The sequence below is a fragment of the Micromonospora sp. CPCC 205546 genome (assembly GCF_036902715.1).
In the GTDB taxonomy this organism is placed as follows: Bacteria; Actinomycetota; Actinomycetes; order Mycobacteriales; family Micromonosporaceae; genus Micromonospora.
Window position 1 is genome coordinate 223,668 of record NZ_JBAKHL010000001.1, and the last position, 53,677, is coordinate 277,344.

Genomic DNA, 53,677 nt, shown 5'->3' on the forward strand with positions numbered 1-53,677 from the left:
AGTTCCTCGTCCTGGTCGGCCCCTCCGGTTGCGGCAAGTCCACCAGCCTGCGCATGCTCGCCGGCCTGGAGGACGTCGACCAGGGCTCGATCCACATCGACGACCGGGACGTCACCCACCTGCCGCCGAAGGCCCGCGACATCGCGATGGTCTTCCAGAACTACGCCCTCTACCCGCACATGACGGTCTACGAGAACATGGCGTTCGCGCTCAAGCTGCGCAAGACCTCGAAGGCCGAGATCGACCGGCGGGTCAAGGAGGCGGCGGCGCTGCTCCAGCTGGAGGAGTACCTGAGCCGCAAGCCGAAGGCCCTCTCCGGCGGTCAGCGCCAGCGGGTGGCCATGGGCCGGGCGATCGTCCGCGAGCCGCAGGTCTTCCTCATGGACGAGCCGCTGTCGAACCTCGACGCGAAGCTGCGTGTACAGACCCGTACCCAGATCGCCTCGCTGCAGGCCAAGCTGGGCGTCACCACCGTCTACGTCACCCACGACCAGGTCGAGGCCATGACCATGGGCCACCGGGTGGCGGTCATGCTCGACGGCGTGCTCCAGCAGGTGGACACCCCGCGTGCGCTCTACGACACCCCGGCCAACGTCTTCGTCGCCGGCTTCATGGGCTCGCCGGCCATGAACATCAAGACCGTGCCGCTGAACGAGCGGGGCGCCGCCTTCGCCGACCTGCAGATCCCGCTCACCCGTGAGCAGGTCGAGGCGGCCCGTGCCGACGGCGGCGACAACAAGGTGACCGTCGGCTTCCGCCCCGAGGACTGCGACCTCGTCAGCCCGACCGAGGGCGGCATGCCCGTCGTCGTCGAGCTGGTCGAGGACCTCGGCTCGGACGCCAACATCTACGGCCACGCCGCGCTCGAGGGCAACAACGAGCGCTTCGTGGTCCGCACCGACCGGCGCACCATGCCGAACATGGGCGACACCGTGTTCGTCAAGCCGCGCGAGGGCCGCAGCCACGTCTTCAACGCGAGCACCGGCAACCGCATCTGACGTACGACGAGATGGGGGCGCCCGCCGATCGGCGGGCGCCCCCATCGTCTTGTCCGGCCGTGGGTCGCTGAAGGCGAAGGGGTGGTCCGCCCCCGGGGGACCACCCCTTGCCGTGTCTGCGGATCACGCCTCGGCGGCCCGGCGGCGCGCCACCTCGGCGAGGGTGACGGCGGCGGCGACGCTGGCGTTGAGCGACTCGACCTCGGAGACCATCGGGATGCTCACCGTGAGGTCGCAGGTCTCACCGACCAGCCGGGAGAGCCCTCGCCCCTCGGAGCCGACCACCACGACCAGCGGGCCGACGGCGGCCTCCAGGTCGTAGAGGTCCGTCTCGCCGTCGGCGTCGAGGCCCACGACCATGAAGCCGGCGTCCTGACAGGCCTTCAGCGACCGGGTCAGGTTGGTCACCTGGGCGACCGGCACCCGCGCCGCCGCGCCGGCGCTGGTCCGCCAGGCGGTCGCGGTGATCCCGGCGGCCCGTCGCTCGGGTACGAAGACGCCCTGCGCGCCGAAGGCGGCGGCGGAACGGATCACCGCGCCGAGGTTGCGCGGGTCGGTGACCCCGTCCAGCGCCACCAGCAGCGGGGCGGCCTGCTCCAGCGCCGCCGCGACGAGGTCCTCGAAGGGCTCGTACGCGAACGGCGGCACCTGGAGACCGATGCCCTGGTGCAGCACGCCGCCCGTCATCCGGTCCAGTTCTGCCCGGCTGATCTCCAGGTTCGCGATGCCCCGGTCGGCAGCCGTCCGGATGATCTCGTTGACCCGGTCGTCGACGTCGATGCCCTGGGCGGTGTAGAGCGCGGTCGCCGGCACCAGGGCGCGCAGCGCCTCCAGCACCGGGTTGCGCCCGACCAGCAGCTCCGGGGTGTCCTTCGACGGGTTGGACTTGCGGCCCGGGGCGACCCGAGGGCCGCCGCGACCGGCCGGCTTGGCGCCCCGGCCACCCGTGCCGCGCCCGCCGGTGCTCGGCGCGCCCCGGCCGCCGCCCCTGCCCCAGGTGGTGTCCTTGCTGCCCGGCTGACCGATCTTGGGGGCGCGCCCCTCCTCGGCCGCCGCCCGGCGCTCCTTGTCCTGCTTCCAGGCGGTGCGCTGGGGCAGCTTCTCGGTGCCCGAGTAGGCCTTGTGCCAGGGCCGCTCGTCGGCGGGCAGGGTCCTGCCCCGCCCGGCGAGGGAGTCCTTGTTCTTGCCACCGGAGCCCTTCGGGGCTCCCGCCTTCGGCGTCAGTCGCCGGCCACGGCGCTGCGAGTTGCCGGCCATCAGTCCTGCTCTCCAATAGTCCAACGGGGGCCCTGGGGGGTGTCCTCGACCACCACGCCGGCCTGCTTGAGCTGGTCGCGTACGGCGTCGGCGGCGGCCCAGTCCTTGCGACCGCGGGCCTGTGCGCGCTGCTCCAGGGCCAGCGCGACCAGCGAGTCCACCACGCCGCGCAGGTCGTCCGCGCGGCCGCCACCGGTCCACGCCGGGTCGAGGGGGTCGACCCCGAGGATATCCAGCATGGCGCGGGCCGCGGCCAGCGCCGTGCGGACGGTCACATCGTCGCCGGCGGTCAGCGCGGTGTTGCCGTCGCGCACCACCTCGTGCAGGACGGCGAACGCGGCGGAGGTGTTGAGGTCGTCGTCCATCGCCGCCGCGAACGCGCCCGGCAGCTCGCCGAGCTGCCCGGCGCCGACGCGCTCGACGGCCCGCTGCACGAACCCCTCGATCCGGCGGTACGCCACGGCGGCCTCGCGCAGCGCGTCCTCCGAGTAGTCGATCCGGGACCGGTAGTGCGCGGCGGCGTAGTAGTAGCGCAGCTCGACGGGGCGCACCCCGAGCGAGTCGACGTACGCCAGGTCGAGGGCGTTGCCCAGCGACTTGCCCATCTTGGCGCCGTCGATGCTGAGCAGCCCGTGGTGCACCCAGTAGCGGGCGAACGGCAGCCCGGCGGCCTGCGACTGGGCGATCTCGTTCTCGTGGTGCGGGAAGGTGAGGTCCAGCCCTCCGCCGTGGATGTCGAACTCGGCGCCGAGATAGCGCCAGCACATCGCCGAGCACTCGATGTGCCAGCCCGGCCGGCCCCGTCCCCACGGCGACGGCCAGTAGGCGTCCGCCGGCTCGTCGGGCTTGGCGCCCTTCCAGAGCGCGAAGTCGCGCGGGTCGCGCTTGCCCCGGTCGGGCGCGTCCCCGGCCGACTGCATCGCGTCCGGCGACTGTCCCGACAGGGAGCCGTAGGCCGGCCACGAGCGGACGTCGAAGTAGACGTCGCCGGAGTCGTCGGTGGCCGGGTAGGCGTGCCCGTCGGCGATCAGCTTGGCGATCAACTCGTGCATCTCCGGGATGTGCCCGGTGGCCCGCGGCTCGTACGTCGGGGGCAGCACGTTGAGCGCCCGGTAGGAATCGGCGAGGATCAGCTCGTTGGCGTACGCGATCGACCAGAACGGCCGACCCCGCTCCGTCGCCTTGACGAGGATCTTGTCGTCGATGTCGGTCACGTTGCGGATGAAGGTGACCTCGTAGCCGGCGGCGAGCAGCCAGCGACGCAGCACGTCGTAGTTGACGCCGGAGCGAAGGTGACCGATGTGCGGCGGGGCCTGGAGGGTGAGACCACACAGGTAGACCCCCACCTTGCCGGCTTCCCGCGGGACGAAGTCCCGCACCGATCGGGTGGCGGTGTCATACAGGCGTAGCGTCACCGTACAAGGGTAGCCGTCCCACGCGTTCCGGGGTTGTCCGGAGCCGGGTCGTACGCTGCTGGTCGTGGAGACGACGGCGCGGGGCGGGGAGACGGCGCAGACGCTGGACCGGGGGTTGCGCCTGCTGCACCTGGTCGCCGACGCGCCGGGCGGGCTGACCGTCACCGAGGCGGCGAACCGGTTGGGCGTCGGCCGGGCGGCGGTGTACCGGCTGGTCGGCGCGCTCGCCGCGCACGGCATGCTGCGCCGCGACGGCGAGGGCCGGCTGCGCCTCGGTGCCGGGGTGCTGCACCTGGCCCGGCGGGCCCAGCCACTGCTCGCCGAGGGGGCGCTGCCCGCGTTGCGCCGCCTCGCGGAGCAGGCCGGCGCGACCGCCCACCTGACGGTCGTCGAGGGCGGCGAGGGGGTCGCGCTCGCCGTGGTGGAGCCGAGTTGGACGTCGTTCCACGTCGCGTACCGGACGGGGGCGCGGCATCCGCTGGAGCGCGGCGCGGCCGGGCGGGCCATCCTCGCCGGCCGCACGGGCGCCGTCGGCCCGGTGAGCACCGCCGGGGAACTCCAGCCCGGAGCGTACGGGGTGGCCGCCCCGGTGCTCGGCGTGCCGGGCCTGGAGGCGAGCGTCGGGGTGGTGGCGCTGGCCCCGCTGGACGCCGAGGTGGTCGGCGCCCAGGTCCTCGCCGCCGCCACCACCATCGCCGCCGCCCTCACCTGAGCCGCCGCAGTCACCTGAGCCGCCGTCCTCACCTGAGCCGGGCGGTCCCCTACCACATCCGTCGGCCGCCGTGCCGGTTGTCCACAGTCGGCGGTCCTCACGACGGTCGCGGTTGTCCACAGGGCTGTCCGGCGGCGCGCGACGGCGGGCACGCTGCCCACATGCCACCTCCACCGCACCGACCCGGCGTCCTGGCCTGGCAGGTCTTCCGCGGCTCCGACGCGATCCGACAGGGCCTGGTCACCGAGCACCAGTTGCGCAGTTCGGCCTGGCTGCGCCTGCGCCACGACGTCTACGCCGACGCCCGGCTCGCCCGGGACCACGCCCTGGCCTGCCGGGCCGCCGTCCTGCGACTGCCGCCCGAGGCCCTCGTCGCCGGGCCCTCGGCGGCCTACCTGCACGGCGTCGAGCACGCCGCCTCCTTCGCCGACGACGTGCACGTCCTCGTCCCGAGGGCGATGCGCCTCGGCCCGCAGCGGGGCCTGCGCGTGCACTCCGTCGGCCCGGCCACGTCGCCGTCGCCCGTCCCCGCGCGGTCCCCTGTCCGGGGCGCGACCGCCCGCCCACCCGCCGAGGGTCCACGCACGACGGCACGCCCGAACGCGGGCTCCCGGTCGGCGGAGCCGGTGGGCAGTGGCAGGACGACGTGCCGTCACGACGTGGCGACTTTCCCGCCCGCCGGTGGCCTGCGCGTCGCGGTCCGCCTGCCCGACCCGGATCCGGACGCGGCGGCCCGCCTGCCGGCCAGCGGCCGGAGCGTCGTGGTCGGCCCGTCCCCGGGCGGCCTGAGGGTGGCGGACCTACGGACCGCCGGCGTGCCGGCGTGCACGGATCCGACCGCGGCGGCGTGGGAGACGGCCGTCTGGCTGGAGCCGCTCCGCGCGGTCGGCATCGTCGACACGCTGCTCCGGCGGGGCCTGACCAGCCGCGAGGCCCTCGCCGACGCGGCCGACCGCAACGCCGAGAGGCCCGGCGGTCGCCGGGCGCGCTGGGTGTTCGGGTTGGCGGATCCGGGCGCCCGGTCGCCGGCCGAGTCCGAGTTGCGGGTGCGGCTGGTGCTGGCCGGGCTGCCGCGCCCCGCCGTCGGGCACCCGGTCCGGGCCGCCTCCGGGCGGGTGCTGCGCGCCGATCTGGCCTGGCCGGCATACCGCGTCGCCGTCGCGCACGACGGACGGTACGCCGGGGCCGACGCCGGACGCGGACGGCACGCCGAGGCAGGCGACGCGCGGTGCGCCGAGGCCGACGCCGGTGAGCGGCACCTCGACCGGGTCGCCCGGCTGGCCGGTGCCGGCTGGCTCGTGCTGCCCGTGACCGACAGACGGCTGCGCCAGGACTTCCCGAACGTCCTGCGCGAGGTCCGCGCCGCGCTGGCCACCCGGGGCTGGCGCTCATGACCGGGTCGTCCCGGGATTGGCGCGCGTGACCGGGTTCCCGTCGCCGGTGTCCCGGTCCGTCACCCGTCGCCGCACAGACGAGGGGCCCGGCCGGGATCGGCCGGGCCCCTCTCGTCCACCGTTACGGGCGGGCGTCGGGCTTGAGCGGGGTCTTCACCGCCGCGTAGGCGTCCACCATGCCGTAGCCGTAGAAGCCGTTGAAGTTCAGCCCTCCGGCGCAGTAGGCGTCGAACTCGGCGTCGCGACCCTCGTTGGCGTACGACTGCAGGCGCGGCTCCGGGCAGGCACGCTCGGCGGCCGTCCGGTAGAGGTGCTGCTCCACCAGTTTCGGCGCCATGCCGAAGCCGCCACGGCGGTCCTTCTTGCCGTGCCTGCTGACGATCAGCGCGGCGACGCCGGAGGCGTGCGGGGCCGCCATCGAGGTGCCCTGCAGGTAGGTGTAGTACCCGCACTCACCGTTGGCCTTGCACGCCTTGAAGACCGTCTCCTCGAAGCCGGCGACGATGTTGCCGTTCGCGTCGACCGAGCCCTCCTCCTGGAGCACCTTCTTCGGGTACGTCGAGAGGATCATGTTGGCGTCGGTGCGGTAGGTGTCCGTGCCGAACCCGTCGCGGAACCAGCCGCCGGGCGCCGCCACGGCGGTCTGCTCGGTGCCGTAGTTCGAGAAGTCCGACTTCTTGCCCGACGGCCCCACCGACGACACGCTGATCACGTTCGGGCCCTCGGTGGGCAGGTTCCAGCAACCGTCGTTGTCGATGTCGCGCGGGTAGGGCGCCGTGGCACCGTAGTTCGGGCTCGACGCGTCGGTCCGCGGGTCGCCCAGGTCCTCGTGGTTGTTGCCCAGCGCGCCGACGAGGGTGACCCCACGGCTGTGGGCGTAGGTCAGCGCCCGCTTCATGGCCTTGATGGTCGCCCGCTGCGCGGCCTGTGCCTCCGGGGAGTCGGCCGGGTTGGCGGTGCAGTTGTAGAGCCACGGGTCGACGTAGAAGGACATGTTGACCACGTCGAGGCCGACCTTGCCGGCGTGCAGCAGGGAGTTGACCACCGGCTCCAGGAAGAAGTAACCGGCGTCCTGGCCGCCCTTGAGCTCGACCAGGGAGATGTTCGGGGCGACGCCGGAGAGGCCGAAGCCGTTGGCCGCGGCGCCGATGGTGCCGGCCACGTGGGTGCCGTGTCCGCCGTCGTCGGTGCCGACCGGGTCGAGGCAGCTCGCCACCTCGCACTCGCCGTCGACGTCCACGATGTCGGGGGCGAAGTTGCGCGACAGCGCCCAGTTGAAGTTCGGCGCGATGTCCGGGTTGCTGGCGTCGACGCCGGTGTCCAGGATGCCCACGGTGACCCGGCGGTCACCCGGCTCGACCTTGCGGGCCCGGTCGGCCCGGATCATCTCCAGGCCCCAGAGCTTGTCGTCCAGCGGGTCCATCTTCTTGCCGCGCTGCGCGCCGGCGCCCTTGGCGGCGGCGGCCAGCAGGTGCTCCTGCTCGACCCGGTCGAGCTTGGGCTTACGGCCGATCGCCTTCTGCTCGGCGGCGCCGAGCAGCGCCGAGGCGGCAGAGGCCTTCGCGGCGAAGTCCGCCCGGTCGCTGGTCACCCGGAACATGCCGACCTCGTCGGACCGGGAGACCACCGTGCCGCCGGCCGACCGGATGGCGGCGATGGCGGCGTCCGCGGAGACACCGTCCTCGGCGACGACGGTGAAGGTACGGGCGCTGGTCGGGCCGGCACTGGCCGGCACGCTCATACCCGTCACCGCGAGTGCCAGCACGGTCGCGGTCGCGACAGCACCGGCGGTGAAGCGCTTGCTCACCACATCGGATCCTCTCGTTGAGGGACGTGGCAGCCATCAGACAGCACCTCGGTACTTTCCGCCAGAGGAACGTCGGCTATGGCCTGAATCTCGCTTTCCTCCGCAGCGGACGCCAGAACGCGCGCCGTTCGGGTTCCTCCCCGCACGGGCGGGCGCTTGATCGTCGTCACGGCAGTGCGGGCTCGGCCACGCGCGGCCCGGGGTGGCCGTCGGCGCGGGAAGCCCGCAGCTCGTCGACGCGTACGAGGGCGACACCGCCGACGATCAGGGCGCCACCGGCCAGTTGCACCACGGTGGGCAGCTCACCCAGCACCAGCCAGGCGATCAGGACGGCGAACATCACCTCGGTCAACCCGACGAACGACGACAGGCGGGCGCCGAGGATCCGGGTGCCGGCGATCCCGGCGAGGTACGCGACGACGGCGGCGACCAGCGACAGTCCGACCACCGGCACCAGCCAGCTGGTGCGCTGTCCGGCGAAGGTGACCTCGCCGAGGGCGACCCGCAGCGGCAGCGCCCCGACCGCGCCGAGCAGCAGCAGGACGGCGGCCCCGACGGCCATGCCGCCGCTGGCCAGGACCACCGAGGGCAGCCGTTCGTCGACCCGTCCCGCGAGCACGAAGTAGCCGGCGAGCCCGACCGCCGCCCCGAGCCCCCAGAGCACGCCCACCGGGTCGAGCCGGCCGGCGCCGGTCAGGTCCAGCACGAGGAACAGGCCGGCGAGCGCCGCCACCGAGCCGGCGACGGTCAGCCGGCGGGGACGCTGCCCGTGCACCAGCCACATCCAGCCGACCACCAGGACGATGCCGAGATACTCCAGCAGCAGTGCCACGCCGACGGGCAGGTAGCGGACCGCGTTGAAGAAGCAGACCTGGGCCGTCGCGACCCCGAGCAGCCCGAACACGCCGACCGCCACGAGGTTGCGGCGCAGCACGCCCCATCTGCCGCGCAGGGCCAGCACGGCCGGGACCGCCACGACCAGCGCCGCGATGCCCACCCGGACCACCACGGCGGCTTCGGCCGACCAGCCGGCGTCGATGAGGGACCGGGCGAACGTGCCCGACGTGGCGAACGTGACGGCGGACAGCAGGGCGAGGCCGAGACCGAGCCCGGCGGCGGGTGGTTGACGCATCGATCCACTCCCACTGTCATGAGTAAACTGCCACTATGCTCATGACGCTAGATCGGCGCTCCGACAGGAGTCAAGTTGCTCTTCACCCATGACACGGAATGCTCCCTGACCGCGGCGGCCGCGCTCGTCAACACCGACCGCCGGGGCGACGAGGGGCTGCCCGACGTCGCCGCCCTGGACGCGTTCTTCGTCACCCACGCCTACACCGGGCGGCACGAGCACACCGAGGACGAGCTGCGGGCGGTGCGCGACCTGCGGCCCCGACTACGCCGCGTCTGGTACGCCGACGTCGAGGAGATCGTCACCACCGTCAACGGGCTGCTCCGCGAGAACCGGGCGCTGCCGCAGCTCATCACCCACGACGACGAGCCGTACCACATCCACGCCGTACCGCGCGACGCGCCGCTGGCGACCCGGATGGCCGTCGAGGCCGCGCTGGCGTTGGCGGATCTCGTACGCACGGGGGAACTGCGCCGGCTGCGGATCTGCGACCACCCGGACTGCGAGAACGTACTCGTCGACCTGTCGAAGAACCGCTCCCGACGGTTCTGCGACGCGGGCTGCGGCAACCGCGCCGCCGTCACCGCCTACCGCGCCCGCAGGTCGACCGCGCGCGGCTGACGGGGCGGGGCCGCGCGCGGTGCACCACGGTCCAGGGCCCGGCGACGGACGGTACGCGCTCCACCCGCCTGACACGGGCAGCGCGCGGCACGCCCTGACACGCGGGCGGGGCGGGCTCAGGGGTGGGTCATCCGGAGCAGGTCGAGTGCCTCGTCGAGCTGGGTCTCGGTCAGCTTGCCCGAGTCGACGTGCCCCCGGGAGATGACCACCTCGCGGATCGAGACCTGCTTGGCCAGCGCCTCCTTGGCGATCGAGGCGGCCTCGTCGTAGCCGAGGTGACGGTTGAGCGGCGTGACGATCGACGGCGAGCCCTCCGCGTACGCCAGGCAGACCTCGGCGTCCGCGACCAGGCCGACCACCAGGCGGTCGGCGAAGAGCCGGCTCGACGCGGCGAGCAGGCGGACCGACTCCAGCAGGTTGCGGCCCATGACGGGGAGCATGACGTTCAGCTCGAAGTCGCCCTGGGAACCGGCGAACCCGACGGCGGCGTCGTTGCCGATGACCTGGGCGCAGACCTGCCGCATCGCCTCGGCGACCACCGGGTTGACCTTGCCCGGCATGATCGACGAGCCGGGCTGGAGGTCGGGGATGCGCAGCTCGCGCAGCCCGGCGCGGGGGCCCGAACCCATCCAGCGGATGTCGTTGGCGATCTTGTAGAGACCGACGGCGACCGTACGCAGCTGTCCCGAGGTCTCCACCAGCGCGTCCCGGGCGCCCTGCGCCTCGAAGTGGTTGCGCGCCTCGGTCAGCGGCAGCCCCGTCGAACCGCGCAGCCTCTCGACGACCTTCGCGGCGAAGCCGAGCGGGGTGTTGATGCCGGTGCCCACCGCCGTGCCGCCCAGCGGCAGCTCGGCCAGTCGGGGCAGCGCCCCCTCCAGGCGCTCGATGCCGTAGCGGATCTGCGCGGCGTACCCGCCGAACTCCTGCCCCAGGGTCACCGGGGTGGCGTCCATCAGGTGGGTCCGCCCGGCCTTGACCACGGTCTCGAACTCCGCCGCCTTGCCCTCCAGCGCCTCCGCCAGGTGGGCCAGCGCGGGCAGCAGGTCCCGCGCGACCGCCTCGGTGGCGGCGAGGTGGATCGAGGACGGGAAGACGTCGTTGCTGGACTGCGAGGCGTTCACGTCGTCGTTCGGGTGCACGTCACGGCCCAGCTCCCGGCTGGCCAACGTGGCGATGACCTCGTTGGTGTTCATGTTCGACGACGTGCCGGACCCGGTCTGGAACACGTCGATCGGGAACTGGTCGTCGTAGCCGCCGTCGGCCACGTGCGCCGCCGCCGCGGCGATCGCCGCGGCCACGTCCGCGTCGATCACGCCCAGTTCGCCGTTGACCTCGGCCGCCGCGCCCTTGATCTGGGCCAGCGCCCGGATCTGGGCCGGTTCGATGCCCCGGCCGGAGATCGGGAAGTTCTGCACCGCGCGCTGGGTCTGCGCGCGCCACAGCGCCTCGGTGGGCACCTCCACCTCGCCCATCGAGTCGCGTTCGATCCGGTAGCCCGTCGCCTCTGGAGTCGTCACGCGTTCCATCCTGCCGCGTCGACGAGGGACTCGCAGATTATCGTGAGTCCCTCGTCGCTCGGCGGCACCGACCGCAGTCCCTTCGCGTACGCGAGGCTCAGCGGCGGCCGACCGTCAGCACCGGCTTGGTGACCTCGGCGAAGAAGTCGTTGCCCTTGTCGTCGACCACGATGAAGGCCGGGAAGTCCTCGACCTGGATCTTCCAGACCGCCTCCATGCCCAGCTCCGGGTATTCCAGGACCTCGACGTGCTTGATGCAGTCCTGCGCGAGCCGGGCGGCCGGGCCGCCGATCGAGCCGAGGTAGAAGCCGCCGTGCTGCTGGCAGGAGCGGGTGACCTGGGCGGAGCGGTTGCCCTTGGCGAGCATGACCTGCGAGCCGCCCGCAACCTGGAACTTCTCCACGTACGCGTCCATCCGCCCGGCGGTGGTCGGGCCGAAGGAGCCGGACGCGTAGCCCTCCGGGGTCTTGGCCGGGCCGGCGTAGTAGACCGCGTGGTCGCGCAGGTACTGCGGCATCGGCTCACCGGCGTCCAGCCGCTCCGCGATCTTGGCGTGCGCGATGTCGCGGGCCACCACGAGTGGGCCGGTCAGCGAGAGCCGGGTCTTCACCGGGTACTTCGACAGCTCGGCGCGGATCTCGTCCATCGGCCGGTTGAGGTCGACGCGGACCACCTCGGACGCGTCGAGCGTCTCGTCGGTGACGTCGGGCAGGTAGCGCGCCGGGTCGGTCTCGAGTCGCTCCAGCCACACGCCCGACGGGGTGATCTTGGCGACCGCCTGCCGGTCGGCCGAGCAGGAGACGGCGATCGCCACCGGGCAGGAGGCGCCGTGCCGGGGCAGCCGGACCACCCGTACGTCGTGGCAGAAGTAGCGCCCGCCGAACTGCGCGCCGATGCCGAAGTTGCGGGTCAGCTCCAGCACCTCCGCCTCCAGCTCCAGGTCCCGGAAGCCGTGCGCGCTCATCGAGCCGGAGGTGGGCAGCGCGTCGAGGTACTTGGCGCTGGCGTACTTGGCGGTCTTCAGGGCGTACTCGGCGGAGGTGCCGCCGATGACGACGGCCAGGTGGTAGGGCGGGCAGGCGGCGGTGCCGATGAGCCGCAGCTTCTCCTCCAGGAACTGCATCATCCGCGTGGGGTTCAGCAGCGCCTTGGTCTCCTGGTAGAGGTACGACTTGTTGGCCGAGCCGCCGCCCTTGGCCATGAAGAGGAACTTGTACGCGTCGGGCTGCCCGTCCGGGTCCTCCGCGTAGAGCTCGACCTGGGCCGGCAGGTTGCTGCCGGTGTTGCGCTCCTCCCACATGGTCAGCGGGGCGAGCTGCGAGTAGCGCAGGTTGAGCCGGGTGTAGGCCTGGTAGACGCCGCGCGAGAGGGCCTCGGCGTCGCTGCCGTCGGTGAGCACGTGCCGGCCGCGCTTGCCCATCACGATGGCGGTGCCCGTGTCCTGGCACATCGGCAGCACGCCGCCGGCCGCGATGTTGGCGTTGCGCAGCAGGTCGAGCGCGACGAACCGGTCGTTCGGCGAGGCCGCCGGATCGTCGATGATCGCGCGCAGCTGGGCCAGGTGGGCGGGGCGCAGGAAGTGCGCGATGTCGTGCATGGCCTCGGCCGTCAGCGCGGTGAGCGCGGTCGGCTCCACGGTGAGGAACCGACGGCCCCCCGGTCCGTTGACGACGTCGACGCCCTCGTCGGTGACCAGGCGGTATTCCGTCTGGTCCGGGCCGGTCGGCAGCAAGGGAGCGTACGAGAACGCGGCGGCACTGCTCATGAGCGGAAAGCCTAGGGCAGAAGGTTCGATCAGTCCCACCCGCCGGGTGGGTCCTGCGGCGGCGCTCTCACCCGGGGCAGAGCTCCCGCTTCGGGCCGCAGCTGTCCGCCGGCCCGGGGACGCCGGCCGTGCCGCCGGGACCGGGTACGCCGCCGTCGCGCGGCGGGACGGGGGCGCCGGGCGCGCCGCCGAAGCGGACGTAGCCGATCTCCCGCCCCTCCCCGATGATCATGCCGCCGGGGCCGACCGCGAGGGCGTTCGCGGAGGTGCGTAGGCTCGCCAGCTCCCGTCCGGTACGCGGGTCCAGCGCGACCAGCCGGGACGGCTTCTCGTCGGCGACCACGGCCGCGTACGGGGTGAGCGCCGCGCCGGCCTTCGTCCCGGCGGGACGGGTCCACCGCACCCGCCCGGTGCCGAGTTCCCGGCCGACGACCGCGCGTTTGTCGGCCGAGCGGACCAGGGCGTACCGGTCGTCGACGGCGAGCAGCCGCTCCCCGGCGGAGGTGACCAGCAGCAACCGCCCGTCGTAGCCGTCGAGGACCGCCTCGCGGGCGTCCGGGGCCACCCCGATCAGCACGTTGCGCGCGCCGTGCGGATCCTCCCGCTGTGCGCACCCGGCGTTGTCGGCGGTCCGCAGGTTGATCCCGGTCCGCTGCCACGTCTCCTGGCCGGTCGCCGCGTCCCGGCCGGAGATGGCGAAGTAGCAGGTGCCGTCCTGGGATCGGGCGGTGATCCGCAGCAGCCGGCCGCCGACGACCGACAGCCGCTCGTCCCGGCCGGGCTCGACGTCCTGCAGGACCCGGCCGGTGGCGGTGTCGAGGACGTGCACCCGACCGTCGATGGGGAAGCCCAGCAGCGGCGGTACGGGCTCGGGGCCGGCCACCTCGTCGTCGATCCGCACGGCGTCGAGCCGGCGGGTGTCGAGCAGCCCGGGGTTGTCGCCGAGCAGTCCGCTGCGCACCCCCGGCACGAAGGCCGTCCAGATCGGGGCGGTGCCGCGCGGGTCCCAGGCGCTCACCGTGCAGTCGGTGGCCTCGACGCAGCGGGCGTCGAGCAGCATGTTGCGGTACGTCCAGACGGCCACCGAGTCGTCGTTGCGCCGCCGCGTGGCGCCGGTCGTCGGGTCCAGCACCTCGTACCCCTTGACCAGCAGCTTGCCCACGACGACGACCGGGTCCCGGTCGCCGCCGGCCACCGCGGACCAGTCGGCCTTGCGCTCCCACAGCTGGGCGCCGGTGGCCAGGCTGCGCGCCTCCACGCGGGTGCGCTGCTCGACCACCACGGTGTCGCCGGCGATGGTCACGCTGCGCGGGGTGCCGCCGACGCGCTGCTGCCAGACCACGTCCGGCTCGGAGATCGGCTCGCTGCGGTCGACCCAGTCCCACACCGCGGGGAAGGGGTTCCACACCCCGGTCGCGGCGAGCGCGACGACCGCGGCGAGCGCGAGCAGCAGCCCGCCACGCCACCCCCCGAGGCCGCCTGCCTTCGCCACACGCACACGGTAGCGACGACCGCCGCGCCCGCCGCCCTCCCGCGCCGCCGTGTCGCCGCCCTTTCTCGGCCTTCGGGGGCGTGCGGAGCAAGCCCGTCATCGCGGCGCGGGCTCCCGCCTCACCGCTGGGCGGCGGAGCGGACCAGGGGAAGCGTGCGGTAGGGGATCTGCTCGGCCAGGGCGATGATCGTCGAGGCGCGGCGGATGCCCTCGTACGAGACGATCTGGTCGATCACCCGCTGGAGGTCGGTGTTCGAGCGGGCCACGATCCGGCAGAGCAGGTCGCTGGAGCCGGTGATGGTGTGCGCCTCCAGCACCTCCGGGATGGCGGCCAGGTGCGCGGCGACCAGGTCGTGCCCGTCCCGCTGGCTGATCTCGAGGGTGACGAAGCTGGTCACCCCGAACCCGATCGCCGCCGGCGAGATCTCCGGCCCGAACCCGCCGACGACGCCCCGCTCGACGAGCTTGTCCAGCCGGGCCTGCACGGTGCCCCGGGCGACGCCGAGGCGCCGGGAACACTCCAGCACCCCGATCCGCGGTTCCTCCGCGAGCAGTTCGATCAACCGCGCGTCGAGGACGTCGAGCTGCACAACCTGACCAGCACCCATACCTCTGCACCCTACTTAATGTGCAACCTGACCAGGCGTTGGAGTGACAGTTGCCCAGTGCGGCACTTCCCCGCGATCCTCGCCACAGCACCACCGCACCTGACCGACGGCGGCGGCCACCGGGCCGACCGGAACTTGAGGGAGACCGCGATGACCCAGGCGATCGACCGACCCCAGGCGTCCGACGACGTCGACGTCGACGTGCTCGTCGGCGCCGTCGACCACGACATCAGCCGCGACCCGTTCCCCGTCAAGGGCCTCGACCACGTGCACTTCCTGGTGGGCAACGCCAAGCAGGCCGCGCACTACTACTCCACCGCCTTCGGGATGACCTGCGTGGCGTACCGGGGCCCGGAGCAGGGCTACCGCGACCACGCCCAGTACGTGCTGACCAGCGGCTCGGCCCGGTTCGTGCTGACCGGGGCCGTCCGCCCGGACGCCGAGGGCGCCGAGCACGTGGCGAAGCACAGCGACGGTGTCTCCGACATCGCGCTGGAGGTGCCGGACGTCGACGCGGCGTACGCGCACGCCACCGCGCAGGGCGCCACCGGCCTGCTCGAGCCGCACGACGTCAGCGACGAGCACGGCACGGTCCGGCTGGCCGCCGTCGCGACGTACGGCGACACCCGGCACACCCTGGTCGACCGGTCGCGCTACACCGGCCCGTTCCTGCCCGGCTTCGTGGCCCGCGCGCCGATCGTGGACCGCCAGCCGATGATCGACGCCGGCCTCCAGCCGAAGCGCTTCTTCCAGGCCGTCGACCACGTGGTCGGCAACGTCGAGCTCGGCCGGATGGACGAGTGGGTCGAGTTCTACAAGCGCGTCATGGGCTTCTCGAACATGGCCGAGTTCATCGGCGACGACATCGCCACGGACTACTCGGCGCTGATGAGCAAGGTCGTCGCGAACGGCACCCGCAAGGTGAAGTTCCCGCTCAACGAGCCGGCGATCGCCCGCAAGAAGTCGCAGATCGACGAGTACCTGGAGTTCTACCAGGGCCCGGGCGCCCAGCACATCGCCGTGGCCACCAACGACATCCTGGCCAGCGTCGACGCCATGCGCGCCGCCGGCGTCGAGTTCCTGGACACCCCGGACTCCTACTACGACGACCCGGAGCTGCGCGCCCGGATCGGCCAGGTGCGGGTGCCGATCGAGGAGCTGAAGGCCCGCAAGATCCTGGTGGACCGGGACGAGGACGGCTACCTGCTCCAGATCTTCACCAAGCCGGTGCAGGACCGTCCGACGGTCTTCTTCGAGCTGATCGAGCGGCACGGCTCGCTCGGCTTCGGCAAGGGCAACTTCAAGGCGCTCTTCCAGGCCATCGAGCGGGAGCAGGAAGCGCGCGGCAACCTGTAACACTGACGAGCGTGACGCAGCCTCCGACGTACCCGACGCCGCCGGCCGGTGGGCCCCCGCCCGCCGCCGGCGGCTTCGTGCCGCCTTCCGGTCCCGCCAGACAGGGGTACGCGGTGCCGCCCCGGCACGCCCCGCCCGGTCAGCTCCCGCCGCCGGGCTGGACCCCGCCGCCCCCGGGCTGGGCCGGTCCGCCCCGCCCGGCCCCGGCGCTCGGGCCCGGCGGCCAGCCGCTCGCCAGCTTCGGTGACCGGCTGCTCGCCGCGCTGATCGACGGCGCGGTGAGCACGGCGGTGGCGATGGTGCTCTTCCTGCCGCCGTTGCTGATCCTGTTCTGGAACGTGGCGACCGACCTGACCCGGACCTACCCGGACGGGCCGCCGCCCGACGCGTTCCTCACGGAGTTCATGCTGCCGATCCTGCTGCTCGAACTGGCCCTGGTGGTGGTGATGCTCGGGCTCTACTGGCTCTACCACGTGGAGTACATGAAGCGCACCGGGCAGACGTACGGCAAGAAGGTGATGAAGCTGCGGATCGTGCCGCTCGACCCGGCCGCCGCGCTGGACCGTCGGATGGCCGGCCGCCGGTACGCGGTGCAGTACCTGGCCGCCGGCTTCCTGCCCGGCCTCAGCTACCTCGACGGGCTCTGGCAGCTGTGGGACAAGCCCTGGCAGCAGTGCCTCCACGACAAGTTCGCCGGCACCGTCGTCGTTAAGGTGTCTGCGTGAGCGAGCGCAGCGAGGCCAGGCCATGAGCGTCGAACCGGGCTGGTACGTCGACCCGGCAGACCCGGACACCCGGCGCTACTGGGACGGCGAGGGCTGGATCGGCGCGCCGATCCCCGTCGACGCCACCCCGCCCGAGGGGCCGCCGCCGGCCGAGCCACCCGCCGCGCCCGCCCCGACGTCACCCGCGGCCCCGGTTCCCGCGCCGGCCGCCGCGCCCGGGGGCGGTCAGCCGTACCCGGGCCAGCCCTACCCGTGGCAGTCGCCGCAGGGACCCGGCCAGGCGCAGGGACCCGGCCAGGACCTACCGCCCGGCTGGCCGCCCGGCGGCGGTCCCCCGGCCGGCTGGCCGCCCGGCGGCTGGCCGGGACGCCCGCCGGAGCCCCGCCCGCACGGGCTTCCCCTGGCCGGGTTCGGTGCCCGGCTGGTCGCCCGGCTGATCGACTTCGCGATCGTCTTCGCGCTGAACGCCGTGGTGAACGGCTGGTTCGTCTGGCGGCTGGTCGACGAGGTCACGCCGTACTGGCGGGAGGTGTTCCGGCGGGCGATGGCCGGCGACAGCTCCACCGACGGCCTGCCGCAGCCCAGCGAACAGGCCGGCGGCCTCCAGGTCGTCATCCTGCTGATCGCCACGGCGCTCTGGCTCGCGTACGAGGTGCCGACGATGGCCTCGGGCGGGCAGACCTTCGGCAAGCGGCTGGTGGGCGTCAAGGTGCTGCCGATGAAAGCGGACGAGCCGCTCGGCTTCGGCCGGGCGCTGCGCCGGTGGAACACCCTCGGCCTGCCCACCCTGCTCTGGTACTGCTGCGGCCTGGGCCTGCTGCTGCAGCTCGTCGACGCGCTCTCCCCGCTCTTCGACCACCCGCTGCGTCAGGCGTTGCACGACAAGCGGGCGCAGACCGTGGTGGTCCAGCTCCCCCGCGGCAGCCGCACCACCCCCGAAGACCGCACCCCCGACGACCGCACCGACCCCTCGGGAGACACCCCATGACCGACCCCGGACGTCACCAGCCGGAACTGCGGCTGACCCGCGCCGACCTGGACGCGCTGCCCAACTACGTGCCCGGTCGCAGCCCGGCCGACCTGGCCCGCGAGCTGGGCCTTCCCGAGGCGATCAAGCTGGCCAGCAACGAGGTGCCGTACGGGCCGCTGCCCGGCGTGGTGGAGGCCGTCGCCGAGGCCGCCGCCGGGGTGCACCGCTACCCGGACATGGGCGTGCTCGCACTGCGCCAGGCGCTGTCCGAGCGGTACGGCGTGGACGTCGACCGGATCGCCACCGGCTGCGGGTCGGTGGCGTTGGCCGAGCACCTCGTGCGGGCCACCTGCCTGCCCGGCGACGAGTTCCTCTACGCGTGGCGCTCCTTCGAGGCGTACCCGATCATCGCGGCGACCAGCGGCGCGACCAGCGTACGGGTGCCCAACGACGCCGGGCACGGGCACGACCTGGCGGCGATGGCCGCGGCGGTGACCGACCGGACGCGGCTCATCGTGGTCTGCAACCCGAACAACCCCACCGGCACGTCCGTGCGCCGCGCCGAGCTGGACCGCTTCCTCGACGCGGTCGGCGAGGACGTGCTGGTCGTGATCGACGAGGCGTACCGCGAGTTCGTCACCGACCCGGAGGTGCCGGACGGCCTCACCTACCTCGACCGGCCGAACGTGGTCGTGCTGCGCACGCTCTCCAAGGCGTGGGGCCTGGCCGGCCTGCGGATCGGCTTCCTGGTCGCCCAGCCGGCGGTGGCGGCGGCCGTACGCAAGGTCGTGACGCCGTTCTCCAGCAACATGGTCGCCCAGGCGGGCGCACTCGCGGCGCTGGCCCAGGAGGACGAGGTGCGACGGCGGTGCGCCCTCGTGGTGACCGAGCGCGACCGCGTGACGCAGGCGCTGCGCAAGCTCGTCGCGGACGTGCCGGACAGCCAGGCCAACTTCGTCTGGCTGCCGCTGGGCGACCGGGCGGTGGACTTCGGCAAGGCGTGCGAGGCGCGGGGCGTGATCGTCCGGCCGTTCGCCGGCGACGGGGTCCGGGTCACCATCGGCACCCCGGCCGAGAACGACGCCTTCCTGGCGGCGGCGGAGGCCGCGCTCGCCTGAGCCGGGTGCCGGTCCGGTCCGCCATCCCCTCGCGGACCGGACCGGCAGTCTCAGGCGACCGCCACCGGCTGCCGGACCCGGGCCCGACGCCGGTACGCGTAGACCGCGAACAGCACCAGGACCAGGCCCGAGGTGGCCAGCCCTCCGGTGAGTACCTGCCCGGAGCGGTCGACGGCGCTGGTGGCCGCCACCGGTACGGGCCCGAAGCTGACCCTGCCCGTGGCGGAGCGCTTCGTCCAGCCGCTGGCGAGGTCGATCTTCGCTTCCCACGGCCCGTCCGGCAGCCGGCGGTCCAGGGCGACCCGGACGGTGGTCCGGCCGTCCAGCGCGAGGGTGCCCGCCTCCACCTTCACCGGCCCCGCCGAGAGCCCGCCCGGCCCGTCGGTGAGCCGCAGCTCGCCGGCCAGGTCGAGCGCCCGCCTGCCGGTGTTGCGCACCTCGGCGGTCAGCACGGGGCTGCCGTCCTTCTCCCGCCCGCCGGTCAGCGGGCCGATCTCGAAACCGGAGGGCGGCTCACCGCCCGGCCCGACGGAGAGGTAGACCCGGACGCCGACCCGGCCGACGTTGCGTACGGTCTGCCCGCCGGCACCGGCGACCTCGGCCCACACGACCGCGTACCGCTCGCCGGCCTCGGCGGCGCGCGGCACCTCGATGGTCATCAGGACCTCGGTCTCCTCGCCCGGCGCCAGGTCCAGTTCCGGTCGGTTGACCGTGATCCAGCTGCTCAACTCGTTCTCGGTGCGGCCGGGCGCGAAGACGAAGCCCTCACCTGTGACGTCGGCGGCGGCGGCGTACACCCCGACGGGGCGACGGTCCTCGGACTGGTTCTTGACCATGATCCGCCGCTCGATGGTCGTGCCCGGACGGAGGTGGTCGACGACGTACTTGTGTGCCCGGGTGTCGTCGCGGCGGTTCATTGGCGCGTCGAGCAGCCTGATGCCGACCGCGGACGCCGGCCCGACCGGGCTCGGGCTGGGCGACGGTTTGCGTGGGCCGTCCCGGCCGGGCCGCCTGGCCGCCGGTTGGTCGACGTCGGGCAGGTCCGGCGCCTGCGCCAGCGGGCCGGAGCGGACCGCCGGCCCCGACCCGTGCGGCGCGGCCAGCGCCGGTGCCCCGACCGTGACCAGGAGGGTCAGGGCCAGGGCGACGACGCGGGCCGGGTCATGCCACCGAATGGGTCACCGTCGCACTGTAGGTGCCGCTCACCGCCGTTGCCGGGACGTTGACACGGATGGTCGGGTTCCAGGTCGCCGAGTTGTTTCCGCTGCCGGACGTCTTCGAGAAGGCGACCCGGGGCGAGGAGAGGGTGACGGCGTCCGCCTCGGTCGGCTGCCCAGGGACGAAGGTGCCGGTGCCCGTGGTGGCGGTCGCGGGCCCGGACCAGTACTCGACCAGGTTGGGCGTGATGGTCTCCTCGGGGCTGCCGGCGCCGCTGACGAACTCCGTCACGCTCACCGTGGTGACCCAGGTGGCGTTGAGCGCCGCGCGCTGGTCGACGACCTGCACCGGACCGATCGGCCCCTCGATGGTGGTGTCGGCGAAGGTGGACCCGAGGTTCACCCCGGGCGGAGCGATGATGTCCAGGTTCGCCGCTCCCACCGTGAAGGTGACGATGGTGTCGTCGGTGGGCGCGGCCGCTGCGGGCGAGCCCAGGGCCACCACGGCGGCCGCGGCGGCGGCGGTCAAAGCAAGAAGTGGCTTTCTCATGCGGCCCACGCTAGGTTCCCATACCCACCATGACACTCTGTTCCGGACATATCACCCATTAGGCGACGGAGTGGACGATGGTGCCTTGATACGTGCCCGCCACGATCCCGGTCGGGATGGCGATCCGGACGGTGGGCGCCCAGGCCACCCTGTTGTTGCCGTTGCCGGCCGTCTTGCGGAACGCCTCGCGGACGACGTTCAGGGTCACCGCCTGCGCGGGGGTCGGCTGCCCGGGCACCAGCGTGCCGCCGCCCGTGCTCCGCGTCGCCGGCCCGGACCAGTATGAGACCCGGTCGTTGGTGATCGTCCGCTGCGCTCCACCGGCGCCGGTGACGAAGACGCTCGAGGAGACCGTGGCGACCCACAGGTTGGGGTTGACCTGGCCACGCGAGTCACGCACCTCGACCGTGCCCAACTGCCTGGTGATGGTGCCGCCGGTGAACCCGCTGCCGAGACTGACGGAGGCGGGCACGGTGATGTCCACCCCCACCGTCCGAGCGAGCCGGACCGTCCGGCCGGACGGCGCGGCGTCGGCCGGCGAGGCGGTGACGAGGATCAGGATCGCGCCCAACAGGGCTGCCAGGAGACGCACAGTGGGACTATAAATAACTTATGTCCGTTTTGTCGAGCAGCCGGGCCGGCCGGCGTTTCCCGGCGCGGTCCGGATCGCCACTCACGTCGCCGCGAGGATCAGTGGCTCCGAGGTCAGGTAGTAGCGCCGGTCGTCCCCCGTCGGGTCGACCGGCTTGCGGAGCCGCTCCACGGCCACGAACCCGTCGGCCGCGTACGCCGCGCCGGGGGCCCACCCGATCCCGTCCGAGCCCACGTTCAGCGCGAAGTAGGACCGCTGCGCCCCCGTCGCCGGGTCGAGCGTCAGCAGGTCGTTCGTCTCCGTCAGCAGGTGCACCCGGTCGGGCTGGACGGCGAGCAGCCGCACCCGCGACAGGTCGGACCGGCGCCACAGCTGCGCCCCCGTACGCGCCGAGCGGCCGACCGGCACCCCGTCCACGACCGCCACGGCCGTCCCGTACACCAGTTCCGCGTCCGGCCCGTCCAGCGCCGGGGCGGCGACCGGCTCACCGGGACCGAGCAGCCAACCCCGGCCGGCGTCGTCACCCGGCGCCGCCGTGCGCAGCCCGGTGCACCCGGTCCGGCCGGTGCCGCACCCCACCGGGGTCGCCACCAGCTCGGCGCCGGCGCCGGGCGGACGCCAGCGCACGCCCACCGCCCCGGTCACGGCGTCGCGGAACTCCACCACCGCCGGCCCCGCGCAGGAGTCGACGACGATCAGCTGTCCCGACCCGGTCGTGCCGAGCGCGTCCCGACACCCGGCGGCCGCGTCGGCGCCGTCGCCCGGCGGCACCGTGACGGTGACGTGCGACCGCCACAGCTCGCGGCCGTCGGCCAGGTCCACGGCACGCATCCACTGCGCCCCGACCGCCAGCACCACCTGCCGGCCGTCGGAGGCCCGGGCCACGAAGATCCCCCGGGGGTCCCAGACCGTCGCCGCGCCGGTGCGTCGGACCGACCGCTCCCCCGCCGGCGCCGGGCCGTCCGCCCGCCAGGCGACCCGGCCGGTCCGCGCGTCCAGCGCCACCAGCCGCCCGTCGGACCAGCGCGTGACCACCGTCGTCCCGCTCGCCACGACCCCGTCGAGCGCCGCCGGCCAACGGCGGTACGACCAGTACGGCGTCGTCCGGTAGCGGCCGTCGACCGGCCGGTCGGCGTAGACCTGGCGGTGGGCCGCGTAGACCCGCAGTCGACCGTCCACGATGAGGGGGGCGACGGGGAGCCGGCCGATCACGCCGGCGGTGGGAGAGGCGGCGGCCGGGTATTCGACGCGGGCGGGCGTGCTGACCTCCGCCGGGGCGAGCACCCGGTAGACCGTCGCCGCGACGGCGACGGCGACGAGCAGCGCCGCGACCGCCGCGGCGATCCGCCGCCGGCCGTTCGGGAACCCCATGCCGCACCTCCGCCCGGCACCCTACCCAGCGGGGCCGTTCCGGGCCGTGTCAGGTCACCTGCGGACGACCGTCGCGGCGGTGCCCGCCGTCGACATCCGAGCGACCCGCGCGCCGGTGCCCGGCCCGGTGGGTCTCAGGCCGCCTCGGTCGCGCCGGTGACCGCCGCGGCGGCCAGGTCGGCGAGGTCCTGCCGCAGCGCGCGTTCGACCGCCCGGGCCGCGAGCCCGCCGAGCAGCAGCGCGACCACCCGGCCGTACGGAGCCGTCGGCATCGACTCCTGCGCCACGGTGACGGCGGTGCAGCCCCGGCGACGTCGCTCGACCGGGCGCAGCGTCCAGGTGATCCGGTAGTCCACGCCGGCCCCCCGGGAACCGAGCACCAACCGCCGGGGCGGCTCGGCCTCGATGACGATGAACTCCTCGACCAGCGCGGTGCCGTCGGGCTGGGAACGGGTCTCCCGCCACGCGGTGCCCGGCCCGAACCGGCCGGGGGTGAGCACCTCCACCGGACCGGTGAAGCGCCGGGTGCGGGCGCTCAGGTCGGTCAGCAGCCGCCAGAGGTCGACGTCGTGCGCCCGCACGAACTCCGTGACCGCCACCGTCGACATGCCACCTCCCGTGGCATCGACGGTACGCCGGGTGAACGCGGAACGGGGCCCCGGAGCGGAATTTCCACCGCCGGGGCCCCGGTCACGAGCGGTCGTCAGCGACCGAACCGGCCGGCCCGGATCGCGCCGACGAAGGCCGCCCACCCCGGCGGGCTGACCGCCAGCGTGGGGCCCGCCTGGTCCTTCGAGTCACGTACGCCCACCACGCCGAGGGCGCCGACCAGGTTGTCCGCCACCTCCACGCAGAGGCCCTGGTCGTTGGAGCGGCTGCTGGTACGCCAGACCGCGCCCGGGAGATCGTTCATCGTGGTCACCTTCCTGTCGTCGGTACGCCAACCGGCGGCCGGGCCGGGACCGGAAGGGGCGTCCGGTCCGGCCCGGCGCGGCATGGCGACGGAATCCGCGACGATCAACGCGCAAGCAACGGTCCCCGGTCGCACCGACTGTGCGACCGGGGACCGCCGGTGATCGGAAGGTGGGTCAGCGGGCGGCGAGGACCTTCCCCGTCACCTCGCCCAGGGCGATGGTGGTGCCGTCCGGGCCGGGCGCGGTGGCGGTGATGGTGACCGTGTCGCCGTCCTCCAGGAACGTGCGGGTCCCGCCGTCGGCGAACTTCACCGGCTCGTTCCCGCCCCAGCTGAGTTCCAGGAACGAGCCGACCTGGCTCCGCTCGGGCCCGGAGACGGTGCCCGAGGCGTAGAGGTCGCCGGTGCGCAGCGAGGCGCCGTTCACGGTCAGGTGGGCCAGCTGCTGGGCCGGCGTCCAGTACATGGTGGCGAACGGCGGCTCGCTGACCCGCTCGCCGTTCCACTCCACCGACAGGCGCAGGTCCAGCCCGAGGTGCGGCACGTCGCGCAGGTAGTCGGCGACCGGCGGGTCCTGCTCGGGGGCGGGCACGAAGGCGTCGCCCAGCGCGTCCAGCGGGGTCACCCAGGCCGAGACCGAGGTGGCGAAGGACTTGCCCAGGAACGGGCCGAGGGGCTGGTACTCCCAGGCCTGGATGTCGCGGGCCGACCAGTCGTTGACCAGCACGACGCCGAAGACGTGGTCGGCGAAGTCGCCGGCCGGGACCCGGTCGCCCAGCGGGCTCGGCACGCCGACCACGAAACCGACCTCGGCCTCGATGTCGAGGCGTACGGACGGGCCGGTGACCGGCCCCTGCGGGGTGGCCCGCTGCCCGCTCGGCCGCACCACCGGCGTGCCGGAGACGACGACCGTGCCGGCGCGGCCGTGGTAGCCGATCGGCAGGTGCTTCCAGTTGGGCAGCAGCGGCGGCTGGCCGGGGCGGAAGATCTGGCCCACGTTGGACGCGTGGTGCTCCGAGGAGTAGAAGTCGACGTAGTCGGCGACCTCGAACGGCAACTGCATCCGCGCCTCGGCCAGCGGCACCAGCAGCGGCTCCACGGCCGGCCGGTGGTCGGCGTCGGTGAGCAGCTCCGTCACCCGCTGCCGGACGGCCGTCCACTGTGGGCGGCCGAGGGCCATGAAGGCGTTGAGGGTGGGCCGGCCCAGCGTCCCGGCGGCCAGCACCAGCCCGGCCTCCTCCGCGCCCGCCAGGTCGAGCACGAAGTCGCCGACGCGTACGCCGACCCGCGGCTCGCCCTGGGCGTGGCGGAACACCCCGTACGGCAGGTTGGTCACCCCGTACGGCGAACCGTCGGCACCACTCACCCAGCTCATGCCGTCCCTCCCCTGCGCTCCGGACCGGCCTGCGGCACCACCGGCCGGCAAAGATGATTCGCTCGCTGACGCCCGCTCATGCGTCGAAGCCCCCGTTCACCAGCCCCAGCCGGATCAGATCGGTCAGTGGTTCCAGGATGCTGCACGAGCCGAAACCGATCCACAGCGGGCGCGCATCGGCCAGTCCCGCCTCGGCGAGCTGCACCAGCGGGCGCGGGTCGGCCGCGGTGAGCAGCTCGGCGACCCGGGCCAGCGGGGCGCCCCCGGCGGCGGCCAGCGTCGCCGCCAGCACGTTGACGAAGCCGTGGTGGGTGAATCCGGTCTCCGGGTCGAGGTGCCGGACCGCCTGGTGCAGCCCGGCGGTCAGCTTGAACGGCAGGCCCCGGTCCCGGCAGGCGCAGATCACGGCCGCCAGCTCCGCCGGGGTGGGGAACAGCTCGGCGGCCAGCCCGCCGGTGCGGAACTTCGCGGCGACCGGCACCCCGTCGGCGCGGGCGGCGGCGAGCGCGTCCAGCGCCCCCATCAGCCCGAACGTGAGCGGCAGCTCGGCGTAGACGGCGTCGAGGGCGGACGGGCCGGCGTCGGCGTGGCGGGCCAGGGCCACGAGCCCGGTCAGCCCGGGCAGCGGGTCCTCGCCGCGCCTGGCGACCGCCGCTTCCACCTGGCGCACGCGGATGCGCGGGTCGGCCGTGGCCCGCACCTCGGCGAGCCGGTCGGGCGGCACGTCGCCGATCACGCCGACCGCGATCCGCTCGTCGGCGCCGAGCAGGCCCGCCAGCTCGGGCAGCCTCGTGGCCGGGACGAGGAGCGGGCCGACCAGGTCCGCGTACCAGGAGCTGCGGTGCCGCCGGTGCGCGGCGACGGCGTCGGGCAGCGACGCGCTGCCGGGCGGGAAGACGGCGGCGTCGTCGACGAGGCCGTCGAGAAGCGCGGGCACCTGCGTTGACACGAGACAAGAATGTACGGGACGCTACAAGGAACGGACAACAGCGTCCGATTATCGGACGCCAGTGGATCGGTGAACGGGACGAACCGGGAGGCGAGATGCCGTACTACCGCAGCGTCGGCGAGGTGCCGCGCAAGCGCCACACCCAGTTCCGCCAGCCCGACGGCAGCCTCTACGCCGAGGAGCTGATGGGCCAGGAGGGCTTCTCCTCCGACTCGTCCCTGCTCTACCACCGGCACGCGCCGACCGCGATCGTGGCGGCCGAGGAGTTCACCCCGCCGGCGTTCACCCGGGTGCCGAACCTGCCGCTCAAGCCCCGGCACCTGCGCACCCACAAGCTCGACGGCGCGGGCGCCGACCCGGTGCTCGGCCGGCGGTACCTGCTCGCCAACGACGACGTGCGCATCGCGTACGTGCTGGCCGACCGGCCGTCCCCGCTGTTCCGCGACGCCACCGGCGACCACTGCCTGTACGTGGAGTCGGGCACCCTGCGGGTCGAGTCCACGTTCGGCGTGCTCGACGCGGCGCCCGGCGACTACGTCGTCATCCCCACCTCGACCATCCACCGCCTCGTGCCCACCGGCGACTCGCCGACCCGGCTGCTCGCCGTCGAGGCGGCGGGCCACGTCGGTCCGCCCAAGCGCTACCTCTCCCTGCGGGGCCAGTTCCTGGAGCACTCGCCCTACTGCGAGCGCGACGTCCGGGGACCGGACGCGCCGCTGCTGGTCGACGGCGAGGACGTGGAGGTGCTGGTCCGGCACCGGCGGGGGTGGACGCGCTACGTCTACGCGAACCACCCGTTCGACGTGGTCGGCTGGGACGGCCACATGTACCCGTGGGCCTTCTCGATCCACGACTTCGAGCCGATCACCGGCCGGATCCACCAGCCGCCGCCCGTGCACCAGACCTTCCAGGGCCCGAACTTCGTGATCTGCTCGTTCGTGCCCCGCAAGGTCGACTACCACCCGGACGCGATCCCGGTGCCGTACAACCACCACAACGTCGACTCCGACGAGATGCTCTTCTACACCGGCGGCAACTACGAGGCCCGGCGCGGCTCCGGCATCGAACAGGGCTCGATCTCGCTGCACCCGTCCGGCTTCACCCACGGACCGCAGCCGGGCGCCGCCGAGCGCTCCATCGGCGCCGACTTCTTCGACGAGCTGGCCGTCATGGTCGACACCTTCCGGCCCCTCGACCTCTGCGACGCCGCGACCGCGTGCGAGGACGACGGATACGCCTGGACCTGGGCCCGCCGCCCCTGACGGGTCACCGGTGCTGCGGTCCGCAGGGCGGGCCGCAGCACCTTTGTGCATGCGGGCGTCCGACCTCCCGCACATCGTCCGCGTGATCGCGGTTCCTTCTGATCGTCAGCCGGCGGCCGTCATACGGCCATCGGCGACTGGACGGTCGGACGACTGGTTCGTGGGCGGACCTGACTAACATCTTGCGCACTGTCCATCTTGTCATCGACAAGTGCGCTTGTTCGTCGACGACATCCCCCTGGAATCGGAGTACCCGATGCGCGACATGACGGCCACCCTGGCCGACCTGGAAGACCTCAACCTGACCGACCTCGAGATGTCCGACCTGCTGGAGGTGCACGCGGTACGCGAGTCGGTGGCCTTGCCGGAGACCGGCGCCTCGGCGAGCGTCTCGATCGTCTGGGAGTGGCTCGGCTACTCCTCCTGCGCCTACGAGCTGCCCCAGTAACAGACCGTGACCGACCGGTGGGGCCGGGACGCCGACAGTGGCGACTCGCCGGCCCCGCCGGCTCGACCGTGGTCGCGGTCGACGACCGCGTACGGAGGAACGCGTGACAACCACCCGCCAGTCCCCTGCCCCGCCGCCGGCTCCGGCAGCGAACCGCCGAGCCGCGTCGACGGTGCAGGTCGCTCCGTACGTGCTGGTCCGCCGGACGGCGGTGGACCAGCCGGCGGCCGGACCGGCCGGACGGCACCTGCGTCGCCTCCAGGACCAGCTCGTCGACCGGCTGGTCGAGTGCCGGGCCCTCGGCCCCGGACTCACCGGGGAGCTGTACCGGCTCGGCGGCCAGGCCTCGACGGCGTACCGCCGCTCGGTCCTGCTGCCGCTGCGGCGCGACGTCCACAACGGCCGCTCCCCGGCCGACGACCTCCGGGCCCGGCTCGGCGACCTGCCCGGCCGGCTGCCGGCGCTGGGGCGCTGGCTGCGGGTCCGAGCCGAGGTCGACCGGCTCACCGCCGCCGTCGACGCCGGGTCCGACGCCGCGCTGGTCGAGGAGCGCGCCGCGCTCGCCGCCCTGTGCGGCAGCGAGGCGTTCGGTCGGGCCGCCGCGTTGACCAGCCCCGAGCTGCTGGCGGCGGTGCGGCGGGCGGCGGCGCGCGGCGGCGACCCGGACGCCCGCGGTCGCAAGTCCGAACCCACCGTGCTCCGGTACGCCCTGCGGGCCACCACCCGGACCAGCCCGCTGTCCTGGTTCACCGTCGTCGGCTGGGCCCCCTGGCCGGACACGGGGGCCGTCCCCGCCCCGCCGACGCCCCCGCCCGACCGGGCGCTGCCGGCCAACCTGGACCTCGTGGCGGGCCTGGACCTGACGGCAGCGGGAGAACCGGTGGCGGTGACCCGCCCTCCCGCCAGCCTGGTCGCCAGCCTCTTCCTGGCCGGGAGCAGCCGCCCGGGCCAGCTGCCGCGGATCCCGCACCGGCTGGCACCGGGCACGCGCGCGCACGACGGGCACGTGGTGTTCTACCGGGAGCACCCGACGACCGGCGCCGACGGCATGCCGGCGATCCGGGAGGAGCGCGTCCGGATGCCGCTGCGGCCCGCACTGGCCGCGATCATCCGGGTGCTCCGCGCCGCACCCGGCGGGCACCCGCCGGCGGACCTCGTGGCGGCCCTCGCCCGGGGCGCCGCACGCCCCGCCGCCGACGCCGCCGAGGCCGAAGGCCGCGCGCGGCGCCTCGTCACCCGGCTCTGCGACGAACGCCTGCTGGTCCCGGTGCCCCCGACCACCGAGCACGACCCGGCGGCGCTGGCGGCGGTCGCCGACTGGCTCGGCGACACCGGCGCGCCCGCCCTCGCCGACCAGGTACGACAACTCGACCAGGACATCCGGTCGCTGGCCGAGGTCGACGCGGCGCGACGTGGCGCGCTCGTACGGCGCATCGGCGCCAGCTGGCAGCAGGCCCTGGAGCAGCTCGGCGCCACCGCGCCGCCCCACGCGCCCGTCACCGAGGACGTCGTGCTGCCCGGACCGGTACGCCTGACCCGACCGCCCGCGGACACCGCCGACCTCGCCGCGCTGACCAGCCTCGCCCTGCTGTTCGACAGGGACCAGGTGACGCGCCGGCTCCTGCGACACCGGTTCGTCGAACGCTACGGTCCCGCGGGCCGCTGTGCCGACCTCGGCGAGTTCTTCGGCGAGGTGGGCGCCGGCTTCGGTGACCTGCCGGCGATCACCCCGGACGGGAGCCTGACGGGCGGCCCGGTCGACCAGGTGCCCGAGCTGGCCGCGCTGGCCGCGCTGCGTCAGGAGGTGGTGCGCGCCGTACGCGCCGACGGGGCGAGCGACGGCGTGGAGACCGTCGTCGCCGCCGGACTCGTCGCCGAGGCGGCCGCGGCACTGCCCCGCTGGCTGCGGGCCCGACCGGTGTCGTACGCCTTCTTCGGCCAGCACGGCCCGGACGGATCGCTGCACCTCAACCACATCTACGGCGGTTGGGGCCGGTTCACCAGTCGCTTCCTGGACCTCTTCGGCGACACCGGCATGCGCGACACGGTTGCCGCCCAGCTCCGCCGGGTGCTGCCCGGCCGGGTGGCCCAGTTCCGGCCGGTGCACGGCTTCAACGCGAACCTGCACCCGCTGCTGGTGGGCGAGGACATCGGCGACGACCGGCGACTGGGCGGGCTCGACCTCGCCTCGATCGAGCTGGTGCACGACCTGGCCAGCGACCAGATCCGGCTGCTCGATCCGGCCACCGGTGAGCTGCTCGACGTGCTGTACCTCGGCTTCCTCGCGCCGCCGGCGCTGCCGGCCCGGGTGGCCGCGCTGCTCGGCGACCTGGGCACCAGCGAGGTCGGGCTCCGCCACCTGGCCGCGACTCGCACGGTGTCCGGTCCGGGCGGCCGAGCCGTGGTCTCCGACCGGCTCCGCTGCGGCCGGGTCGTCCTCGCCCGCCGGAGCTGGCGCTTCGACGACGGCGCCGAGCGGCACCTTCGCGGGCTCGGCACGCCGTCGGTCGCCGCCGCCGCGGCGCTGCGGGCGGGCTGGGACCTGCCCGACCAGGTCTTCCTCAACCAGGGTGGCCGCCACGGCGGGCAGCAGCCCGCGCCGGGCCACGCCGCCCAGCAACCCGGCGACCAGGCCCGGCACCCGTCGGAGCACGCGTCCGCGCCCCCGCCTCCCCCGACGATCGCCGGGCTCCGGGAGGCGGTCGCCCGACCCAAGCCGCAGTTCGTCGACCTGGCCAGCCCGCTGCACCTGCGCAGCGTGCCCCGATGGCTCGGGCGGATCACCGGCCGGTTGGTCGTCGAGGAGGCCCTGCCCCGCCCCGCCGGCCACGACCGGCCGCACCGGGTCACCGAACTGGTCGTCGAGACCTACCTGCCGGCGGCCCCTTCCGTGACTGACCGCGTGACCTCGGAACTCGTCGACCGACGTGAACCCGACCGGCGCTGGCCGTCCGACCGCACCATCGAGCCGAGTGGAGTCGAGCCATGACCGAGCCGAGCACGACCGGACTGACTCCGACCACCGACGTCTGGTGTCACTACCACGAGGAGGTCAAGGCACCGCTGCTGCGCGACGCCGTCCTGCCCGTCGCCGAGCGGTTGCGCGGTGCCGGGCTCTCCGTCCACCTGGAGCGGCACTGGCTGCACGGCCCGCACGTACGCCTGCGGCTGCGCGGGCCCGAGGCGCACCGGGCCGCGGCGGCCGCCGAAGCCGCCGAGCGGCTGCGCGAGCACCTGGCGGTGACACCGTCGCGTGCCGGCCTCGACGAGGAGCTGCTGCTGCGCCGGTCCGAGGCGGCCGGCCGGGCCGAACTCGTGCCGCCCCCGTACGACCCGATCCGGCCCGACAACACGGTGCTGGTGACCGACGGCGACCAGAGTGCCCTGGTCGCGCTGCTCGGCACCCCGGGCGCGGTCGAATGCCGCGCCGACGTCCTCGCCGCCGGGCTGGCTCCCGTGCGGGTGTCGCTCGATCAGCTCGCGCTCGTCGGAGACGCCCAGGCCGCCCGGGTGGGCGTGGTGGTCACCGCCATGGCCGCGCACGCGGACACCTGGCCCGGACGGCTGCTGTCCGGCTACCACACCTTCCTGTCCCACCTGGAGGACTTCCTCTTCGGCGAGCGGGACGACCTCCTGCGCCCGCGCTTCGCGGCCTTCGCCGAACGGGCCGGCGGGCGGTACCACGGCCTGGTCCGGCAGGCGTCCACGCCGGACACCACCGAGCCGGTGGCGGCGGCGTGGCGGGCCTGGAGCGCGGCCGCGTGGCGCATCGCCGAGCGGGCGTACGACGCGGGTGCGCTCAACGGTGCCTTCTCCGCCGAGTTCCGGCGTCTCACCACCTCGTTCGACGACGCCACGGCGATCCGGTGGGACCTGAGCCGTCGCGGGGCGAGCGCCTACCACCAGGCGCTGGAGGCGTCGGGCTTCCAGCGGATCGCCGCGAGCCGGGAGTTCCAGATCTACCGGTTCTGCACGAACATGCTCTACCAACTGCTGATGCTCTGCGACGTCGCGCCGCTGGAGCGGTACCTCGGCGCCCACCTGCTCGTCGAGGCGACCCAGGAGATCCACGGTGTGTCCTGGCAGGATGCCTTCGCCGCCCGCACCGGATGACCCGGGTGGAGGCGACGTGGGCGCGGTGACCCTGCGACCGGGCACCCTGCTCCGGGTGGTCGAGGGCGGGCTGCTCGTGGGCGGCTGGTGGTCCGGTTCGGTGGTGACCTGCCCGCCGGTCGCCGGCGAGCTGTGGCGACGGCTGGAGCCGCTCCTGCGCCGGGGCCTCGACCCGGAGACCGCCACCCTCGGACTGCCCGACCGGACCGCCAGGGCGGTGGGCTGGCTGCTCGGCCTCCTCGCCGAGCACGACGTCCTGGTCGACGTCCGTGTGGCACGTGACGCCCACCCGTTGGCGGCCTGCCTGGCGGGGCTCGCGCCGGATCCGGCAGCAGCACTCGACGCGGTGTCGCGGCGCCCGGTCGAGGTCGCCGGCGAGGGCGACCTTCCGCCGGCCGTGCGGGCGGTACTGACGGCGTCCGGGCTGTCCACCGGGGACGGCGCGGACCTCGTCGTGTGCGTGCACCCGCAGGACCCGGGCGACCGGCGGGAGCCGCCCGGCCACCCGTGCCGCCGGGCCGCGTCCCGGCGGCACGACTCCTCTCGACCGGCGGTGTTACCGGTGACGATCCGCCCGGACGGTGCCCTGATCGGCCCGCTGGCCCCGGCCAGTCGCCCCGCCACCCCGGGCCATACCACCGACACAGGCCAGGCCGGCAGGGCCGACGCAGGCCAGACCGACCCGGGCCGCGCCGCCGAAGCCCCGGCCGCTGGAGCCACGGGCGCCGGTCCGGCCGTGCGGGCAGCCGACCACCGGCTGCTGCCGTTCCTCGTGGCGCACGAGGTGGTACGCGTGCTGGCCGGGCTCGCCGACGGCACGGCGCTCTCGCTGCGCGGCGGGATCGTCGAGCGCGTCGGCGAGCCGACCGGCCGACAGGCTCGGCCGCCCGCGGCGAGGACCGGGGCGCTCGCCGGTGCCCCGGCGCCGGGCACCGGACCGACGGCGGGAGCGGCCGACCCCGGAACCGCGCCCCCCGGCTCGGGCGCGGCGCAGGACGGCCCGGTTCGGGTGATCGGAGACGACGACCACCTGGTCCGGGCGATCGCCGCCGGCACCTCAGCCGTACGACGACGGAGGGGTCGGCCCGTGTCGGTGGGCGTCGGGGCGGACTGGCCGGCGGCCCGGCACCTGGCCGAACAGCAGGCCGCCCACGCGGCCGGCAGGGCGTACCTGCCGGTGCGGGTGCGCGGGACGGTGATCGAGATCGGCCCGCTGGGCAGCCCCGGTGCCGGCGGCTGCCTGCGGTGCGCGGACACCCGGCGTCAGGCCGTCCTCGGTGCCGGCAGCACCGCCGCGCTGCTCGCCGACGGCCGGCCGCTGCCACTGCCGCCGTACTGGCTGGGGCTGATCGGGGAGTTGGTCGCCGACCGGCTCGCCGACGACGCCGACCCCCGCGTCGCCAGCGTGTTGTCGGTCCGCGACGGCTCGGTCGGTCGGCACCTGATCCGGGCGGTGCCGGACTGTCCGGCCTGCGGGGCCCTGCCGCCCGACTCGGCCACCGCCGCCACGATCACCCTGCGCTCCCGCCGGCAACCGACACCCGACCGACTCCGGATCCGTCCCGGGCCGCCGGACCTGGCCGTACTCCGCGCCGAACTCGTCGATCACCGGTACGGGCCGGTCACGCACCTTCACACCGACCGCCAGGGCCCGCTCGCGCTCGCGGCGGCGGAGATGCCCGTCCCCGGCCGGTCCGGTCGGGTCGGTGGGTACGGTCGGGCCGCGGACCAGCCGACCGCGCAGGCGTTGGCGCTGCTGGAAGCGGTCGAACGGGAGGCGGGGCGCTGCCCGCAGGGCCGCCTGACGACGACGCTGGGCAGCTACCGGGAGCTGGCCGCCGAGGCCGTCGACCCCGCCCGGCTGGGCCTGCCGGAGCACGAGGCCGTCCGCCATCGGGCGTACCGGCTCGGCCCCTACACCCCGGACACGGTCACGTCGTGGGTGTGGGCGTACGACCTGGCCGCCGGTCGGCCGGTCCTCGTGCCGGAGCACGCGGCCTACTACGGGGTGGCGCGGCCCGGAGCCGCCCGCTTCCTCCGCGAGTCCTCCAGCGGCTGCGCCGTGGGTGGCTGTCTGGAGGAGGCCACCCTGCACGCCTGCCTGGAGACGATCGAGCGGGACGCCTTCCTGCTCACCTGGTACGCCGGCCGTACGCCACCGGCGCTGGCACTGCCGCCCGACGTCGATCCGCTGACCCGGCACCTCGCCGACCGGATCGCGGCGGAGGGCTACCGGCTGCACCTGCTCGACGTCACCAGCGACGTCGGGATCCCGGCCGTCTGGGCCCTCGCCGTCACCGACCGGACCGACCGGGGCGCGACCTTCTCCGCCGCCGGGGCGCATCCCGATCCCCGCCGGGCCGCCGCGGCTGCGGTCCTGGAGGTCGGGGTCAACGTGGCGGTCGCGGCGAAGGTGGCCCGTCCGCCGCGGGACCGGCTGCTCGCCATGCTCGCCGACGCCGATCTGGTGGACGAACTGGGGGACCACGCCGCCCTGCACCTGCTGCCAGAGACCCTGCCCCGGTTCGACTTCGCGCTCCGCGAGGCCGCCGCCGGCCCGGCGCGGCCGCTCGACGAGCACTTCGCCGGCTGGCGCGACCGGTGGTCGCACCCCGACCTGACCGAGGTGCTGCGCAGGGTCGTCGACGCGATGGCCGCCGCCGGTACGCCGCCGCTGGTGGTGGACCAGACCGGGGCGGCCGAGCGCCGCCTCGGCCTGGCCGCCGTCAAGGTGCTCGCGCCCGGGGCGGTGCCGATGACCTTCGGACACCTCAACCGGCGGGTCGACCTGCCCCGCCTGCGGCAGGCCCGGCTCGCCACCCCCGGTCGCCCGGTCCTGCCCCACCCGTTCCCCTGAAGGAGAGCCCTGCATGGGTCGCTGGTCCGCCCTGCACGTACACCTGCACGCCGGGTCCGAAAGCACCGAGAGGGTGCTGCGGGAGCACATCGTGCCGACCACGACGGACCTGCTCGCCCGGGGCGAGATCTCCTCCTGGTTCTTCGTCCGGTACTGGGAGGGCGGCCCGCACCTGCGCTGGCGGGTGGCCGACGCGACGCCGGAGACGCTGCGCCGGATGCGCGCCGGGCTGGTCGAGGCGGTCGCCGCGCTGCCGCCGCCCGCCCGGGAACTGCGTCCGGCGCAGTGGTACGCCCAGTTCGGAGTGCACACCTCCGACCAGACCCATGCGGGGCACCAGACCGGCGGTGGGCACGGGGCCGGCGGTGGGCCGGAGCTGGGCTGGCATCCGCACGGCACGGTGCTCGAACGGCCGTACCAACCGGAGATCGACCGGTACGGCGGCCCGGACGCGATCGGTGCGGCCGAGGAACTCTTCGCCGCGTCCAGCCGGGTCGCCGCCGCGCTGCTCGACGCCCCGCCCGCCCGGCGTCGGTCGACCACCGTTGACCTGTTGTTCGGGTTCCTCACCGCCAGCGGTCTCGTCGGGCACGAGGCGGTGCGGTTCCTGCGCGGCTATGCCAACGGGTGGGCGCTCGTGCCCGAGTCGCACGGCCAGGACCTCGGCCTGGCCCTGGCCGCCGCGGAACGCGACTTCCACGCCGACCCGTCCGTCTACCCGGCCCGGCAGCGGCTCATCGCCGACATCGTCACGCGGAACCGGGGTGCCGGCACGACCGTGAACTACTGGGCGGACGAGGTCGCCGCCTACGTCGCGCGGCTACGCGCGCTCGACGGGCGGGGCCGGTTGCGCGGGACGGTGCCCGGCATCCTCTCGTCGCAGCTGCACATGCTGCACAACCGGCTCGGGCTGAGCATCCCGGCCGAGTGCCACCTCGCCTGGTTGGCGTCGCTGGCACACGTCACACCGGCCACGGCGCACGCCGCACCGGCCGCGACGGACGGCAGCGCCCCGACGACGGTCGCCGCCACCGCCTCCGACTTCCACGCCGACGGGGTCGACGCCCCGGACCGGGCCTACCACGAGCGGTCGAAGTTCCTCCGTACGCAGTGGCCGAGTCAGCGTCCCCGTACCGTCGAGTCCGCACCGGAGCGGCCCCTCCCGCCCGACGTCGTGACGCTGACACTGCCCGAGCCGACGCCGGGTGTGCTCGCCGACACCACGCTCGCGGCGGTGTTGCTCGACCGCCGCACCCGGTACGACTTCGGCGGCGGGGAGCCCGACGAGGCGGAGCTGGGCCGGCTGCTGCGCTACGCGGCGGGTGACACCGCGCCGGCGCGCACTGGCCAGCGGCGACTGGCGTACCCGACTCCGGGCGCCCTGGCGACCACCCGGCTGCTGGTGCTTCCCCGCCGGGTCGCCTCGGTGCGGGCGGCGCTCTACGAGTACCTGCCGCAGCGGCACGCCCTGCAGCGGCTGGCGCCCGATCCGGGCACCGACCGGCTGTCCCGGGTCGCACCGCAGTTCGCACCCACCGGGACCGACGTCCCCCCCGGTCCGAACGGGCTCGACGTCGAGACGGTGCCGCTCTGGCTCTTCGTCGTCGCCGACCTGCGACGGGCCAGGGCCCGGTACGGGCTGCGCGGCTACCGGTTCGCCGCCATGGAGACCGGCCACCTCGCCCAGAACCTGCTGCTCGCCGCGACTGCCCTCGGGCTCTCCGCCGCCCCGCTCGGCGGATTCTTCGACGACGAGCTCAACCACCTGCTGCTGCTCGACGGGCTGGACGTCAGCGTCTTCTACGCCCTCGCCCTCGGCTGAGGGCGAGACCGGCGGGAGCGGCTCGCGGGCGCGGCCGGCGGGTCAGCCGGCGGGCGCGGCGGACCGGTGAACCGGCGGGCGCGGCCGGCGGGTCAGCCTGCGGGAGCGGCCGGTGCGGACCGGTCGGTGCCGGCTCAGACCGTGGTGCGGGAGAGCACGGCGACTTCGGCGGCGGCCGCGGCGACGATGGCGAGGACCAGCGGCCACGGGGTGCCGACCAGGGCGTAGAGCAGGATCAGCGCCGGTGCGACGGCCGCCGCGTAGACGGCCGCCGCCAGCGTGCGGTCGGAGCGCAGCAGGCTCGGCAGGATGGTCCGCGACAGGCCGGGCAGCCGGGCGGCGAAGCGCCAGACCACCAGGGCCCCGCCGAGCGCCGCGAACGCCGCCGCGACCCGGGACAGCCCCGCGCTGCCCGGCGCCAGGCAGGCGATCAGCACGGCGGTGATCATCGTCCAGCCCGCGCCGTAGACCACGAGCTGGCGCAGGCCGAGCGAGATGGTCCGGCCGGAGTCGACCCGCCCGGGGCTCACCGCGGCCGCCTCGGCGAGGTGTTCCAAGGCCTCGCTCCAGCGCCGCTGCTCCAGCCGCAGCACCCCGATGTCGTGCCGGGCCTCGGCGAGTTGGGGGTCCAGCCGCAGCGCCTCCCGGTAGGCGCGCTCGGCCAGGTCGAACATCCGCATGTTCGCCGCCACCAGGCCCAGCACCAGGTGCGCCTGCGGGTCCTCGGGCGCCAGCTCGACCCCGCGCCAGGCCGCGTTCAGCGCCGGCTGCCCGTTGCGCGAGCCGGCCAGGATCGCCGCCGCGCTGCTCTGGGCGTACGCGTCGTCGGGCCCCAGTGCCAGGATCCGGTCGGCGGTACGGGCCGCCTCGGCGTACTCCTCCAGATCGCCGAGGGCGAGTGCGCGGGCGACCAGCGCCGCGACGCTCTCCGGGGCGACGGCCACGGCGGCGTCGGCGGCGGTCAGCGCCTCCGTCGGCCGTCCGGCCGCGAGGTGGACCCGGGACAGCACGGTCAACGCCCCGGCGTCGGCCGGGTCCAGGGCGACGGCGTAGGAGACCTCGGCCGCCGCCTCGTCGTAGCGGCCCAGTTCGGCGAGGAGCCGGGCGCGCTGGAGGTACCCGTCGGCGGCGGACCGGTCGGAGGTGGCGTCGCTGGACATCGCGGCGAGCCTAGGCGGCCGGAGCCTCGTACACCAGGGCCACCGCGATGCCGGTGAGGCCCTCGCCGCGCCCCGGGAAGCCGAGCCCGTCGGTGGTGGCCGCCGAGACGGTCACCGGCGCGCCGACCGCCTCCGAGAGCACCCGCTGGGCCTCCTCGCGGCGTGGGCCGATCTTGGGCCGGTTGCCTATCACCTGCACGGACACGTTGCCGATCGCGAAGCCGGCGGCCCGCACCCGGCGGGCGCTCTCGGTGAGCAGGGCGACGCCCGACGCGCCGGCCCACTCGGGCTGGCCCACCCCGAAGTTGGCGCCCAGGTCCCCGAGGCCCGCCGCCGAGAGCAGCGCGTTGCAGGCGGCGTGCGCGGCCACGTCGGCGTCGGAGTGCCCGGCCAGGCCGTCCTGGTCGGGCCAGTGCAGACCGGCCACCCAGCACGGCCGGCCCGCCTCGAAGGCGTGCACGTCGGTGCCGATGGCCACCCGGGGAACGATCATGCGAAGAGGGTACGCGTCAGGCGCCCGTGGCGAGCAGGTGCTCGGCCAGCGCCAGGTCGAACGGGCGGGTGACCTTCAGCGCGTATTCCGAGCCGGGGACGCAGGACACCGGGACACCCTGCTTCTCGACCAGCCCGGCGTCGTCGGTGAGCGGGTCGCCGGCGGCGGCGTGTGCGGCGGTCAGCACCGCCCGACGGAAGCCCTGCGGGGTCTGCACCGCCCGCAGGGCGGAGCGGTCGACGGTGCCGAGGACGACCTCGTCGGCGTCGACCTCCTTGATCGTGTCGACGACGGGAAGCACCGGGATCACCGCGTCGCGACCCGCGCGGACGGCCGCCGCGACGGACTCCACCAGCTCGGGCGGGGTCAGCGCACGGGCGGCGTCGTGCACGAGGACGATCTGCGGGCCGGCGGGCACCGCCGCGAGGGCGGCGGCCACCGACGCCTGTCGCTCGGCGCCGCCCGGCACCACGGTCACCGGGGCGATCGGGGCGAGCAGGTCGCGTACCGCCGCCACCTCGGCGGCCGGGGCGGCCACGACGATGGTGTGCACCGACGGCGCGGCGGCGAGCCGGCGGACCGCGTGCACCAGCAGGGGCTCGCCGCCGAGCAGCCGCAACGCCTTGGGCCGGCCGGGGCCGAGCCGTACGCCGGCACCGGCCGCAGGCACGAGGACCGCGACGTCACCGCACGGATTGAGCTGCGCGGTCACGTCGCGGTCCTCGGTGGTTTGTTCGCTACGAATCGGGTACGACGATGCTGCGGGGACTAGGCCTCGGTGAGGACCTTGTCGAGCAGCGTCTCCGCCTCGTCCTTGGTGCTCTTCTCGGCCAGCGCGACCTCGCCGACGAGAATGTCGCGGGCCTTCGCGAGCATGCGCTTCTCACCCGCGGAGAGACCCCGCTCCCGCTCCCGCCGCCACAGGTCGCGCACGACCTCGGCGACCTTCAGCGGGTTACCGGAGGCCAGCTTCTCCAGATTCGCCTTGTAACGCCGCGACCAGTTGGTCGGCTCCTCGGTGTGCGGTGCACGGAGCACGTCGAAGACCTTGCCGAGGCCCTCTTCGCCGACCACCTCGCGCACACCCACGATCTCGGCGTTCTCGGCGGGAACCCGGACCGTCAGGTCACCCTGTGCGACCCTCAGGACGAGGTATTGCTTAGGCTCGCCCTTGATGACCCGAGTCTCGATTGCCTCGATGAGTGCGGCCCCGTGGTGGGGGTAAACAACGGTCTCGCCGACACTGAAAACCATAGGTTCGAAACCCCTTTCGCTGTGTCTAGGGTAACACGCTCAGGCACCGATGTCTCACCGCTGTCCTGACCGTTGGCGCAGCTCAGGGGCCCTGTGAGAGGTCTTGCTTCAGCTTGACAGGCCGCCAAACCAGTGGTTTGACCACGCTCCGTAACGCTTGGATGACGTCCCGGTACGGGTGACGCGAACGTCGAGATCAAGGGCTATGCGCTCTTCCCATGGTACCCGGCCCGACGGGTACGCGCCCAGGTGTAGCGGGAGCCGGCCCCGTGCGGGACGCTGGAGGTCGAGCCGCTGTCCGCGCGCCGAGACGTCCTGGGGGTCCGATGGGCAAGCCCGACGCAGACGGCCCCGGGCTGCCCGACCTGCCGCCGGAGTGGGGTCGGGTGGTCGTGCCGGACGACGCCTCCGCCCTGGCGGCCGAGACCGCGCAGATCCGCCGCGAGCTACGCGTCACACCCCGTCGCGCCGTCCCGCCCGCGCCGCTGCGGTCGCCGCTCGCCCTGCCCCTGCTGGTGCTGCTGGTCGCGGTGCTGACCACCCTCGCCGGCCTCGCGGCGGTCACCTGGCCCCGGTCCGGCCGGTCCGCACCGGAGCCCACCCCCGCCCCGCACGCCCCGCGGGCCGGGGCGGCCGGTCGACCGCTGCCCGCGCTCGACCTCGTCGACGCGGGCCAGTCGCCGGTGTCCCTGCGCGGACTGGCGCCAGCGATGATCATCCTGGTGGACGGCTGCCCCTGCCCGCAGGACGTGGCCACCGCCGCCGCCCTGGCGCCGGCCGGCGTGACGGTGGTCACCGTCGCCGGCGACCGACCCGTACGCGTCACGCCGCCGCCCGCCGGGGCGTCCGTACGACCGCTCGCCGACCCGGCCGGCGGGCTGCGCGCGTTCCTGCGCCTGCCCGCCCGCCCCGGCACCACCACCGCGCTGCTGGTGGACCGCTCCGGCGTCCTCGTCACGGTGGTGCCCGAGATCCGCTCCGCCGAGGACTACCGCGCCGACCTGGTCCGACTCGCCGCCTGAGCCGCACGCCGGGCGGTGAGGGCCACCCGCCGGCCTCGCCCGCACGGGACGGCGGCCCGGCAGGACGTGGCCTCCCCTCCCGGGGGCGGCCCCTCCCCGGCCCCCGGGGCGGGCGGGGCGACGCGTCAGGGCAGGGCGACCAGTTGCGCCTCGACCCGCAGCGGCTCGGCGTTGGCGCTCGACAGCGAGACCTGGAACGGCCCGCCCCGCCCGGTGACCTCCGTCGAGGTGACCGAGCCGTCGCAGGCACTGGTGATCGGGTCCGCCGCCCGCGCGCCGTCGATCACGATCAGCAGCTCGCCCGGGCCGACGCAGCGGAACTGGAGCGAGTGACGTGCCCCGCCCTCGGCGGAGGCGTGCTTGACGAGCCCCTCCGTCGACCGGAGCAGGCCCCAAGCGGTCCAGACCGTGTCGGGAAGCCTGTCCAGCCCGCCGCGCCGCGCGGCCTCGTCGAGCCCCCGCTCCGTCCGCCGGCGGGCGTCCGGCGCTCCGGGTCCGACGTCGACCCGGACGGCGGTGCCGCTGCCCGGGTCGACCCGGAAGATGAGGCCGCTGCGCGGGTCCGTCCTGGTGGCGTCGCCGGTCTGCGGGTCGACGAGCCAGAAGCTCCTCGAATTGGCGGGTCCTGGCGGGGAGACGACGTGGACCCGGGCCGCCGCCGACCCGTCGGTCCCGCCGCCGGCCCCGGGTGCGGCGCTCGAAGCGGACCCGACCGGTCCGGTGCCCGGCGCCTCGGCCTGCCACCACCAGCCGCCGCCGATCAACGCGGCCAGCCCCGCCACGGCCAGTACGGCGGTGCGCAGCCGGTCGTCGGAGCCGGCGGGGGTCGCGTGCTCACGGGCGTCCGGCCGGTCTGCCGCATCGGCGTCCATCATCAGAGGGTAACCGCACTCCGCGAGCGTCTCACTCCTGTCGTTCGAGCAGCGCGGCGTAGAGGGTCAGGCCGGGGCCGAACGCGAGCATCACCACCCGCCGCGGCGGCGACGCCGCCCGACGCAGCCGGTCGAGGATCAGCAGCACGGTCGGCGACGAGCAGTTGCCGTGCTCGTCCAGGGTCGCCCGGGACGCCGCCAGCCCCTCCGGCGGCAGGGCCAGCTCCCGCTCCACCACGTTCAGGATGCGTGGGCCGCCCGGGTGCACCGCCCAGCCGTCCACCTCGGACAGGGTCGCGCCGTGCCGGGACAGCAGCCCCTCGACCAGGTCCCGCACGTGCGTGGAGAGCACCTGCGGCACCTTCGGCGACAGCCCCATCCGGAAGCCCGTGTCGGTGACGTCCCAGGTCATGTGGTCGGCCGTCGAGGTGTCCGTCACGGAGGTGACCTCGCGCAGCGCGTACCCCCGGCCGCCGGGGACGACCACGGCGGCGACCGCGGCGTCCGAGAAGAGCGCGTGGGAGACGATCTGCTGGGTGTCCACCCGGGCGCTGGAGGGCTGGATGTGCAGGCTGGTCAGCTCCGCGCAGAGCAGCAGCGCCGGCCGGCCCCGGGCGGTGACGAAGTCGCTCGCCGCGCCCAGCCCCGGCAGGGCCGCGTAGCAGCCCATGTGCCCGACGAACATGCGCTGCGTGTCCGGGGCCATGCCAAGGTCCCGGGCGAGCAGGATGTCCAGCCCCGGGGTGGCGTACCCGGTGCACGAGCAGACGATGAAGAGCTTGACGTCGCCGGCGGCCAGGCCGGCAGCGGTCAGCGCCCGGCCCACCGCCTCCTTGCCCAGCGGCAGCGCCTCGACCTGGTAGCGGCGCATCCGCCGCTCGGTCGGCCAGTCGGAGACGTCCTCCAGCAGCGGGTTCACGGCCGCCTGGCGGCGGGTGACCCCCGAGTGCGCGAAGATCCGCTCGGCCAGCGCCCGCGTGCTGCCGGAGAAGTGCTTCGAGAAGAAGCCCTCCCACAGGTCGTCCTGCGCGGCCGACGGCGGATGCGCCGTCCCCAGCCCCGCGATCACCGGTACGGCCACCATGCCCACCTCTCGTCCGGCCTTGCGCACGGGGCGGCCGACGCCGCCCCTGGACGGGCCCCCCGCACCGTGCGCCCGCGCGTCCGCCACCTCGGCGGACTCCCCACGCTCACCAACGAGGGACCGTTGCGTCGCGGTCCGGGTCGCCGCCCAGCGCGGCGATGCCGAGCCAGTCCGCGCAGACGTCCGACGTCGCCGGGTGCAGCGAGCCGCAGCGGGCGTCCCGGTAGAGCCGCTCCAGCGGATGTCCCCGCCGGGTGGCGGACGTGCCGGCCGCCTCCAGCATGGACGCCGCCACGTCGGCGGCGGTGGTGCCGGCGAGCAGCTTGGCCCGCCAGACCCAGCGGTTGGTCTCCGCGTCGCCCGGCGCCTCGTCGACCCGGCGGGCCGCCTCCGCGACCACCAGCTGGGCCGCCGCCACCGCCGCGTCGGCCCGGCCGAGACGGGACCGGACCGCGGGCAGACCGGCGAGGTTGCGGGCGTTCAGGTGCTCGGCCGCCGCGTCGATCGCCGCCCGGGCGACCCCGACGTAGACCGCGGCGTAGCTGGCCACCAGCCAGTGCGGCATGAGCTGGGCGACCACCAGGGCCAGCCCCTCCACGCCGCCGAGCAGCCGGTCGGCCGGCACGGCCACGTCCAGGTGCAGGTCGTGCGAGGACGTCGCGCGCATGCCGAGCGAGTCCCAGGTGGGCTCGACGGTCAACCCGTCGCCGGCCGGCACCAGGAACTGCGAGACCACCGACGGGTCGGCGGCGCTGCGGGCCGCCACCAGATAGCCGTCCGCGTGCCCGGCCCCGGAGCAGAACGTCTTGCTGCCCTTGATGCGCCAACCGCCCTCGGCCTGCTCGTAGACGGTGCTGAGCTGCGAGAGCCGGGCGCCCGCGCCGCGCTCGCTCATCGCCACCGCGTACCAGGAGCCCTGGGCCGCGGCGGCGAGCAACCGGTCCCGGGCGGCCAGCGCCTCGTCCGGCACCCCGAGCGCCTCCGCCAGTTCCTCGGTCACCGCGCCCAGCGCACCGGTGACCGAGGCGTGCATGTTGAAGACCAGGGCGGTCGCGCCGTTGCCCCGGGCCAACTCGGTGGCGACCGCGGCGTACTCGGCGAAGGTCGCGCCCATGCCGCCGAGCGCGGTGGGCACCATCAGGCCGAAGAGCCCGGCCTCGCGCAGGTCCCGGAAGTCCTCGGTCGGGAACGAGCCGTCCCGGTCGTGCTCCGCCGCCCGGGCGGCCAGCCTCGGTGCCAGGCGGCGAGCCGCCTGGAGCGCGTGCTGCGTCATACAGCCCCCTTCTCGGCCCTCTCCCTACCCAGGGACGGGCACCGCTATCCGCTCCGCGTGCCACGCCCCTGGTAGAGCACGGCCGTCGACCAGGTCGGCACGATCCGGGGCGTCGGGCCGGCAGCCGTCGCGGGTCGACGGTCGCCCGCGACCGCGTCCGGGCGGCCGGCGGCGCGCATCCGGCGCAGCAGCCAGCCGAGCAGGCCGGGCATCCCCGGCCGGATGCCCCGCAGGCGCAGGTCGACCCCGTGCCGGGCGCACTCCGCCACCAGCTCCCGGGCGTCCACGAACAACCGTGGATCGTGGATGCCCCTCGGCACCGTCGGCAGCCGTTCGGCGATCCGCACGGCGAGCAGCCGACTCAGCGCCGTGTCGTTCAACGTGTCCAGGACCAGCAGGCCGCCGGGCCGCAGCAGCCGGCACGCCTCGAACACCGCGCGCCGCCAGTCCGGCACGTGCTCCAGCAACTCGCCCGCGGCGACCACGTCGGCGCAGCCGTCGGCCAGCGGTACGGCGGTGACGTCGCCGTTGACGGCGGTCACCCCGTGCGCGGCGGCCTGCTCCAGGGCCGACCGGGTGAGGTCGACACCCACGTGCCGGTAGCCCTTGCCGACCAGGTGCGGGGCGAGCAGCCCGGCGCCGCAGCCGAGGTCGACCAGGAGGGCGTCGGGGCGGGACGCGGGCGGCACCAGGGCCGCGCGGGCCTGCGCCAACCAGTGCAGCATCGCGAACGCGCCGTCGGGCCGCCACCACTCGCCGGCCAGGTCGTCGTACTGGCGCGGATCGTTGCGTGGCAGGGTGCGGCCCGCGTCTGGCATGGACCGAGCGTGGCACGACTGCCCGGTAACGACCAGACTTTCCTCATGTCGCCAACGGTGCTAGGGCTGGTCAGGGCGAGTCACCCGGAGCCGGCCGCCGCGGTCACCACGGTGGCCGGGCTGCTGGCGTGGGGCGTCGGGCACCGGCCCGCCGGGATTCTCGCCGTGGTGCTCACCGTCGCGGCCAGCCAGCTCGCCGTGGGTTGGGCCAACGACGCGCTCGACGCCGACCGGGACGCCACGGTGGGGCGTACCGACAAACCGGTCGCCGCCGGCGCGGTCGGCCGGCGCGCCACGGCCGTGGCCGCCGCGGTGGCCGCGCTCGCCACCCCGGCGCTGGCGCTGAGCACCGCCCCGGCCGCCGCCATCTGCGCCACCCTCGGGCTGGTCTCCGCGCTGCTCTACGACTGGCCGCTGAAGTCGACCCCGGTCTCGGTGCTGCCCTACGCGGTCTCCTTCGGTTCGCTGCCCGCCTTCGTCGTGCTGGCGCTGCCCGGCTCGGTGGTCCCGCCGGCCTGGCTGGTCGCCGCCGCGGCCTGCCTGGGCGCCGGGGCGCACTTCGCCAACGTGCTGCCCGACCTGGCCGACGACGCCCGGACGGGGGTGCGCGGGCTGCCGCACCGGCTCGGTCCGGCCGGCAGCCGGGCCGCCGCCGCGCTGCTGCTGCTCGCGGCGACCGCCACGCTGGTCCTCGGGCCGCCCGGGCCGCCGTCGGGGATGGGCCTCGCCGCGGTCGCGGCCGCCGTCGTGGTGCCGCCGCTGAGCTGGTACGCGGGGCGCGCCGCCACCCGGGCCGGAGGCCGGCAGGTGGCCGCCTTCCGGGCCGTGATGCTCGTCGCCCTCATCGACGTCGTCCTGCTGGTGACGAGCGGCCGGCTCGTCTGAGGCACGCGCCCCCGGGTGGCATCTCCGGGTCGGCGTGCGGCGGTGGATCAGGCCCAACTACCCTGGAGCGCGGTCTGCGCGGGCAGGGCCACCACCCCCGGCGTGAGCACCGGGTGGGATCGTGACGAGGAGGACCGACGTGACGCGCTCGATCAGGGGTTCCCGGCGGGCGGCCCTGCTGCTGTCCGGGATGGCCGCGGCGACCGGGCTGCTGCTGTCCGGCTGCGGCGCCGGCCAGGTCTCCGAGACCGCCAACAAGGAGCCGTCGGTCCAGGGCGTCAACCTGTCGGCCCGCAACGGCGAGTACGCGGTCCGCGGCCTGCTGGTCGACTTCCCCGGCACCGAGGGCTACAAGGCGGGCGCCAACGCCGTCCTGAACGCCGTGATCTACAACGACTCCCGAAACCCGGTCACCGTGACCGTGACCACCGACAGCGCCCGCGAGGTGGTGATCACCGGCGCCGGCGCGACCGCCAGCCCGTCGGCGTCCCCGAGCGACTCGCCGTCGCCGAGCGCCCCCGAGAGCCCGTCGCAGCCGGCCAGCCCGGGCGCGACGGAGAGCCCCTCGCAGCCGGCCAGCCCCGGCGCGACGGAGAGCCCGTCGGCACCGGAGAGCCCCGCCGCGCCGGCCGGCGAGCCGGCCCGGATCGAGATCCCGCCGCTGAGCTACGTGCAGCTCAACACCGAGGCCGACCGGGTCCTCCAGCTCATCGGCCTGAACGAGTCGCTGCGCTCCGGCCAGAACGTCTTCGTGACCTTCGACTTCGGCAACGGCGTCACGGTCACCGGCCCGGCACCCGTGGCCGTGCCGCTCACCCCGGCTGCTCCCCCGTCGCCGATCATCGAGCGCGAGGGCGGCTACGAGGGCCAGGAGGAGGGCGGCGGTCACTGACCCCCGACCCGTCGATCGAAGACACCGCCGGCGTGGCGACCACCACGCCGGCGGTGTCTTCGTCGTACCCGGGGACTAACGTCCCGGTGTGACCACCTCCCGATCGACCTCCTCCCGCGCCGGCGGGACCGGGCGGGGCCGCGCCGCCGCCCGCGAGCCCCGGCCGGCCTACGAGTGCGACGCCTGCGGACACCAGCCGCCGAAGTGGGTCGGGCGCTGCCCGGAGTGCGGCGAGTGGGGCTCGGTCGTCGAGTGCACGGTCACCGGCCCGACGGTCTCCGGAAAGGTCGTCAGCTCCCGGATGCCGGCCGAGCCGGCCCGGCCGATCGCCACCATCAGCGCCGCCCCGGCGCGGGCGCGCCCCACCGGGGTCAGCGAGCTCGACCGGGTGCTGGGCGGCGGCCTGGTCCCCGGGGCGGTGGTGCTGCTCGCCGGCGAGCCGGGGGTCGGCAAGTCCACCCTCCTGCTCGACGTGGCCCAGCAGTGGGCTGCCGGCGCCGGCAGCCCCTCGTTGGTCGTCAGCGGCGAGGAGTCGGTCAGCCAGGTCCGGCTGCGCGCGGAGCGGATGGGCACCCTGCACGACCAGCTCTACCTCGCGGCCGAGAGCGACCTCGCTGCGGTGCTCGGCCACCTCGACGCGGTCAAGCCGGGCCTGCTGGTGCTCGACTCGGTGCAGACCATCTCCACGACCGGCGCCGAGGGGGTGTCGGGTGGGGTGACCCAGGTGCGGGCGGTCACCGCGGCCCTGGTCTCGGTGGCCAAGGAACGCGGCATCGCCACCGTGCTGGTCGGCCACGTCACCAAGGACGGCCAGGTGGCCGGCCCGCGGGTGCTGGAGCACCTGGTCGACGTGGTGCTGCACTTCGAGGGTGACAAGCACTCGTCGCTGCGCATGGTGCGCGGCGTGAAGAACCGCTTCGGCGCCGCCGACGAGGTGGGTTGCTTCGAGATGCACGAGGGTGGCATCAGCAGCCTGGCCGACCCGTCCGGGCTCTTCCTCACCCGCTATGCGGAGCCGGTGCCCGGCACCTGCGTCACGGTGGCGATGGAGGGCCGCCGGGCGCTCGTCACCGAGGTGCAGGCGCTGATCGGCGCGACCGTGGCCGGCTCGCCCCGGCGGACGGTCTCGGGGCTCGACTCGGCCCGGCTCGCGATGGTGCTGGCCGTGCTCCAGCGGCGCACCGAACGCCTCACCCTGCACGACCGGGAGGTCTTCGCGGCCACCGTCGGCGGCATCCGGGTGGTGGAGCCGGCGGCCGACCTCGCCGTCGCCCTCGCCGTGGCCTCGGGCGGGCTCAACCTGGCCATCGCGCCGAACCTGGTGGCGATCGGCGAGGTCGGCCTGACCGGCGAGGTGCGCCGCGTCGGGGCGGTGCCGCGCCGGCTGGCCGAGGCGGCCCGGCTCGGGTTCCGGCTCGCGCTGGTGCCGACCGGCTGCGGTCCCGAGAGCACCGGCGTCACGCCGGAGCACATGCGGGTGATCGAGGTGACCGACGTGCGCGCGGCGCTCCAGGCCGTCGCCCGGGCGTCCGCCGAATGACCGCCGGCGACGTCGACTCGACATTCCACGCTTTATCGGACAGCTCGGATGCCGACCCACGGTCCGGGCGAGGCGGGACATCGTGACACATCACAGTAACCACGACAGCACCCACCGCAGGGCAGTCCGTAGACTGTGCGCGTGCCGATCGACCGCGACACCGCCAAGCCTGCCGGCGCGACACCCCACGCCCGCACCGGCGCCGTGGGCTCACCCGCCCGCCCGATCAGCGTGAGCGTGACCGGCGGCGCCGGAAACGCCGGCGACCCGTTGCGGGCGAACCTGGCCCTGATGGCCCCGGGCACCGCGCTGCGCGACGGTCTCGAGCGCATCCTGCGCGGCCGGACGGGCGCCCTGATCGTCCTCGGCTACGACAAGGTGGTGGAGGGTCTCTGCACGGGCGGGTTCCCGCTCGACGTCGAGTTCTCCGCCACCCGGGTGCGGGAGCTGTGCAAGATGGACGGCGCGGTCGTGCTCTCCAGCGACGGCACCCGCATCGTGCGCGCCGCCGTGCACCTGATGCCCGACCCCACCATCCCGACCGAGGAGTCCGGCACCCGGCACCGCACGGCGGAGCGGGTCGCCCGCCAGACCGGCTACCCGGTGATCTCGGTCAGCCAGTCGATGCGGATCATCAGCCTCTACGTCAACGGCCAGCGACACGTGCTGGACGACTCGGCGGCGATCCTGTCCCGCGCCAACCAGGCGCTCGCCACCCTGGAGCGCTACAAGCTCCGGCTGGACGAGGTCTCCGGCACCCTCTCCGCCCTCGAGATCGAGGACCTGGTCACCGTACGGGACGCGGTCGCGGTGGTGCAGCGGCTCGAGATGGTCCGCCGGATCGCCGACGAGATCGCCGGCTACGTGGTGGAACTGGGCACCGACGGTCGCCTGCTGGCCCTGCAACTCGACGAGCTGATGGCCGGCGTCGACGCCGACCGCACCCTGGTGATCCGGGACTACCTGCCCTCCGGCCGGAAGTCCCGCACCCTCGACGAGGCGCTGGTGGAGCTGGATCTGCTCGGCGCGACCGAGCTGATCGACCTGGTCGCGGTCGCCAAGGCGATCGGCTACCCGGCCGCGTCCGACGCGCTCGACGCGGCGGTCAGCCCGCGCGGCTTCCGGCTGCTGGCCAAGGTGCCCCGACTGCCGGTGGCCGTGGTCGACCGCCTCGTCGTGCACTTCGGCAGCCTCCAGCGCCTGCTGGGCGCCACGGTGGAGGATCTCCAGGCCGTCGACGGGGTCGGCGACGCCCGCGCCCGGGGCGTCCGCGAGGGGCTGTCCCGGCTCGCGGAGGCGTCGATCCTCGAACGCTACGTCTGACCGGCCGGGCCGGAGCACCGCCGCCGACCGGAGCCGTCCAGTCCCGGCCGCGCCAGAGCGGAGCCGTAACGGTCCCGGCCGCGCCGACCGGGAGCCGTAACGGGTTCCGGCCGCGCCAGAGCGGAGCCGTCGGCCCCGGTCGCTCAGTCGGTGACGGTGAGCTTGACCGGCCCGCTGAGCTTGGTGCCGACCCGGGCGAAGACCTGGTACGTCCCGGCGGGCGGATGGGGGCCCGCCGCCACCCCGTTGGCGCACTTGGTGGCGTCGCGGCCGTTCCAACCCACCTGGTAGGAGCGTTCGAAGCCCGGGGTGAAGGACTGCACGTCGGCACTCTGGGCGGTGCCGCACGTGTCGGACGACCAGATCTTCTCGGCCCCCGACTTGATGAACAGCTCCTGCGCGGAGGCGCCGACGTCGCGGCTGCACGTCCGCTCGGAACGATTCTTGATCTTGAGTTGCAGGTCCACCACAGCCCCTCGCACCACCGAGGCGGGCTGGGCCACCGGGGTCACCGTGATCTCGGTGTCCGTGCAGGTGCCGTCGCCGGCCGCCGGTACGACCGGCGCCACCGGCGGCGAGTCGGTGGTGACCGGCCCGTCCGACGGGTCGCCGGCGTCAGGGCCACCCGCGGCACCGGGCGAAGGCCCCCCGGTCTGCGGAGTGAGCGCCGACTCTGTGGGCTCCGGCGAGGCGCCGGACGACGACGTCGTGCCCGCGGAGGGCTGCGCATCGCCGCCCTTGGTCGCGTTCCGGTCCGATCCGGTGCACGAATAGAGCAGGACAATCAGGAAGAGAAGCCCCGCTCCGAACACGACGGCGCGACGCCGCCAGTAAACGGCGGGTGGCAGGGGGCCGACCGTCAGACGCATGATGCCCCCACCGTAGCGGCGCGGGGCACGCCAGCGGCGCGCGACGCGCCGAGTCCCCCACCGCTCACCCCACCGGCCCTCCACTCACGACGATTCCGCCTGCCGACCGTGTCCCGACGGCGACGCAGGGTCGCCGTGCCACCGCCGCTCAGAGGTACACCTTGCGCTGGTAGACGGCGTGCGCGCCGGCCACCCGGTCCAGGAAGAGCAGGCCGGCGCAGTGGTCGATCTCGTGCTGGAGGGCCCGCGCCTCGAACCCGTCCGTCACCAGCCGTACGGGCCGCCCGGTGCCGGGCAGCACGCCCTGCACCACCAGCCGGCTCGCCCGTTTGACGTCCCCGGTCAGGTCGGGCACCGACATGCATCCCTCGCGGGCCACCTTCCAGCGGCTCGCCTCGACGACCCGGGCGTTGCACAACACGAAGGTGCCGTGCACGGTGAGCGCCTTCGGGTGGCCGGTCACGTCCACCGCGAAGACCTGCGCGCCCACGCCGACCTGCGGGGCGGCCAGCCCGACGCAGCCCGGCGACACCCGCATGGTGGCGATCAGGTCGGCGGCCAGCCGTACGGTCTCGTCCGCGGTCGGGTCCACCTCGCCGCCGGCCCGGCTGAGCACCTGCTCCGGCGCGGACACCACCGGTCGCACCTCCCCCGGCACGGCCAGGGACTCCGGGGTCCAGTCGCCGAGGCCGACGTACGCCTCGGTCTCCGGGCCATGTCCGACGCCGGTCACAGCAGGTCCGGATCGGCCGGCCGGAGGGTCACCCCGACGCCCAGTTCCGCGGCCGTGGCCGCCAACCGCCCGGCCAACGCGTCGGCGGTGCCGGGCGGCAACTCCACCTCGGCGACCACCACGTAGAGCGGACCGGTCAGCCGGGTGCTCAGGTCGGTGACGTTGCCGCCGGCGTCGGCGAGCACCCGGGTCATGGCCGCCACGATCCCCATCCGGTCCGCGCCGTGCACCGCCATGACGTACGGCTCGCCAGCGGGAGCCGTCTCGCCGTCGGGGGTGACCGCGCGTACGGTGGCCAGCAGCTGGCCGTCGGCGGAGAGCGGAGCCAGCGCGGCCTCGACGTCGGCGGCGGCCGGACCCACGCAGATCAGGGTCATCGCGAAGTGTCCCCGCAGCCGGGTCATCGTGCTGTCGGTGAGGTTCGCGCCGAGCCGGGCGAGCACCTCGGCGACGTCGGCCACGATGCCGGGCCGGTCCCGGCCGATGACAGTGATCGCGAGCTCGTTCATCCGGGCATTCTGCCCGATCCGCCCGCCGTCGCCGCAGCGCCCCGCCCGGACCGCCCAGCAAGCGGGACGGCGCCGTGTGCCGTCGTGCCCCGGTCGCCCGCGCCACCGCCCCGCCGGGCCGCGTGACATCATCGGCGACGCGATGACTGAGCCCACTTTCGCCGCCCGTGTCAGCCGGTGGTACGAGGAGAACGCCCGCGACCTGCCGTGGCGCAAGCCCGACGTGACCCCGTGGGCCATCCTGGTCAGCGAGGTCATGCTCCAGCAGACACCGGTCGTCCGCGTACTGCCCGCCTGGGAGGCCTGGCTGGCACGCTGGCCGGAGCCGGCCGCGCTGGCGGCGGACAGCCCCGCGGAGGCGATCCGGATGTGGGGGCGGCTCGGCTACCCCCGCCGGGCGGTGCGGCTGCGGGACTGCGCGCTGGCGATCGTCGAGCGCCACGGCGGCCGGGTCCCGCAGCGGCTGGACCAACTGCTGGCACTGCCGGGCGTCGGCACGTACACGGCCCGGGCGGTGGCCGCGTTCGCGTACGGTCAGCGGCACCCAGTTGTCGACACCAACGTACGGCGGGTGGTCTGCCGGGCCATCGCCGGCGAACCGGACGCCGGCCCGGCGACCCGCCCCGCCGACCTGGTGGCCACCGAGGAACTGCTCCCCGTCGAACCGGCCGCCGCCGCCCTGGCCAGCGCGGCCTTCATGGAGCTGGGCGCGGTGGTCTGCGTCGCCCGCTCACCCCGCTGCGGCGCGTGCCCCGTCGAGTCGGTCTGCGCCTGGCGCGCGTCCGGTCGAGAGGCCCCCGCGGGTCCGACCCGGCGCCCCCAGCGGTACGCCGGCACCGACCGCCAGGTACGCGGGCTGCTGCTCGGCGTCCTGCGGGAGTCGACCTCGCCGGTACCGCACCAGCGGCTCGACCAGGTGTGGGTCGACGACGTCCAACGGTCCCGTGCCCTCGCCGGGCTGGTGCGAGACGGTCTCGTGGAACCGGTCGGCGAGTCCTCCTTCCGCCTCGTCGGCGACGGACCCCCGATCCCGGTGACCTGACGCGCCGCCCGACCCGGTGGCCTGCCGCGCCCGCCATGGTGGGGCTGTCGCGCCGCCGGTCCGGGTGGGCTGCCGCACCGGTGGGCCTGACGGCCAGGTCGACGGACGCGCCGAAGTGCACGGGTCCCGTCCCGGTGGGCTGGCTGCCGCGCCGGGCCGGCACGGGCCAGCTCGCGGGCATGACGAAGGGCCGGACCCCCGCGTGGGGTCCGGCCCTTGTCGTTCTCGTGCGGTCGGGTCAGGCGGTGTAGCCGCGGGTGGCGATCCAGTCGGCCAGGTTGTCCACGCTCATCCGGTAGGAGGCCTGGGTGGGGTCGGCGGAGTCGGCGATGGTGACGGTGTCGCCGTTGTCGCGGTAGCCGACGACGCTGATGTAGTGCCCGCCCTCGAAGGAGTGGGTGGTGCCGTCGGTGTCGATGGCAGTGCCGGCGATGTTGGCGACCACGGCGTGGCCCTCGTCGACGGCGGTGACGATGTCGGCGCGCAGCTTGTCGGTCTGGGCGTCGTCGGCCTTGGCGTCGCGGAGCTCCACCGACTGGTAGGCGTCCTTGCCGCTCTCCTTGTTCAGCACCGGGGTGATGTCGTTGATGGAGTTGGTGCCGGCCTCGGTGGTGCCCATCTGCTTGGCCATGGCGTCAACGTCGATGTTCTTGCCCTGCACGCTCAGGGCGTTGCGGGTCGCGGCGGGGCCGCAGTAGTAGAAGTTGGGCTGGGCCTCGTAGCGCACGCCCAGCTCACGCTCGCCGTGCTGCTTACGGTCCTGGCTCACCGCCACGGGCTTGCCCTGGGCGGGGGCGGCGACGGCGGCGGTGACGGGGCCGGCGACGGCGCCGCCGGCGAAGGCGAGCCCGGCAACGGTCAGGGCGGTCTTGCGGAAGATGTCGGTACGCATGATGGTCGGCACCTTTCGATCGGGGGTACGCGACACACACCAAGGGGGGCGGGTGCGCCGCGGGGAAAGGAAAGGTCGAGATCGTCCGGGGGCCTGCGGCCGGGGGGCCGAGGCTCGTCCCTGGGGGGATGCAACCGGCCGGGCCGGCCACACATTCCACGTCCACGCGTCTCGCGGGGCTCGTGCGACGGGCCCTGCCGGATCCGGGGATGTAACCACGGTGGGGGGCCGGTCATTCCGCGGCCGGTGCCCGGTGGCTCAGGCCCGGATGGTGCTCCGTGGTCCGGGGGATGTAACCACCCCGGCCGGACCCGCATTCCGCCGGCCACCCGCTCATCGGGTCCGACCGGACCGACACGTGCGTCGCCGTGGTCGACCGGACGGCCGACGAACGGCCTGGTCATCGAACGGCCTGGTCACGCGGCCACGATGGTTACAACGACCCGGCGCCCCGACCCATGCCCGCCACCCCGGTGGCGCCCGCCACCACAGACCGGCCAAACGGGCACACACCACCGCTCCCTGCGTCGATCATGCAGTTCTGGTGGACCGCGAATCGCCCGATCGGGCCGATAACCGGCACCACAACTGCATGATCCACGCGGGCCTGGAGCGGGGACGGGGACAGGGGCGGTGCAGGGGGCGGGCGGGAGAGCGAAAGGGCGGGGGGCCGGGGGGGGGGGCCACCCGGGCCCCCCCCCCCCGCCTTTCTGTCCCACC

Annotated in this window: 48 protein-coding genes (1 of these 48 running past the window's edge); 20 read left to right on the forward strand and 28 right to left on the reverse strand. The window is 74.7% G+C overall.

All coding sequences use genetic code 11. From position 1 onward, the window contains the following. Nucleotides 1-998, forward strand: partial view of an ABC transporter ATP-binding protein gene (locus V6U77_RS01085; protein ID WP_334604144.1) — the 3' portion only. The gene continues 94 nt to the left of window position 1, outside the view; the window shows 998 of its 1,092 coding nt (coding positions 95-1,092); its start codon lies off the left edge, out of view; the stop codon is at nt 996-998. Nucleotides 999-1,121: 123 nt separating this feature from the next. On the opposite strand, the gene rlmB is transcribed toward V6U77_RS01085, so the two are convergent. Together rlmB and cysS are read right to left on the reverse strand one after the other, a co-directional pair. Beyond that, entirely contained in the window at nt 1,122-2,255 is a 1,134-nt protein-coding gene (gene rlmB, locus V6U77_RS01090) for a 23S rRNA (guanosine(2251)-2'-O)-methyltransferase RlmB (protein WP_334604145.1), read from the reverse strand. Continuing rightward, nucleotides 2,255-3,670 carry a cysteine--tRNA ligase gene (gene cysS, locus V6U77_RS01095; RefSeq protein ID WP_334604146.1) on the reverse strand — a complete coding sequence of 472 codons (1,416 nt, stop codon included), beginning with the start codon at nt 3,668-3,670 and terminating at the stop codon, nt 2,255-2,257. The genes rlmB and cysS overlap by 1 nt, the downstream gene beginning before the upstream one ends. 64 nt (nt 3,671-3,734) lie before the next feature. Between cysS and V6U77_RS01100 the strand changes: the two genes are divergently transcribed. Continuing rightward, on the forward strand, nt 3,735-4,382 hold the full coding sequence (locus V6U77_RS01100) for an IclR family transcriptional regulator (RefSeq protein WP_334604147.1): 648 nt from the start codon (nt 3,735-3,737) through the stop codon (nt 4,380-4,382). A gap of 161 nt (nt 4,383-4,543) precedes the next feature. After that, nucleotides 4,544-5,776: a hypothetical protein gene (locus V6U77_RS01105; protein WP_334604148.1), complete on the forward strand. Its 1,233-nt coding sequence runs from the start codon at nt 4,544-4,546 to the stop codon at nt 5,774-5,776. A gap of 121 nt (nt 5,777-5,897) precedes the next feature. On the opposite strand, the gene V6U77_RS01110 is transcribed toward V6U77_RS01105, so the two are convergent. Both V6U77_RS01110 and V6U77_RS01115 read right to left on the reverse strand, forming a co-directional pair. Further along, nucleotides 5,898-7,583 (reverse strand): S8 family serine peptidase, encoded by a 1,686-nt coding sequence (locus V6U77_RS01110; RefSeq protein WP_334604149.1) that lies wholly within the window; start codon nt 7,581-7,583, stop codon nt 5,898-5,900. 166 nt (nt 7,584-7,749) lie between these two features. Beyond that, nucleotides 7,750-8,715: an EamA family transporter gene (locus V6U77_RS01115; RefSeq protein WP_334604150.1), complete on the reverse strand. Its 966-nt coding sequence runs from the start codon at nt 8,713-8,715 to the stop codon at nt 7,750-7,752. A 75-nt stretch (nt 8,716-8,790) separates the two neighbouring features. Here V6U77_RS01115 and V6U77_RS01120 point away from each other — a divergent pair, with 75 nt between their 5' ends. Next, a complete protein-coding gene (locus V6U77_RS01120) occupies nt 8,791-9,336 on the forward strand; it encodes a CGNR zinc finger domain-containing protein (protein ID WP_334604151.1) in 546 nt (181 codons plus the stop codon). 116 nt (nt 9,337-9,452) lie between these two features. Here the strand turns inward: V6U77_RS01120 and V6U77_RS01125 are convergent, their stop codons facing one another. The 4 genes from V6U77_RS01125 to V6U77_RS01140 form a co-directional block, all read right to left on the reverse strand. Next, the gene (locus V6U77_RS01125; RefSeq protein WP_442934349.1) at nt 9,453-10,853 is read right to left on the reverse strand and encodes a class II fumarate hydratase; all 1,401 of its coding nucleotides are present in this window, start codon (nt 10,851-10,853) and stop codon (nt 9,453-9,455) included. A 97-nt stretch (nt 10,854-10,950) separates the two neighbouring features. Then, nucleotides 10,951-12,618, reverse strand: a complete 1,668-nt coding sequence (locus V6U77_RS01130; RefSeq protein ID WP_334604153.1) for a fumarate hydratase — start codon at nt 12,616-12,618, stop codon at nt 10,951-10,953. A 67-nt stretch (nt 12,619-12,685) separates the two neighbouring features. Next, nucleotides 12,686-14,110 (reverse strand): outer membrane protein assembly factor BamB family protein, encoded by a 1,425-nt coding sequence (locus tag V6U77_RS01135; protein ID WP_334604154.1) that lies wholly within the window; start codon nt 14,108-14,110, stop codon nt 12,686-12,688. A gap of 119 nt (nt 14,111-14,229) precedes the next feature. Continuing rightward, entirely contained in the window at nt 14,230-14,718 is a 489-nt protein-coding gene (locus tag V6U77_RS01140) for an Lrp/AsnC family transcriptional regulator (protein ID WP_334604155.1), read from the reverse strand. A 150-nt stretch (nt 14,719-14,868) separates the two neighbouring features. Here V6U77_RS01140 and hppD point away from each other — a divergent pair, with 150 nt between their 5' ends. The 4 genes from hppD to hisC are packed head-to-tail and all read left to right on the forward strand — an operon-like array spanning nt 14,869 to nt 18,887. Then, nucleotides 14,869-16,074, forward strand: coding sequence for a 4-hydroxyphenylpyruvate dioxygenase (gene hppD, locus V6U77_RS01145; protein WP_334604156.1), 1,206 nt, complete (start codon nt 14,869-14,871; stop codon nt 16,072-16,074). 11 nt (nt 16,075-16,085) lie between these two features. Further along, entirely contained in the window at nt 16,086-16,799 is a 714-nt protein-coding gene (locus V6U77_RS01150; protein WP_334604157.1) for an RDD family protein, read from the forward strand. Nucleotides 16,800-16,821: 22 nt separating this feature from the next. Continuing rightward, nucleotides 16,822-17,787 carry an RDD family protein gene (locus V6U77_RS01155; protein WP_334604158.1) on the forward strand — a complete coding sequence of 322 codons (966 nt, stop codon included), beginning with the start codon at nt 16,822-16,824 and terminating at the stop codon, nt 17,785-17,787. Continuing rightward, a complete protein-coding gene (gene hisC / locus V6U77_RS01160) occupies nt 17,784-18,887 on the forward strand; it encodes a histidinol-phosphate transaminase (RefSeq protein ID WP_334604159.1) in 1,104 nt (367 codons plus the stop codon). Before V6U77_RS01155 ends, hisC begins: the two co-directional genes overlap by 4 nt. Nucleotides 18,888-18,937: 50 nt before the next feature. Here the strand turns inward: hisC and V6U77_RS01165 are convergent, their stop codons facing one another. The 8 genes from V6U77_RS01165 to V6U77_RS01200 form a co-directional block, all read right to left on the reverse strand. Further along, nucleotides 18,938-19,804, reverse strand: a complete 867-nt coding sequence (locus tag V6U77_RS01165; RefSeq protein WP_334604160.1) for a hypothetical protein — start codon at nt 19,802-19,804, stop codon at nt 18,938-18,940. 244 nt (nt 19,805-20,048) lie between these two features. Then, nucleotides 20,049-20,594 carry a hypothetical protein gene (locus tag V6U77_RS01170; protein WP_334604161.1) on the reverse strand — a complete coding sequence of 182 codons (546 nt, stop codon included), beginning with the start codon at nt 20,592-20,594 and terminating at the stop codon, nt 20,049-20,051. A 58-nt stretch (nt 20,595-20,652) separates the two neighbouring features. Further along, the gene (locus V6U77_RS01175) at nt 20,653-21,186 is read right to left on the reverse strand and encodes a hypothetical protein (RefSeq protein ID WP_334604163.1); all 534 of its coding nucleotides are present in this window, start codon (nt 21,184-21,186) and stop codon (nt 20,653-20,655) included. 81 nt (nt 21,187-21,267) lie between these two features. After that, complete coding sequence (locus V6U77_RS01180; protein WP_334604164.1) at nt 21,268-22,557, reverse strand: outer membrane protein assembly factor BamB family protein; 1,290 nt, start codon at nt 22,555-22,557, stop codon at nt 21,268-21,270. 134 nt (nt 22,558-22,691) lie between these two features. After that, nucleotides 22,692-23,165 (reverse strand): SRPBCC family protein, encoded by a 474-nt coding sequence (locus V6U77_RS01185; protein WP_334604165.1) that lies wholly within the window; start codon nt 23,163-23,165, stop codon nt 22,692-22,694. Nucleotides 23,166-23,260: 95 nt separating this feature from the next. After that, complete coding sequence (locus V6U77_RS01190; protein ID WP_334604166.1) at nt 23,261-23,470, reverse strand: DUF397 domain-containing protein; 210 nt, start codon at nt 23,468-23,470, stop codon at nt 23,261-23,263. Nucleotides 23,471-23,645: 175 nt separating this feature from the next. Next, the gene (fahA, locus tag V6U77_RS01195; RefSeq protein WP_334604167.1) at nt 23,646-24,845 is read right to left on the reverse strand and encodes a fumarylacetoacetase; all 1,200 of its coding nucleotides are present in this window, start codon (nt 24,843-24,845) and stop codon (nt 23,646-23,648) included. A gap of 76 nt (nt 24,846-24,921) precedes the next feature. Then, nucleotides 24,922-25,794, reverse strand: coding sequence for a hypothetical protein (locus V6U77_RS01200; RefSeq protein WP_334604169.1), 873 nt, complete (start codon nt 25,792-25,794; stop codon nt 24,922-24,924). A gap of 95 nt (nt 25,795-25,889) precedes the next feature. Between V6U77_RS01200 and V6U77_RS01205 the strand changes: the two genes are divergently transcribed. The 6 genes from V6U77_RS01205 to V6U77_RS01230 all read left to right on the forward strand — a co-directional run bounded on the left by V6U77_RS01205 (nt 25,890) and on the right by V6U77_RS01230 (nt 36,296). After that, entirely contained in the window at nt 25,890-27,056 is a 1,167-nt protein-coding gene (locus V6U77_RS01205) for a homogentisate 1,2-dioxygenase (protein ID WP_334604171.1), read from the forward strand. A 211-nt stretch (nt 27,057-27,267) separates the two neighbouring features. Beyond that, nucleotides 27,268-27,504 carry a thiopeptide-type bacteriocin gene (locus V6U77_RS01210; RefSeq protein ID WP_334604172.1) on the forward strand — a complete coding sequence of 79 codons (237 nt, stop codon included), beginning with the start codon at nt 27,268-27,270 and terminating at the stop codon, nt 27,502-27,504. A 103-nt stretch (nt 27,505-27,607) separates the two neighbouring features. Next, nucleotides 27,608-30,493 (forward strand): lantibiotic dehydratase, encoded by a 2,886-nt coding sequence (locus V6U77_RS01215; protein ID WP_334604174.1) that lies wholly within the window; start codon nt 27,608-27,610, stop codon nt 30,491-30,493. After that, on the forward strand, nt 30,490-31,617 hold the full coding sequence (locus tag V6U77_RS01220; RefSeq protein WP_334604175.1) for a lantibiotic dehydratase C-terminal domain-containing protein: 1,128 nt from the start codon (nt 30,490-30,492) through the stop codon (nt 31,615-31,617). The genes V6U77_RS01215 and V6U77_RS01220 overlap by 4 nt, the downstream gene beginning before the upstream one ends. Before the next feature lie 25 nt (nt 31,618-31,642). Continuing rightward, nucleotides 31,643-34,474: a TOMM precursor leader peptide-binding protein gene (locus V6U77_RS01225; protein ID WP_334604176.1), complete on the forward strand. Its 2,832-nt coding sequence runs from the start codon at nt 31,643-31,645 to the stop codon at nt 34,472-34,474. 13 nt (nt 34,475-34,487) lie between these two features. Further along, nucleotides 34,488-36,296 carry a thiopeptide-type bacteriocin biosynthesis protein gene (locus V6U77_RS01230; protein ID WP_334604177.1) on the forward strand — a complete coding sequence of 603 codons (1,809 nt, stop codon included), beginning with the start codon at nt 34,488-34,490 and terminating at the stop codon, nt 36,294-36,296. A gap of 134 nt (nt 36,297-36,430) precedes the next feature. Here the strand turns inward: V6U77_RS01230 and V6U77_RS01235 are convergent, their stop codons facing one another. From V6U77_RS01235 to V6U77_RS01250, 4 genes are read right to left on the reverse strand one after another with little or no spacing between them, the layout of a single operon-like run. Beyond that, nucleotides 36,431-37,456 (reverse strand): tetratricopeptide repeat protein, encoded by a 1,026-nt coding sequence (locus tag V6U77_RS01235; RefSeq protein ID WP_334604178.1) that lies wholly within the window; start codon nt 37,454-37,456, stop codon nt 36,431-36,433. A 10-nt stretch (nt 37,457-37,466) separates the two neighbouring features. Continuing rightward, the gene (gene ispF, locus V6U77_RS01240; RefSeq protein ID WP_091101607.1) at nt 37,467-37,949 is read right to left on the reverse strand and encodes a 2-C-methyl-D-erythritol 2,4-cyclodiphosphate synthase; all 483 of its coding nucleotides are present in this window, start codon (nt 37,947-37,949) and stop codon (nt 37,467-37,469) included. Nucleotides 37,950-37,965: 16 nt separating this feature from the next. Further along, nucleotides 37,966-38,661 (reverse strand): 2-C-methyl-D-erythritol 4-phosphate cytidylyltransferase, encoded by a 696-nt coding sequence (gene ispD, locus V6U77_RS01245; protein ID WP_334604180.1) that lies wholly within the window; start codon nt 38,659-38,661, stop codon nt 37,966-37,968. A 56-nt stretch (nt 38,662-38,717) separates the two neighbouring features. Then, nucleotides 38,718-39,203 (reverse strand): CarD family transcriptional regulator, encoded by a 486-nt coding sequence (locus V6U77_RS01250; protein WP_007073334.1) that lies wholly within the window; start codon nt 39,201-39,203, stop codon nt 38,718-38,720. A gap of 326 nt (nt 39,204-39,529) precedes the next feature. On the opposite strand from V6U77_RS01250, the gene V6U77_RS01255 reads away from it, so the two are divergent. Further along, nucleotides 39,530-40,225: a hypothetical protein gene (locus tag V6U77_RS01255; RefSeq protein WP_334604181.1), complete on the forward strand. Its 696-nt coding sequence runs from the start codon at nt 39,530-39,532 to the stop codon at nt 40,223-40,225. Nucleotides 40,226-40,350: 125 nt separating this feature from the next. On the opposite strand, the gene V6U77_RS01260 is transcribed toward V6U77_RS01255, so the two are convergent. The 4 genes from V6U77_RS01260 to V6U77_RS01275 all read right to left on the reverse strand — a co-directional run bounded on the left by V6U77_RS01260 (nt 40,351) and on the right by V6U77_RS01275 (nt 44,272). Then, nucleotides 40,351-41,097, reverse strand: a complete 747-nt coding sequence (locus V6U77_RS01260; RefSeq protein WP_334604183.1) for a hypothetical protein — start codon at nt 41,095-41,097, stop codon at nt 40,351-40,353. A gap of 31 nt (nt 41,098-41,128) precedes the next feature. Next, nucleotides 41,129-42,178, reverse strand: coding sequence for a type III polyketide synthase (locus V6U77_RS01265; protein ID WP_334604185.1), 1,050 nt, complete (start codon nt 42,176-42,178; stop codon nt 41,129-41,131). 109 nt (nt 42,179-42,287) lie between these two features. Then, entirely contained in the window at nt 42,288-43,454 is a 1,167-nt protein-coding gene (locus V6U77_RS01270) for an acyl-CoA dehydrogenase family protein (RefSeq protein WP_334604186.1), read from the reverse strand. A gap of 44 nt (nt 43,455-43,498) precedes the next feature. Next, complete coding sequence (locus tag V6U77_RS01275) at nt 43,499-44,272, reverse strand: methyltransferase domain-containing protein (RefSeq protein ID WP_334604187.1); 774 nt, start codon at nt 44,270-44,272, stop codon at nt 43,499-43,501. Between the two features lie 45 nt (nt 44,273-44,317). Here V6U77_RS01275 and V6U77_RS01280 point away from each other — a divergent pair, with 45 nt between their 5' ends. From V6U77_RS01280 to disA, 4 genes are all read left to right on the forward strand, one after another. Continuing rightward, nucleotides 44,318-45,157 carry a UbiA family prenyltransferase gene (locus V6U77_RS01280; RefSeq protein ID WP_334604189.1) on the forward strand — a complete coding sequence of 280 codons (840 nt, stop codon included), beginning with the start codon at nt 44,318-44,320 and terminating at the stop codon, nt 45,155-45,157. Nucleotides 45,158-45,296: 139 nt separating this feature from the next. Then, a complete protein-coding gene (locus tag V6U77_RS01285; RefSeq protein ID WP_334604191.1) occupies nt 45,297-46,049 on the forward strand; it encodes a hypothetical protein in 753 nt (250 codons plus the stop codon). A gap of 88 nt (nt 46,050-46,137) precedes the next feature. Further along, complete coding sequence (gene radA, locus V6U77_RS01290) at nt 46,138-47,589, forward strand: DNA repair protein RadA (RefSeq protein WP_334604192.1); 1,452 nt, start codon at nt 46,138-46,140, stop codon at nt 47,587-47,589. A 141-nt stretch (nt 47,590-47,730) separates the two neighbouring features. Beyond that, nucleotides 47,731-48,912, forward strand: coding sequence for a DNA integrity scanning diadenylate cyclase DisA (gene disA / locus V6U77_RS01295; protein ID WP_334604193.1), 1,182 nt, complete (start codon nt 47,731-47,733; stop codon nt 48,910-48,912). Nucleotides 48,913-49,055: 143 nt separating this feature from the next. Here disA and V6U77_RS01300 read toward each other — a convergent pair whose 3' ends face one another. The 3 genes from V6U77_RS01300 to V6U77_RS01310 all read right to left on the reverse strand — a co-directional run bounded on the left by V6U77_RS01300 (nt 49,056) and on the right by V6U77_RS01310 (nt 51,023). Further along, a complete protein-coding gene (locus V6U77_RS01300) occupies nt 49,056-49,781 on the reverse strand; it encodes a hypothetical protein (RefSeq protein ID WP_334604194.1) in 726 nt (241 codons plus the stop codon). 148 nt (nt 49,782-49,929) lie between these two features. After that, the gene (locus tag V6U77_RS01305) at nt 49,930-50,514 is read right to left on the reverse strand and encodes a peptide deformylase (RefSeq protein ID WP_334604195.1); all 585 of its coding nucleotides are present in this window, start codon (nt 50,512-50,514) and stop codon (nt 49,930-49,932) included. Then, nucleotides 50,511-51,023 (reverse strand): glycine cleavage system protein R, encoded by a 513-nt coding sequence (locus tag V6U77_RS01310; protein WP_334604196.1) that lies wholly within the window; start codon nt 51,021-51,023, stop codon nt 50,511-50,513. The genes V6U77_RS01305 and V6U77_RS01310 overlap by 4 nt, the downstream gene beginning before the upstream one ends. A gap of 142 nt (nt 51,024-51,165) precedes the next feature. On the opposite strand from V6U77_RS01310, the gene V6U77_RS01315 reads away from it, so the two are divergent. After that, entirely contained in the window at nt 51,166-52,065 is a 900-nt protein-coding gene (locus V6U77_RS01315; RefSeq protein ID WP_334604197.1) for an A/G-specific adenine glycosylase, read from the forward strand. A 238-nt stretch (nt 52,066-52,303) separates the two neighbouring features. Here the strand turns inward: V6U77_RS01315 and V6U77_RS01320 are convergent, their stop codons facing one another. Next, nucleotides 52,304-52,957: a C39 family peptidase gene (locus V6U77_RS01320; RefSeq protein ID WP_334604199.1), complete on the reverse strand. Its 654-nt coding sequence runs from the start codon at nt 52,955-52,957 to the stop codon at nt 52,304-52,306. Nucleotides 52,958-53,677 lie beyond the last annotated feature (720 nt).

Excerpts from the sequence above, each read along its gene's own strand:
- V6U77_RS01165 (WP_334604160.1), bottom strand. The coding sequence starts at position 19,804 with ATGAACCGCCGCGACGACACCCGGGCACACAAGTACGTCGTCGACCAC.
- V6U77_RS01105 (WP_334604148.1), top strand. The coding sequence starts at position 4,544 with ATGCCACCTCCACCGCACCGACCCGGCGTCCTGGCCTGGCAGGTCTTC.
- V6U77_RS01205 (WP_334604171.1), top strand. The coding sequence starts at position 25,890 with ATGCCGTACTACCGCAGCGTCGGCGAGGTGCCGCGCAAGCGCCACACC.
- V6U77_RS01275 (WP_334604187.1), bottom strand. The coding sequence starts at position 44,272 with ATGCCAGACGCGGGCCGCACCCTGCCACGCAACGATCCGCGCCAGTAC.
- V6U77_RS01315 (WP_334604197.1), top strand. The coding sequence starts at position 51,166 with ATGACTGAGCCCACTTTCGCCGCCCGTGTCAGCCGGTGGTACGAGGAG.
- V6U77_RS01115 (WP_334604150.1), bottom strand. The coding sequence starts at position 8,715 with ATGCGTCAACCACCCGCCGCCGGGCTCGGTCTCGGCCTCGCCCTGCTG.
- V6U77_RS01235 (WP_334604178.1), bottom strand. The coding sequence starts at position 37,456 with ATGTCCAGCGACGCCACCTCCGACCGGTCCGCCGCCGACGGGTACCTC.
- V6U77_RS01255 (WP_334604181.1), top strand. The coding sequence starts at position 39,530 with ATGGGCAAGCCCGACGCAGACGGCCCCGGGCTGCCCGACCTGCCGCCG.
- V6U77_RS01190 (WP_334604166.1), bottom strand. The coding sequence starts at position 23,470 with ATGAACGATCTCCCGGGCGCGGTCTGGCGTACCAGCAGCCGCTCCAAC.
- V6U77_RS01280 (WP_334604189.1), top strand. The coding sequence starts at position 44,318 with ATGTCGCCAACGGTGCTAGGGCTGGTCAGGGCGAGTCACCCGGAGCCG.
- V6U77_RS01180 (WP_334604164.1), bottom strand. The coding sequence starts at position 22,557 with ATGGGGTTCCCGAACGGCCGGCGGCGGATCGCCGCGGCGGTCGCGGCG.
- V6U77_RS01260 (WP_334604183.1), bottom strand. The coding sequence starts at position 41,097 with ATGGACGCCGATGCGGCAGACCGGCCGGACGCCCGTGAGCACGCGACC.
- V6U77_RS01140 (WP_334604155.1), bottom strand. The coding sequence starts at position 14,718 with ATGGGTGCTGGTCAGGTTGTGCAGCTCGACGTCCTCGACGCGCGGTTG.
- V6U77_RS01310 (WP_334604196.1), bottom strand. The coding sequence starts at position 51,023 with ATGAACGAGCTCGCGATCACTGTCATCGGCCGGGACCGGCCCGGCATC.
- V6U77_RS01300 (WP_334604194.1), bottom strand. The coding sequence starts at position 49,781 with ATGCGTCTGACGGTCGGCCCCCTGCCACCCGCCGTTTACTGGCGGCGT.
- V6U77_RS01320 (WP_334604199.1), bottom strand. The coding sequence starts at position 52,957 with ATGCGTACCGACATCTTCCGCAAGACCGCCCTGACCGTTGCCGGGCTC.
- V6U77_RS01250 (WP_007073334.1), bottom strand. The coding sequence starts at position 39,203 with ATGGTTTTCAGTGTCGGCGAGACCGTTGTTTACCCCCACCACGGGGCC.
- V6U77_RS01130 (WP_334604153.1), bottom strand. The coding sequence starts at position 12,618 with ATGAGCAGTGCCGCCGCGTTCTCGTACGCTCCCTTGCTGCCGACCGGC.
- V6U77_RS01155 (WP_334604158.1), top strand. The coding sequence starts at position 16,822 with ATGAGCGTCGAACCGGGCTGGTACGTCGACCCGGCAGACCCGGACACC.
- hppD (WP_334604156.1), top strand. The coding sequence starts at position 14,869 with ATGACCCAGGCGATCGACCGACCCCAGGCGTCCGACGACGTCGACGTC.
- V6U77_RS01220 (WP_334604175.1), top strand. The coding sequence starts at position 30,490 with ATGACCGAGCCGAGCACGACCGGACTGACTCCGACCACCGACGTCTGG.
- hisC (WP_334604159.1), top strand. The coding sequence starts at position 17,784 with ATGACCGACCCCGGACGTCACCAGCCGGAACTGCGGCTGACCCGCGCC.
- V6U77_RS01170 (WP_334604161.1), bottom strand. The coding sequence starts at position 20,594 with ATGAGAAAGCCACTTCTTGCTTTGACCGCCGCCGCCGCGGCCGCCGTG.
- fahA (WP_334604167.1), bottom strand. The coding sequence starts at position 24,845 with ATGAGCTGGGTGAGTGGTGCCGACGGTTCGCCGTACGGGGTGACCAAC.
- V6U77_RS01230 (WP_334604177.1), top strand. The coding sequence starts at position 34,488 with ATGGGTCGCTGGTCCGCCCTGCACGTACACCTGCACGCCGGGTCCGAA.
- rlmB (WP_334604145.1), bottom strand. The coding sequence starts at position 2,255 with ATGGCCGGCAACTCGCAGCGCCGTGGCCGGCGACTGACGCCGAAGGCG.
- V6U77_RS01185 (WP_334604165.1), bottom strand. The coding sequence starts at position 23,165 with ATGTCGACGGTGGCGGTCACGGAGTTCGTGCGGGCGCACGACGTCGAC.
- ispF (WP_091101607.1), bottom strand. The coding sequence starts at position 37,949 with ATGATCGTTCCCCGGGTGGCCATCGGCACCGACGTGCACGCCTTCGAG.
- V6U77_RS01270 (WP_334604186.1), bottom strand. The coding sequence starts at position 43,454 with ATGACGCAGCACGCGCTCCAGGCGGCTCGCCGCCTGGCACCGAGGCTG.